This is a genomic window from Brevirhabdus sp. (assembly GCF_052826345.1).
The window spans coordinates 1-54,405 of sequence record NZ_JBRBUA010000097.1 but is presented as its reverse complement, the minus strand read 5'-3'; the positions used below and the strand labels follow the sequence as shown (position 1 = coordinate 54,405).

Below are 54,405 nucleotides of genomic sequence, written 5' to 3'. Positions count from 1 at the left end.
TCAAGTGGAATTTCCTTCTTCGTCCCCATTCGCGCGGCCATCGTGTCCCCCGTAGCCGACGCAATTTTTGATTAACGATTGTGTCATTCTTAGGCAACGCTTTTGGGCAAAGTGGTTCCGCATGCGTGGAGGGGCGAAGTATTCTGGCAAAATTCCGCCTAAAATCACGCGCTGTTCATGGTTTGTTGGCGATTCTTCAGGGCTCTCACGGTGCCGACCCCTCGGGGTCGTCGACCAGCGGCCAGTAGAAATCCGGCGGCAGGCCCGCATCCGCGCGTTTTTCGGTGTTGAACGGCGGTTTCAGCGGGGACGGAAAATACCGCCGCACCAGCGCATGGAATCTCTCCTTCGGGTCGCAATCCTCACGCCCGCAGAGGAAGTTGAACCATTTCGAGCCATAGGCGACATGGCTGACCTCTTCGGCATAGATGGTTTCCAGCGCCGCGACGGCGGCGTCTTCGCCGGCGCGGCGGAAGGCGTCGATCATGCCGGGGGTCACGTCGAGGCCGCGCGCCTCGAGCACCATCGGCACGACGGCCAGCCGGGCCATCAGATCGGCGCGGGTGTCTTCGGCCGCGCGCCACATCCCCGCATGAGCGGGCAGGGCGCCGTAGTGGCTGCCTGCGGCCTCAAGACAATCGGCCATCAGATTGAAATGCTTGGACTCGTCGTCGGCCGCCCGGACCCAGTCATCGTAGAAACCGAGCGGCAGCGGCACGTCGCGAAAGCGCGCGATGATGTCCCAGTGCAGATCCACGGCGTTCAGTTCGATGTGGGCGACGGCGTGCAGCAGGGCGCAGCGGCCCTCCGCCGTGCCGGGGCGGCGGCGCGGCACGTCGCGCGGCGACAACAGCTCGGGCCGGGCGGGGCGCGCGGGTCTGTCGGGCGGCGCCGCATCGCCGAGGGCCGGCGCCGCGTCGGCGGCGCGCGCGGCCAGCCAGCGCGCGGCATGGGCACGCGACAGCGCGGTCTTCCGGCGCGGATCGGCGGTGGTCAGAACCTCGACCGCCATCGCGCTCAGGGCGGGCGGCGCGCAGGGCGTGGCGGGGGCGGCGGGGTCGGTGAGATCCACGGGCGTCAAAGGGCGCGCACCGCTTCCAGCACCTCTTCGGCGTGGCCGTCGACCTTGACCTTGCGCCAGACGCGCCGGATCACGCCGGTGCCGTCGATGAGGAAGGTGCTGCGCTCTATCCCCATGGATTTCTTGCCATAGAGGGTCTTTTCGACCCAGACGCCGTAATCCTTGCAGGTGGTTGCCTCGGTGTCGGAGATCAGCGCGACCGACAGGGCGTGCTTGTCGCGAAACTTGTCATGTTTGGCGCGCGTGTCGCGCGATACGCCAAGCACCATGGCGTTCCGGGCGGCGAAACTGTCGGCAAGCCCGCTGAAGGCGATGGCCTCCTTCGTGCAGCCGGGCGTGTCGTCGCGCGGATAAAAATAGAGCACCACCGTGCGCGGGCGCAGCTGCGACAGCGTGACCATCTCGCCGCCGTCGCGGGGCAGGGTGAAATCGGGGGCGGTGCTTCCTGTGTCGATCATGCAATCCATCCTGATAATTTCGGCGCATTCCGTTTATTATGGCGCAACCTGTCCATTTTCGGCCATCGTGTGTACTGCGGGGGCCGCGCGCTACCCTACAGCGAAGCGATGCGGGATAAAATGATCTGGCAGGAAGGTCAGACAGCGATGGGCGCAGGCAGAATGGGCAAAACCGGGTTTCGCCGCGCGGTGCGGGCGATCCGAGCGCTGGTGCTGGTCGTCGTGGCGACGGCTGTTCTGGTGATCGGGCTGGCGGTGGCGCTGGTGCTGTCGGGCCGCAGCTTCACCGCGCCCGCCGCGCTGACCCAACGGGTGGAAGTGCTGGCCAACGCGGCGCTGCCCGACGGGGCGATCAGCATCGGCGCGATCCAGGTGGCGCTGCGCGAGGACATGTCGCCCACGATCCATCTGAGCGAGGTCACGCTGAACGACGCCAATGGCGTCGCCTGGGTGGATCTGCCGGATCTGCGCGCGACGCTCGACCGCGAGGCGTTGTGGCGCGGGCAGATCGTGCCGCGCGAGCTGACGGTGCGGGGCGTGGCCTTCGGGGTGACGCGCAACGCGCAGGGCGCGTTCGACCTCGATCTGGCGGGATATTTCGGGCCGCGCAGCCGCGTGGACTCGCTGGGCGAGGTGCTGGACCAGCTGAGGGCGCTGATGGACCGGCCCGCGCTCGGCCCCGTGGACAGCGTGCGGATCGAGGATGTGCGCGTCACCTTCCGTGACCAGCTGAATGCGCGCAGCTGGTCGCTGCAACAAGGGGCGATCCTGCTGAACAAGGACCGCGACAGCATCTCCCTGGACCTGGGCGCGCCGGTAATCAGCGACAGCGGCGGGCGGTCGTATTTCGACCTGTCGTTCGAGGCCGCGCGCGCGACGCGGCGGGCGCGGCTGGATGTGCAGTTCACCGATGTCGATTCCGCCGATGTGGCCGCGCAATGGGGCGGGCTGGAATGGTTGCAGGTGTTGCGCGCGCCGATTTCCGGGCAGGTCGGGCTGCGGATCGACGAGCAGGGCGGGATCGGCGATCTGGACGGGACGCTGGAGATCGCGTCGGGCAGTTTCCGGCCGGAGGAGAACCTGAGCCCCATCCCCTTCGACGGCGCGCGCGTGGCCTTCGATTTCCTGCCCGATGAGCAGAAGCTCGAATTCGACGAGCTGCGCTTTCGCTCCGACGCGCTGACATTGGAGGCGACGGGCCATGTCTACGTGTCGGATCTGCTGTCGGCGGAGCGGCGCAGCTTTCTGGGGCAGATCGCCCTGTCCGATCTGCGCGCCGCCCCGGCGGAGATCCTGCCGGGGCCGGTGGCCTTCGACGGCGGCGCGATGGATTTCCGGCTGCGGCTCAATCCCTTTCGTCTGGATCTGGGGCAGCTTGTCCTTCTGGAGGGGGACAACCGCCTGATCGCCTCGGGCGGGGTTTCGGCGCAGCCCGAGGGGTGGGAATTCGCGCTCGACGCCTCGGCGGTGCGGCTGACGCGCGATCGGCTGATGGCGCTGTGGCCGGTGCCGCTCAAGACCCGGACCCGTGACTGGCTGGACGACAATATCCTGAGCGGCGAGATCCTGAACGCGCGTGCGGCGATCAGGTCCCGCAGCGGGGACAAGCCGCTGATCTCCTACAGTTTCGATTTCCGCGAGGCGCGGCTTCGCTACCTTAAGACCATGCCGCCGCTGCGCAGGGCGCAGGGTCACGCGTCGGTGAACGGGCCGCTCTTTTCGCTCTACCTCGAGGGGGGAGAGGTCGAGGCGGCGGAGGGCGAGGTGCTCGATGCGGCGGGGTCGGTCATGCGCATCCCCGATCTGGGGGCGCATCCGCCGCGCGCCGAGATCACCCTTCGCGCGCGCGGGCCGCTGCGCGCGGCGCTGGAGATGATCGACAAGCCGCCGCTGCGCCTGCTGTCGAAGGCGGACAAGCGGACCGACCTGGCCACCGGCCGCGCGGAGGTCGAGGTGGATCTGAGCTTTGAGCTGGGCCACAGGCTGGCGCCGGGCGAGGTGGATTATGCCGTGACGGGGGCCGTGCTGGACGTGGTGTCGGACGCTCTGGTGCCCGGGCGGCGGCTGACGTCCGGGCGGATGGAGATCAGCGCAACGCCGCAGTTGGTCAGCATCGGCGGCAGCGGCGCGCTGGACGGCATTCCGATCGACGCGACATGGACGCGGCGGGTGGGGCCGGACTACGCCGGGCGCAGCCTCGTCGAGGGCCGGGTGGAGCTGTCGCCGCGCGTGCTGCGCGCGTTCCGGGTAGATCTGCCCGACGACAGTGTCAGCGGCCGCGGCGAGGCCCTGTTCGAGCTGTCGCTGCAAGAGGGGCGCGCGCCGGTGCTGGATCTGCAATCGGATCTGCGCGGGATCGGCCTGCGCGTCGATCCGCTGAACTGGCGCAAGCCCGCGGCCGACAGCGCCGAGCTGGCGCTGACGGTGCGTCTGGACCCGGTGCCGCAGGTGACGCGGCTGGTGCTGGACGGCGGCGGGCTGGAAGCCGAAGGCACGGTGCGGCTGAAGGCGGACCGCTCGCTCGATCGGGTGCGCCTCAACCGGGTCAGCATGGGCCGGACACTGAGCGCGGCGGTGGATCTGGTGGGGCGGGGTGCAGGGCGCGCCCCGGCTGTGGTCGTGCGCGGCGGCAGCTTTGACCTGCGGTCCGTTTCCGGGGCGGCGCAGGATGCCGGGCGCGGCGCGACACGGGGCGACACGGTGCCGATGCAGGTGGCGCTGGACAGGCTGGTGATTACCGACAAGATCGCGCTGCACGACTTTCAGGGAACGCTGGATGCCGGCGGCGGGTTGAACGGCACCTTCACCGGCCGGGTGAACGGCGGCGCGGCGGTGGCGGGCACGCTGGTGCCGCTGCGCGGGGGCACCGGGGTGCGGATCACGTCGCGCGATGCGGGCGCGGTGCTGGCGAGCGCCGATATGTACGGCACCGCGCGCGACGGGGTGATGGAGCTGATCCTGTCGCCCACCGGCAAACCCGGCACCTATGACGGCGTGGCGCGCATCCGGGACGTGCGAATCGTCGATGCGCCCTGGATCGCCGAGCTGCTGTCGGCGATCAGCGTCGTCGGCCTGCTGGAGCAGCTTTCGGCCGGCGGGCTGCATTTCAGCGATGTCGAGGCCGAGTTCCGCTTGAACCCCGGCGCCGTCATCATCAAGAAGGGCAGCGCGGTCGGCCCTTCGCTGGGAATTTCGGTCGACGGGTTCTATGAACAGGCAAGCGGAAGGATCGATTTGCAGGGCGTGGTTTCACCAATCTACCTACTCAACGGGATCGGCCAGCTGATCACGCGCAACCGCGAAGGGTTGTTCGGGTTCAGCTATCGGTTGACCGGAACGGCCGCGCGGCCGCGCACCAGCGTGAACCCGCTGTCGATCCTGGCGCCCGGCTTTTTCCGCGATCTGTTCCGCAAGCCCCCGCCGCAGGTGGACGAATGAAACTGTCGGATTTCGATTTCGAGCTGCCCGAGGCGCTGATCGCCACGCGGCCCATGCGCCCGCGCACCGCCGCGCGGATGCTGGTGGCCGAGGGCGCGTCGATCAGCGACCGCAGCGTCGGCGATCTGCCCGATCTGCTGCGGGCGGGCGATCTGCTGGTGCTCAACACCACCCGCGTCATCCCCGCGCGCCTGAACGGCACCCGCACGCGGCGCGGCGACGACGGACAGGATCATGCCGCGCGCATCGGCGTCAACCTGCTGGAGCCGCGCGCCGATGGCACCTGGGCCGCGCTGGTCAAACCGCTGCGCAAGTGGCGCGTGGGCGAGCGTGTGGTTTTCTCCGACCGATTGTCGGCCACTTTGGAAGGGATCGAGGAGGGGCAGGCGCATCTGCGCTTCGATCTGGCGGGCGCCGATTTCGACGCGGCCCTGGCCGAGGCCGGCGACATGCCGCTGCCGCCCTACATCGCCGCACGCCGCGCCGCCGACGCGCAGGACAAGCAGGATTACCAGACCGTCTTCGCGCGCCACGCGGGGGCGGTGGCGGCGCCCACCGCGTCGTTGCATTTCGATGAGCCGCTGCTGGAGCGGCTGCGCGCCGCGGGCGTGGAATTCGCCCATGTCACGTTGCATGTGGGCGCGGGCACCTTCCTGCCGGTCAAGACCGACAACGTGGAGGAACACCGGATGCACGCCGAATGGGGCGAGGTGACGCAGGAGGCGGCCGCCCAGATCAACCGGGCCCGCGCCGAGGGCCGCCGGGTCATCGCCGTGGGCACCACCGCCTTGCGGCTGATCGAATCCGCGGCCTCCGACGAGGGGCGCATCGCGCCCTGGCGCGGCGAGACGGATATTTTCATCCGTCCGGGATACGGCTTTCGGGTGACGGATGCACTGATGACCAATTTCCACCTGCCGAAATCGACATTGATGATGCTGGTTTCCGCGCTTATGGGGACGGACGGGATTCGCAGAATCTACGCGCACGCCATCGAAAAGCGGTACCGGTTCTTTTCCTACGGCGATGCGTCCCTGCTGATACCGGCGCCGAATCCGACGCGCTGAATGTCGCGTCGGTGGTATTGAACCGGACCCTGATCTGTTAGGCCGAAAAAAAGACGTGGAAGGGAGATCGCCGTGATTTCTGTGCTGGGCTCCTCTTGGGCGTTGCTTCTGGGAATGATGCTGCTGATGGTCGGCAACGGGCTTCAGGGGACATTGCTGGGTGTGCGCGGGGGCATCGAAGGGTTCTCTACCCTGGAGATGTCGGTGATCATGTCGGCCTATTTCGCCGGTTTTCTGGGCGGATCGCGCCTGGCGCCCGCGATGATCCGGCGGGTGGGGCATGTGCGGGTCTTTGCGGCGCTGGCCTCCTTCATCTCGGCGGTGCTGATCCTCTACCCCGCGATGACGCATCCCGTGGCCTGGATCCTGCTGCGCGTGGTGATCGGGTTCTGCTTTTCGGGGGTCTATGTGACCGCCGAAAGCTGGCTCAACAATTCCACCACGATGGAAAACCGCGGCAAGACGCTGTCGCTTTACATGGTGGCGCAGATGACGGGGATCGTCGCGGCGCAGGGCATTCTGGTGCTGGGCGATCCGTCGGGGTTCGTGCTGTTCATCGTGCCTTCGGTGCTGGTGTCGCTGTCCTTCGCGCCGATCCTTCTGTCGATCTCGCCCACGCCCGCCTTCGATTCCACCAAGGCGATGAGTTTCGCGCAGCTTTACCGCGTCTCGCCGCTGGGCTGCATCGGCATGTTCCTGCTGGGGGGCGTGTTTTCCGCCCTTTTCGGCATGGCGTCGGTCTATGGCTCGCAGGCGGGGCTGAGCCTGGCCCAGATTTCCAGTTTTATCGCGGCGATCTATTTCGGCGGGCTGGTGCTGCAAGTCCCCATCGGCTGGGCGTCGGACCGGATGGACCGGCGGACCCTGATCCTCGGGGCGTCGGTCGTGGGGGCGCTGGCGGCGGGTGTCGGCATGGTGCTGGGCCATTCCTTCGCGCTGCTGATCGGGGTGGCCTTTCTGATCGGGGGCGTGTCGAATCCGCTCTATGCGCTGGTGATCGCCTATACCAACGACTTTCTGGAATATGACGACATGGCGGCCGCATCGGGGGGGATGGTGTTCATCAACGGCGTGGGTGCGATCTTCGGCCCGCTGGTCACCGGCTATCTGATGGGCTGGGTGGGGCCTTCGGGGTTCTTCCTGTTCCTGGCGGTTCTGATGACCGCGCTGGCGGGATATGCGCTCTGGCGGATGACCCAACGCCCGTCGCCCACGGTCGAGCAGTCGTCGACCTATGCGCCGATCCTGCCCACCTCCAGCCCCGTCGCCGCGGAGGTCGCGCAGGAGTTCGCGATCGAAACGGCCCAGGACGAGGAGGAGGATTATCTCGGGGATGAGCCAAACCAGGCCGCCGCTGGATAATTCCCTTGTGACAGGGCGTTTTGCGTGCAACGTTCCCCTAATCGGAGGAGCGAGCGAGCAGGGGAGGAGACCTCATGCAGACGCCTCAGGATGTGCTGTCCTACTGGCTGGACGATGTCGGGCCCAAGGGCTGGTATCGCGGGGATGAGGAGCTGGACGCGGATATCCGCGACAGGTTCCTGAAGACCTGGAAGATGGCGATGCAGGGCGGGCTGGGGCTGTGGCTGACGTACCCTTCGGGGGTGCTGGCCTATATCATCCTGCTCGACCAGTTCCCGCGCAACATGTTCCGTGGACGCGGGCGCAGCTTTTCGTCCGATCCCTTTGCGCTCGCGACAGCCAAGATCGCGATTCACAAGGGCTGGGACATGAAGATCGACGAACCGGCGCGCCAGTTCTTCTATCTGCCGCTGATGCACAAGGAATCGCTTTGCGATCAGGAACGCTGCGTCCGGCTGATCAAGGACAAGCTGCCCGAAACCGGCCATTCGAACCTGCTGCACGCCAAGGTCCACCGCGAGATCATCCGCATGTTCGGCCGGTTCCCGTCCCGCAACGGGGCGCTGGGGCGTCGCAGCAGCGCCGAGGAAGACGCGTTTCTCGAAAGTCACGGCTATGCGGGGCTGATGGAAAAGCTGGCGCCGCAGCCGGAATTGCACGTGCAGGCGGTCTGACGCACGCGGTCCGCGTGCGGGTTCGTGCGCGGGGTTCGGGCGCCGCGCGCGCGGCTATGGTTTGCAGCCCTTCCGGAACTAGTTTAACGTCAAACTAGTTTCTTACCGGAGTGTGCTGATGGCTGCTAATTCCTTTGACATGATCGTAATCGGTGCCGGCCCCGGCGGCTATGTGTCCGCCATCCGCGGCGCGCAGCTCGGGCTGAAGGTCGCGATTGTCGAGCGCGAGCATATGGGCGGGATCTGCCTGAACTGGGGCTGTATTCCCACCAAGGCGCTGCTGCGCTCGTCGGAGGTGTTTCACCTGATGAAGCGCGCCACGGAATTCGGCCTGAAGGCCGAAGGCGTCGGCTACGATCTCGATGCGGTTGTCAAACGCTCCCGCGCGGTGGCCAAACAGCTGAGCGGCGGCGTCGCGCATCTGATGAAGAAGAACAAGATCACCACGGTGATGGGCACGGCGCGGCTGACCGGGAAAGGCACGCTCAGCGTCGAGACCGACAAGGGCACCGAGGAATTGAGCGCGCCCTCCATCGTGCTGGCCACCGGCGTGCGGGCGCGCAACCTGCCGGGGCTGGAGGCCGACGGCAAGCGGGTCTGGTCCTACAAGCATGCGCTGGTGCCGCCGCATGAGCCGAAAAAGCTGCTGGTCATCGGATCGGGCGCCATCGGCATCGAATTCGCCAGCTTCTACAACACGCTGGGCGCCGAGACGACGGTGGTCGAGGTGATGGACCGCATCCTGCCGGTCGAAGACGCCGAGATCAGCGCCTTTGCCAAGAAGAGCTTTGAGAAGCAGGGCATGAAGATCATGCAGAAGGCCATCGTCAAAAAGCTCGACCGTGGCGCCGACAAGGTCACCGCCCATATCGAGGCGGGCGGCAAGCTGGAAAAGATGGAATTCGACACCGTCATCTCGGCCGTCGGCATCGTCGGCAACACGGAGGATCTGGGGCTGGAGGATCTGGGCGTGAAGATCGACCGCACGCATGTGGTGGTCGATGAATACTGCCGCACGGGGGTGGAGGGGCTCTACGCCATCGGCGATATCGCGGGCGCGCCCTGGCTTGCCCATAAGGCCAGCCATGAGGGGGTGATGGTCGCGGAGCTGATCGCCGGGCGCAAGGATGTGCACCCGGTACGCCCCGAAAGCATCGCGGGCTGCACCTATTGCCACCCGCAGGTGGCTTCCGTCGGCTATACCGAGGCGCAGGCCCGCGAAAAGGGCCATGAGGTGCGCGTGGGGCGCTTTCCGTTCATCGGCAACGGCAAGGCCATCGCGCTGGGAGAGGCCGAGGGCCTGGTCAAGACCGTCTTCGACGCCAGGACCGGCGAATTGCTGGGCGCGCATATGATCGGCGCCGAAGTCACCGAGCTGATCCAGGGCTATGTCGTGGGGCGTCAGCTCGAGACGACCGAGGAAGACCTGATGAACACGGTCTTCCCGCATCCCACGCTCAGCGAGATGATGCACGAGTCGGTGCTGGCGGCCTATGACCGGGTGGTTCACATCTGAGCTTCGCCGCCGCCTGTGGCAAATTCGGGATGCCTCCGGCGGGAGTTTTCGGGCCAAGAAGAAGTTTCCGTTTCTTCTTGGCCCAAATACTCAATAGCCGTCCGCGGGATCAGAGCTTTATGCGGAAGCGGGCGAAGCCTTCGGGGCCGTCGCCCGCGGGTTCCATCGTGACGCTTTTGACATCGGCCAGATAGTCCCTGGCCTTGGGGCCGGTGTCGAAGAGCACGCTGGCGCCGTCCAGCGGCGCGAAGCTCCAGTTGCCGTCGGCGCTGGGGGTGATGGTGCCCTGCTCGACGATGTAGCGCACGATGACGTCGCGGTTGGTGTCGGGGCCTTCGAAGACGGTGGTGTTGCCGCCGGCGCCGGGGAAGTTGCCGCCGCCGCCCGCGCGGTAGTTGTTGGTGGCGATGATGAAGGTCTGGTCGGGCTTGACCGGCGCGCCCTCGTAGCTGAGATCGACGATCCGCGCGGCGCTGGGGTTGATGATCTCGCCCTTGGTGTCGAATTTCGATGGCTGGCTGAGGTCGATCTTGTAGCTGACCCCGTCGATCACGTCGAAGTTGTAGGACGGGAAATCCGCGTTCAGCAGCAGCTGATCGGGTTTGCCCGGTTCGATCCGGTTGAAGATGCCGGCCGAGCGTTCGAGCCAGCCGCGCAGCTGATCGCCGGTCACCAGCACCGCGCGCACCGTGTTGGGGTAGAGGTAGAGGTCCGAGACGTTCTTGATCGCCACGTCGCCCTTGGGCACGTCGGTGTAATAGTCCGGGCCGCCGCGACCGCCGGCCTTGAAGGGGGCGGCGGCCGACAGGATCGGCAGGCCCTCGTATTCGGTGCCGACCATCATCTGCTTGATGTACCACTGCTGCGCGAGCGAGACGATCTGCACCGAGGGGTCATCCGCGACCAGCGCGAAATAGCTGTAGAGCGGCGCGTCGGTCTTGCCCACGGGGCGGCGGATGTAGTCGAGCGTGGCCTGGTGTTCGGCCTTGACGCTGTCGAGCACCTCTGCGCGGCTGTCGACAAGCGCGGTGGTGCTGCGGTCCTCGTTGCGCCTGGAGATCGGGCGCGCCTCTGAGCTGGTGTTGACGACTTTCCATTCGTTGCCCGAGCGTTCCAGCATCAGGTCGATCACGCCCAGGTGCGACCCCCAGAAGCCGCCCATCGTGGCGGGTTTGCCGTGGATCGTGCCGGCCGCCGCGTCGACGCCTGCGATGTCCTCGTATTTGGGGCCGGGAAAGACCAGGTGGTGATGGCCGGTCATCAGCGCGTCGATGCCTTCGACCGCGGCCAGCGGGACGGAGGCGTTTTCCATGCCTTCGGTATAGGTGGCGGGCCCGATGCCCGAGTGGCTGAGCGCGATGACGATGTCGGCGCCTTCCTCGCGCATCTGCGGCACCCAGGCCTTGGCGGTGGCGACGATGTCGCGGGTCTGGACCTTGCCCTCCAGGTGGCGCCGGTCCCAGTTCATGATCTGCGGCGGCACGAAGCCGATCAGCCCCACCTTGATCGGGTGGCTGTTGCCGTCGCCGTCGGTCACGGTGCGATCGAGGATGATGTAGGGTTTGATCAGCGTCTTGTCGCGGGTCGGATCGGCGCCCATTTCCGTGACCACATTGGCGGAGACGACCGGGAATTCGGCACCGGCCAGAGATTTGGTCAGGAAATCCAGCCCGTAGTTGAATTCATGGTTGCCCAGCGTCGAGGCATCGAAGCCCACGGTGTTCATCGCGGCGATGACCGGGTGCATGTCGCCGTCCTTCATGCCGCGTTCATAGGCGATGTAATCGCCCATCGGGTTGCCTTGCAGGAAGTCGCCGTTGTCGACCAGCATGGAGTTCGTGGCCTCGTCGCGGATGCCCTTGATGATCGAGGCGGTGCGGGCCAGGCCGACGGTGTCGACCTCTTTGTCGGCGTAATAGTCGTAGGGATAGACATGCACGTGCAGGTCGGTGGTTTCCATGATGCGCAGATGCGCCTGGTTCGAGGCGGCGCGGGCGGAAAACGGGTGCAGCGCGATGAAACCGGCGCCGGCCGTGGTGCCCAGGAAACCGCGGCGGGTCATTTGGCGGGGCATGGGAGCGATCCTCAGCTTGGAATGTAGGGCCGCATGATGGCGCGATCGTGTGACATTGTCATTAAAGTTTCCGCGAGGACGGTCAGGTCGGCGGGAACATCCTGCGCCGCATCTCCTTATTCTTGTGATGCAATGGAGTCACAGATGAGGCGGAGGATCTTCCTTTCCGGTGGGTTGGGGACGGTGCTGGCGGGATGCCGGTCGCCGTCGGATGCGCATGGCACGCTGCAACGCGTGAGCCAGGGCACTTTGCGGGTCGGGGTGCTCGAACCTGTCGTGCTGTTCCGTCGGCGCGAGGAGGCGCGCGCGCTTCGCAGCATCGCGCAGCGGCTCGGGGCGGGGATCGAATTGCATCAGGGCGAAATGGACATGCTGATGCAGGATCTGATGCGCGACCGGCTGGATCTGATCGCGGGGGATGTGCCCATCGCCTGGGACGGACGGTCGGATATGGCTCTGACCCGGCCCTGGGGCAGCACGGTCTACAAGGGCAAGATGGTTCCCGCCGCCTTTGGTGTTCGGGGCGGCGAAAGCGCCTTTCTGGACGCGGTCAACCAGGCGCTTGCGGAATGGCGTCACTGAGCGCCGCAAATCCGGCACGCGATGTCGGTTCCCGGCTTGTGCCCACGGACGGCTTTCGGCAGGGTGGAGGCAGTTCTCAGGGCGGGGTGCAATTCCCCACCGGCGGTATGCGGTGAAACGCGAGCCCGCGAGCGCCCCTGCGGTTGCGGGGGGTCAGCAGATCAGGTGCGATGCCTGGGCCGACGGTTACAGTCCGGATGAGAGAGAACGGAATTTTCGCGGCCGCGCGCAGCGCATCCGCGGGGTTTCGGGATCGCCTTGGGTGACGTGTCTGTCAGTTGAAGGAGATCCAAGGATGACACACACCCGTTACGCATTCGTCAAGGCGCAGTGGCACGCCGATATCGTGGATCGCGCGCTGGAAGGGTTCTGCGAGCTTATTCCGGCCGCGCAGGTCGATGTGTTCGACGTGCCCGGCGCGTTCGAGATGCCGCTGCTGGCGCGCGATTTGGCCTCCACGGGGCGGTACGGCGCCGTGGCGGCGGCGGCATTCGTGGTTGACGGGGGGATCTACCGCCATGATTTCGTGGCGCAGGCGGTGGTCGACGGGCTGATGCGCGCGGGCATGGACAGCGGTGTGCCGGTCCTGTCGGTGTCGCTGACGCCGCATCACTATCAGGAAACCGAGCATCACAACGCGATCTACCGGGCGCATTTCGTCGAAAAGGGCCGCGAGGCCGCGCGCGCCGCGCTGGCCGTGACCAGGGCGCGGGCCGCGGTGGCGGCCTGAGAAAGGCCGGGCCGGGGGAACCGGCCCTGCCGGGGCCCTGTCGACCGCCGCGCTTCGGCTTGTGCCGGAGGCGTGACGCAAAAGGGCCGCGCGGGGGTGTCCCGCGCGGCCCTTGATCTTGATGCGGGCCGGGTCCGTGGCCCGGGCGTGATCAGCCCTGCTGGTCTTCGTCCGCGTCCGGGCCACGCTCTTCGCGCGGCTGGTCGTCCTCGTCGTCACGTTCGGCGGCGCCGATGTCGTCGAAGAGCTCGGAGATCTCGAATTCGGCGGCGGCTTCTTCCTCGGCGGCGAGATCCTGGATGGATTTGCCGGAGGCCTGAAGCTCCGCCTCATCGGGCGAGCGGGCGACGTTGAGGGTGATCTTGGCCTCGACCTCGGGGTGCAGCACGACGGTGACCTCGTGCAGGCCCAGCTCCTTGATCGGGCTGTCGAGCACGATCTGCTTGCGGTCGATGCTGACGCCGTTCGTGCTGGCGGCCTCGGCGGCGTCGCGCGTGGTGACGGAGCCGTAGAGCGCGCCCGCGTCGGAGGCGGAGCGGATCACGACGAACTGCTCGCCGTCGATCTTGGCGGCCAGCGATTCGGCCTCGCGCTTGGTTTCGAGGTTGCGGGCCTCGAGCTGTGCCTTCTGCTCTTCGAACATCTTCATGTTCGCCTCGGAGGCGCGGCGCGCCTTGCCCTGGGGCAGCAGGTAGTTGCGTGCGTAGCCTTCCTTTACGGAAACGACTTCGCCCATCTGGCCCAGCTTGGCCACGCGTTCGAGAAGGATAACGTCCATCTGTCGGTCTCCTTATTTCACGGCGTAGGGCAGCAGGGCGAGGAAGCGGGCGCGTTTGATGGCGCGGGCCAGTTCACGCTGCTTCTTTGCCGAGACGGCGGTGATGCGCGAGGGCACGATCTTGCCACGCTCGGAGATGTAGCGTTGCAGCAGGCGCGTGTCCTTGTAGTCGATCTTGGGTGCGTTGTCGCCCGAGAAGGGGCAGACCTTGCGGCGGCGGAAAAACGGTTTTGCGGCCATTGGTTAGCGTCCTTCTTTCAATCAGTTGCGGGGGCGGCGTTCGCGCTCGTCGCGCTTTTGCATCTGCACGGAGGGCCCCTCGGCGTGCTCATCGACCTTGATCGTGAGCACCCGCATCACGTCGTCGTGCAGGCGCATCAGACGTTCCATTTCCTGGATCGCATCGGCCGGCGCGTCGGTGCGCAGATAGGCGTAGTGGCCCTTGCGGTTCTTGTTGATCTTGTAGGCCATCGTCTTGACGCCCCAGTATTCGTGATCGACCAGCTTGCCGCCGTTGTCGGACAGCACGGTGCCGAAATGTTCGATCAGGCCTTCGGCCTGGGTGTTCGACAGATCCTGCCGAGAGATGAAGACATGCTCATAGAGGGGCATGTGCGCTCCTGTGTGTCTGGGCGTGTTTCATAGGACGAAGCTTTCTTCCCGCCTTCGTCCACGAGAGGCCACGCCGGTCAAGCAACCTGCGGGAAGATCGGCGTCTTATACGGGGGTGGGGCGGGATTGCAAGGCGGCAGTGGCGGAGGCGTCGGCTTCGCGCGACGTCGGGGCGGATTGCGTCGCGGCGCGCGGGCGGGTATCCCCTTGGGTCAGAACGAAAAGCAAGGGAGAGCCGCGTGCGCGCATTCGTATTTCCGGGTCAGGGCGCCCAGACCATCGGCATGGGGCGCGATCTGGCGCAGAGCTATCCGGCCGCAAGGGCCGTTTTCGACGAGGTCGACTCGGCGCTGGGTGAAAAGCTGAGCGCGCTGATCTGGGAGGGCGATCAGGACCGGCTGACCCTGACGGAAAACGCGCAGCCCGCGTTGATGGCGACATCGCTGGCGGTGATGGCCGCGCTGAACGCCGAGGGTGTGGAGGTGACGGCCGCAAGTTTCGTGGCCGGCCATTCGCTGGGCGAATATTCCGCGCTGGCGGCGGCGGGCGCGCTGAGCGTGGCCGACACCGCGCGGCTGTTGCGCACGCGCGGGCTGGCGATGCAAAAGGCCGTGCCGGTGGGCGAGGGCGCGATGGCGGCCCTGCTGGGGCTGGATTTCGAGACGGCGAGCGCCGTGGCCGCCGAAGCGGCGGAGCATGAGGTCTGCCAGGCCGCCAACGACAATGACCCCGGACAGGTCGTGGTGTCGGGCAACCGCGGCGCGGTCGAACGCGCGATCGAGATCGCCAAGGGCCGGGGGGCCAAGCGCGCGGTGCTGCTGCCGGTTTCCGCGCCGTTTCACTGCCGTCTGATGGAGCCGGCCGCCGTCGCGATGGAAGAGGCGCTGGCGGGGGTGGATCTGCGCACGCCGAAGGTGCCGCTGGTGCCCAATGTCACCGCGAGCGCGCTCAGCGATCCCGGCGAGATCCGCCGCCTGCTGGTGCGGCAGGTCACGGGCTCGGTCCGCTGGCGCGAGACGGTGCTGTTCATGGCCGGGCAGGGGGTCACCGAGATCTGGGAAGTCGGCGCCGGCAAGGCCCTGAGCGGCATGGTGCGGCGCATCGACAGGACGCTGGGGACGATGGCGATCGCCGGCGCGGACGACGTGGCCCGCGCCGCGCAACAACTGAACGGAGAGGCATGATGTTCGACCTTACAGGAAAATCCGCGCTGATCACCGGCGCATCGGGCGGCATCGGCGGCGATATCGCCCGGGCGCTGCATGGCGCGGGCGCGACCGTGGCGCTGTCGGGCACGCGCGAGGCGCCGCTGCGCGCGCTGGCCGAGAGCCTGGGCGAGCGCACCCATGTGCTGCCTTGCGATCTGTCGGATGCGGGCGCGGTCGACGGGCTGCCGAAACGGGCGGCGGCGGCGATGGGATCGCTAGACGTACTGGTCAACAACGCGGGCATCACGCGCGACAATCTCTTCATGCGGATGTCCGACGAGGAATGGGCGCAGGTGCTGGAGGTCAACCTGACCTCGACCATGCGGCTGTGCCGGGCCAGCTTGCGCGGCATGATGAAGGCGCGCTGGGGGCGGATCGTGAACATCTCTTCGGTGGTGGGAACGACGGGGAACCCCGGGCAGGGCAATTACGCGGCCGCCAAGGCCGGCATGGTCGGCATGTCCAAGTCGCTGGCCTATGAGGTCGCGAGTCGCGGCATCACCGTCAACTGCGTGGCGCCGGGCTTCATCGCCACCGCGATGACCGAGAAGCTGACCGACGACCAGAAATCGAAGATTCTGACCCAGATTCCGGCGGGCCGCATGGGCAACCCGGACGAAATCGGCGCGGCGGTGCTTTACCTTGCCAGCCCCGAGGCCGCCTATGTCACCGGCGCGACCCTGCACGTCAACGGCGGCATGGCGATGATCTGATATCGCGGGGCCGACATAGAGTCGGCATTAAATTGCTGGCATTTGTCGATGGTCGGCCCCATCTGCCTTGTGCGGCCAGACGGGGCGGAATACAGATGGTGGCAAGGGTGGAGTAGTGGATCGGAATGCCGGGGCGAAAGCGTTTGCGTTCCCAATCCGATGTGCTATAGGCCGCTCAGATTTTTGCCGGAGCGTTTTCGTCGCCCGGTTCGGCGTGGGGGCCTTGTGCGGCCCACGGACCAGGACAAGTAACCACGGGAATGCTCCCGAAAACGGAATGAGGAATGAACATGAGCGACGTCGCAGATCGCGTTAGGAAAATCGTTGTCGAGCACCTTGGTGTCGAAGAGGAAAAAGTGACCGAGAACGCGTCGTTCATCGACGATCTGGGCGCGGACAGCCTGGACACCGTGGAGCTGGTCATGGCGTTCGAGGAAGAGTTCGGCATCGAAATCCCCGACGACGCCGCCGAGACGATCCAGACCTTCGGTGATGCGGTCAAGTTCATCAAGGAAGCCCAGTAAGCCACCGCGCTTTTCTGAAGGTTCCGGGCGGCCTCTGCTTTGCAGGGGCCGTTTTTTTTTGTTCCATGTGTCGTTGATCGGGGTCCCGGCCGGGTGTCGCATCGCGCGGGGGTTCGGCAACCCGTTTCCGCGCGCCTCCCGATCCGCGCATCTCGACCCGCGCGGCCCATATGTGCTTTTCGGTCACAGGGCTGCGAGTGCGCTTATTTTTGCGGAACCGCCTTCTTATCTTCTTGTTGAGCTGTCGAGTAATTCAAAGAGGTCTGATCATGCTGAATCGCCGTCGTTTCATCGCGTCTGCAACTGCCGCCACAGGAGTGCTGGGTGCATCGCGCGGCTGGTCGCACTCCAACACGCTGGCTCCCGAGTACATGCCGCGCGAGGTCAATCTGGGCGCCCCCGCCCCGGCCGGTGAAATCCATGTGGTCCCCGACACCTTCGCGCTTTACTGGACGCTGGGCGGCACGCGCGCCATGCGCTATTCGGTGGGCATCGGCCGCGAGGGGCTTTATGAGCCCGGCACCTTCTTTATCGGAGCCAAGAAGGAGTGGCCGTCCTGGACGCCGACGCCCGCGATGATCGAGCGCGAGCCCGACAAATATGCGCAATATGCCGACGGTATGCCGGGTGGCCCCAACAACCCGCTGGGGGCGCGTGCGCTATACCTTTTCACGCCCGAGCGGGGCGACACCTTCCTGCGTATCCACGGGACCAACGATGCGTCGACCATCGGCAAGGCGGTGTCGAACGGCTGCGCGCGTCTGGTCAACGACCAGATCAAGGAATTGTACGAGAAGGTCCCCGAGGACACGACCGTGATCCTTTATGAAAAGAACGTTGGAACGCCGCAGGGCGATATGGGCCAGGGCAATCTGGGCGCGCCGACCGACACGCAGGCCGTTTCCGAGTTCGATCGGCTTTACAACTCCGGGTTTGGCTTGAACGGCAGGGGATCGACCCTGTGAGTCAGGGCCGATCCGCCGCGCCTGGCTGAGACGCGGCGAAGGGGCCGACGATCGGGCGCGATCCGAATGCGACCGGCGGTTTGCAGGGCAGACCGCCGGTCTTTTTTGCGCAAACGGGTGGGCGCGGCGGTCTTGCGCCCCTTTCTTGGGGTGCGTGCGCCTGCGTGGCGTCGGTTGGACTTGCCCCTCGGGGGGTGTGGCGTGTATCAGGTGTCCGCTGGAACAACGAGGTAAACCGATGCGGCGAGTGGTAGTAACGGGTCTGGGAATGGTTTCGCCCCTGGCCTGCGGAGTGGAGCAAACCTGGACGCGGCTGCTGAATGGCGACTCCGGTGGTGCGACCATCACCCGGTTCGATGCCTCCCACCTGGCCACTACCTATGCTTGTGAAATTCCGCTGGGCGACGGCAGCAACGGCACCTTCAATGCCGACGACTGGATGGAGCCCAAGGAACAGCGCAAGGTCGATGACTTCATCCTTTATGGCATGGCCGCCGCGGCACAGGCGGTCGAGGATTCCGGCTGGCGCCCGGCCAGCGAGGAGGACCGATTTCGCACCGGCGTGATGATCGGCTCCGGCATTGGCGGGCTGAGTTCGATCGCGGACACGGCCATCGCGCTGAAAGAGCGCGGCCCGCGCCGCGTGTCGCCCTTTTTCATTCCCGGTGCGCTGATCAACCTGGTCTCGGGTCAGGTGAGCATCCGCTATGGGTTCAAGGGGCCGAACCACGCGGTGGTGACGGCCTGTTCGACCGGCGCGCACGCCATCGGCGACGCCGCGCGGCTGATCATGCTGGGCGACGCGGATGTGATGGTGGCAGGCGGCGCCGAAAGCCCGATCTGCGAGATCGGCATCGCGGGGTTCAATGCGTGTAAGGCGCTGTCGACCAAACGCCCGGATGCGCCGGAAACCGCCAGCCGCCCCTATGACAAGGATCGCGACGGTTTCGTCATGGGCGAGGGCGCGGGGGTCGTCGTGCTGGAAGAGTATGAGCACGCGATGGCGCGCGGGGCGAGGATTTATGGCGAGGTGCTGGGCTACGGCATGTCGGGCGACGCCTATCACATCACCGCGCCCAGCGAATCCGGCGAGGGGGGAGAGCGGGCGATGCGCGCCGCGCTCAAAAACGCGGGGCTGGAGGCGTCGCAGATCGACTATGTGAACGCGCATGGCACCTCGACGATGGCCGACACGATCGAGCTGTCGGCCGTGGAGCGTGTTCTGGGCGACGCGGCGAAGGACACGACCATGAGCTCGACCAAGTCTGCGATCGGGCATCTGCTGGGCGCCGCAGGATCGGTCGAGGCGATTTTCTGCCTGCTGGCGATGCGCGATCAGGTTGCGCCGCCGACCATCAACCTGGATGATCTGGCGGTGGAGACGCCGCTGGATCTTGCGCCGAACGCGAAGCGGGAACGCCCGATCAGCCATGCGCTTTCGAATTCGTTCGGCTTCGGCGGCACCAATGCCACGCTGATTTTCGGGAAGGTCTGAATCATGTGGCGCCATGTGGCCTCCAACGCGTTTTCCTTTCTGATCGTCCTGCTGTTCGTGATGGCGGGGGCGATCGCCTGGGCAACGCGCGTCTTTCAGGACGAAGGTCCGTTGAAAGAGGCGATATTCTTCGAGGTCAAGCGGGGGGCCAGTCTGAAATCGGTGTCGCTGGACCTGACGGAAGCCGGTGCGATCGAGCATCCTTTCGTGTTCCGGGCGGGGGCGGATTACACCAAGCGGGCCAATGCGCTGAAATTCGGAAATTACGAGATCCCGGCCGGGGCGTCGATGGATCAGATTCTGACGATCCTGACCGAAGGCGGGCAGAGCAGCTTTCGCTATGTGGCGAACTATGTGATCCGCAACGACGGCACCGGCGAGCTGCGTCTGACCGAGCGCAGCCCCGCGAGCGGTGAGAACGTGGTGGTGGAGCGGTTCAGCGGCGGCGAGCCGCTGCCCGAGCTTTACGCGGGGCTGATCGAGAAAAAGACGCCGGTGGCGTACCGGGTGACCGTGCCCGAGGGCCTGACCAGTTGGCAGATCGTGGAGGCGCTGAAGGGCGCCGACTTCATGACCGGCGAGGTGGCCGAGGTGCCCGCCGAAGGTGTGCTTGCGCCCGATTCCTACGAAGTGCAGCGCGGCGCCGCGCGAGAGCGGTTGATCGCGCGGATGGAAGAGTCGCAAAAGCGCATATTGGCCAAGGCCTGGGAGAGCCGCGACGAGTCCGTTCCGGTCGAGACCCCGGAGGAGGCGCTGATCCTGGCCTCCATCGTGGAAAAGGAAACCGGCGTGCCGGACGAACGCAAGCAGGTCGCCTCGGTCTTCGTCAACCGGCTGCGGCAGGGGATGAAGTTGCAGACCGACCCGACCGTCATCTATGGCGTGACCAAGGGAAAGGGCGTGCTGGGGCGCGGCTTGCGGCGCAGTGAGTTGCGGGCGGAAAACGCCTGGAACACCTATGTGATCACCGGGCTGCCCAAGACGCCCATCGCCAATCCCGGCAAGGCGGCCATCGATGCCGCGCTGAACCCCGACGAGTCGGACCTGCTGTTTTTCGTGGCCGATGGCACCGGGGGCCATGTCTTTTCCAAGACGCTGGCCGAGCATAACGCCAACGTGCGCAAGTGGCGCAAGATCGAGTCCGAGGCGCAGGCGAACCAATAGGTCGCGCCTGCGAGCGCCCGCGGGGCCGCGTGAACGCAGCGCGGCGACGGGCGTGAGCGCGTCATGGCAGGACCCGGCGGGGGGCGCTCGTGCGCGGCGGTACGATTTCGCTTGACTTTGCGAACGCTCTTCTGTATGAAAAGGGCAAGATGGAAAAAGTGGGTCAGCGGCGCAGGGAAACCTGGGGCCGCTTTTGTTTTGCCCGCTTGCCACCCTGATCATGGACATTTGCCACATGAAGACGGACGCGCCGCCCGGTGAGGACTGGCGCGATTCCTGCTTGCAGGAATTGCACCGGCTGCACGCCTACTATCGTGATTTTCTGATGCAACGCCTGAAGGAATTGCAGGAAAACCCCCGAGCGGGGACCGACAAGGATCTGACCGCCGTGGAGGCGCGGCTGGTGCTTGTGGGCAAGACCTATTTGAAATCGCTGGAGGAGGACGAGCGGCTTGAAGCAGCACGCAAGCGCGCCGGGGGTGGTGAGGGGGACGGTGCCGGGGGCGACGGCGCGGCATTCGATGCCGCCTGCGCCCGCGATGAGATCGGGCGCAGGCTGGCTGGCCTGCGGGGCGCCGCAGATGACGGACCGCTTTCTGGGGGATCTGAGTGAGCAGGCGCTGATCGCGCTGCCATGGCTGTTCGAGTTCTGGGCCTTGCCCCATCAACTGCCGCCCGAGGGGCAGGACTGGTCCACATGGGTCGTGCTGGGCGGGCGCGGCGCGGGCAAGACGCGGGCAGGGGCGGAATGGGTGCGCGCGCAGGTCGAGGGCCCGACGCCGCTGGCGGCGGGCGACGCGCGGCGCGTGGCGCTGGTGGGCGAGACGCTGGACCAGGCGCGGGACGTGATGGTCTTTGGCGACAGCGGGTTGCTGGCATGTGCGCCGCCCGATCGCAGGCCGGTCTGGCAGGCGACGCGGCGGCGGCTGGTCTGGCCCAACGGCGCGGTGGCGCAGATCTTTTCCGCGCTGGACCCCGAGGCGTTGCGCGGGCCGCAGTTCGACGCGGCCTGGGCCGATGAGCTGGCCAAGTGGAAGAAGGCCGAGGAGGCCTGGATGCAGCTGCGCTTCGGGCTTCGGCTGGGAGCGCGGCCACGGGCGGTTGTGACGACGACGCCGCGCTCGAAGCGGCTGTTGAGAGAGCTGCTGGAGCAGCCCGGCACGGTGATGACGGGCGCGCCGACGCGCGCCAACCGTGCGCATCTGGCGGAGAGTTTCCTGGCCGAGGTCGAGCGGCGCTATGGCGGGACCCGGATCGGGCAGCAGGAGCTGGAGGGCCTGCTGCTGGATGATCTGGACGGCGCGCTCTGGTCGATGGACGCGCTGGAAAAGGAGCGGCTGGAGATGCCGCCCAGGCTGTCGCGCATCGTGGTGGGGGTCGACCCGCCGGTGACCGCGCGGACGGGATCGGATGAATGCGGCATCGTGGTGGCGGGTGCGGTCACCAACGGCCCGCCGCAGGACTGGCGCGCGGTCGTGCTGGAGGATGCGAGCATGCGCGGCACGCCCACCGCCTGGGCGGAGGCGGCGGTGGAGGCATTTCACCGCCACGGCGCCGACCGGCTGGTCGCGGAGGTCAATCAGGGCGGCGATCTGGTGGAGCAGGTCATCCGCCAGCGCGATGCGATGATCCCTTACCGCGCGGTGCGGGCGGCGAAATCCAAGGTCGCGCGCGCCGAGCCTGTGGCCGCGCTTTATGAACAGGGGCGGGTGGCGCATCTGCGTGGCCTGATCCGGCTGGAAGACCAGATGAGCCGCATGACGACGGCAGGCTATGAGGGGCAGGGCAGCCCGGACCGCGTGGATGCGCTGGTCTGGGCGCTGCATGATCTGATGATCCTGCCCGGCACGAATTGGACGGCGCCACGAATGCGCAGCCTTTAGGGCTGCACATGAATGCACAGCCTCTAGGGCTGCGCGATTGCGCAAGGACGGACCCCACGCCCCGGTGGGGCCGCGGTCCCTGACAAGCGGGAGCTACTGACATGATGTTCGATTTTATCCGGCGCGCCTCGGCCGCGCCGGAGCAGAAGACGTCTGCGACCGGGCCTGTGATTGCCTATCACGGATCGGGGCGGGTGGCGTGGTCGCCGCGCGATACGGCATCGCTGATCCGCGCGGGGTTCACCGGCAATCCGATCGGGTTCCGAGCCGTCAAGCTGATCGCCGAGGCCGCGGGCGCGATGGCGCTGATCGTGCAGGACCGGGTGCAGCGGTACGAGGTGCACCCGGTGGCCAGCCTGTTGAAGAAGCCCAATCCGGGTCAGGGGCGGGCGGAATTTCTGGAGGCGCTTTTCGGACAGATCCTGCTGTCGGGGGACGGCTATGTCGAGGCGGTGGGCGCGGGTGAGGGGTTGCCCGGCGAGCTGCATGTGTTGCGCTCGGACCGGATGCGCCTGGTGCCCGGCAGCGACGGTTGGCCGGTCGCCTACGAGTATGCGGTGGGCGGGCACAAACACCGCTTGGACGCGAGCGGGCCGGTGTCGCCCGTTTGCCATATCAAGAGCTTTCACCCGCAGGACGACCATTACGGGCTGTCCCCGATGCAGGCGGCGGCCGCGGCGATGGATGTGCACAACGCCGCCTCGCGCTGGTCGAAGGCGCTTTTGGACAACGCGGCGCGCCCGTCCGGGGCGATCGTCTACAAGGGCGCGGACGGGCAGGCGTCGATGAGCGGGGATCAGTATGACCGGCTGGTCGCCGAAATGGAGAGCCATCATCAGGGCGCGCGCAACGCGGGGCGGCCGATGCTGCTGGAGGGCGGTCTGGACTGGAAACCGATGGGGTTTTCGCCCTCCGACATGGAGTTCCAGAAGACCAAGGAGGCGGCGGCGCGGGAGATCGCGGTGGCCTTCGGGGTGCCGCCGATGCTGTTGGGCATTCCCGGCGACGCGACCTACGCCAACTACCAGGAGGCCAACCGTGCCTTCTATCGGCTGACGGTGCTGCCTCTGGCGCAGCGTGTGGCGGGGGCGTTGTCGAACTGGCTGTCGGAACATCTGGGAGAGCCGGTGGAGATCGCGATCGATCTCGACCGCGTGACGGCTTTGTCGGGCGAGCGGGACCAGCAATGGCGGCGCGTCGGCGAGGCCGCGTTCCTGAGCGACGCGGAAAAGCGGCGGATGCTGGGGCTGCCGCCGCTGGTGGAGGTTTGATGGACGATCCCGCCAGGCGCGGGGGCGGGTCGCGGTTTCTCTATGAGCCGTTCGAGCGGGCGCAGGCGCATCGCGTCGATCTGTTCGAGCGGGTTCTGGAGGAGCGCTGGTCGGCGCTGGAATACCGGCTCGGCCTGATCGAGACGGCGCTGACACGGCTGGACAAGCGGCTGTGGCTGGCCGTTTTCGGTGTGGTTGGCGCGATTTTATCGGAAGCGGTGCAAGGGCTTGTCGCCCATGCGGGATAGGAGAGAGCGATGGATGACACGGGCGGTCACATGATGATCGAGCGCAAGTTCTGCCAGCCGGAAGAGACGCTGAGCCTGTCGGAGGACATGCGTATTTCCGGCTATGCCTCGGTGTTCGGGGAGGTCGACCAGGGCGGCGATGTCGTGCAGCCGGGCGCCTATGCGGCGTCGCTGGCGGCGCTGGGGCGCGCGGGGCGGCGGGTCAAGATGCTGTGGCAGCACGATCCGGCGCAGCCCGTCGGCGTCTGGGACGAGGTGCGCGAGGATGCGAAGGGTCTGTGGGTCAGCGGGCGCATTCTGGAAGATGTCGCCCGCGGCCGGGAGGCCGCTGCGCTGATCGGCGCAGGCGCGATCGACGGGCTTTCCATCGGATATCGCACGGTGCGCGCGCAGAAGGATGCCGAGGGGCGGCGCGTGCTGTCACAGCTGGATCTGTGGGAGGTGTCGCTGGTGACATTTCCGATGCAGACGATCGCGCGGGTGCGCGGCAAGGCGGAGGCCGCGCCGGGGCGTGCTGCCGACGAAGGGCTGCTGCGCGAGGTCGCGCGGATGTTCGGCGCGGCGGGGCAAGTGCTGTCCGGGCGCTGAGCCGGGGCACGACAGCGATTTTCAACACATGAGGATGATGCGGATGACACCCCACATGACGGTGCGGGCCAGGGATGGCCTGTGTGCGCCTGCCGAGGCGGGCGAGATCGAAGGCGCGCCCGTTGGCAGCGCCCGCGAGGTGAAGGCGGCCATGGCGGGATTTCTGCGCCATGTCAGCGGCTTCAAGGAGAAGATGGATGCCAGGTTTCAACAACAGGAAGAGCGACTGACCATGCTTGATCGCAAGATGACGACCCACCAGCGCCCCGTGCTGTCCGCCGCGGCCGATGCCGCACCGCACCAGAAGGCGTTCGACGCCTATCTGCGTTCGGGCGATGACGATGCGCTGCGCGGGCTGGTGCTGGAAGAAAAGGCGCTGGGCACCGCGGTTTCGGCGGAGGGCGGCTATCTGGTCGATCCGCAGACCGCCGCGACGATCCAGGGGGTTCTGCGTTCCGCCGCGTCGATCCGGTCGATCGCCAATGTGGTGAACGTGGAGGCGACCTCCTACGATGTGCTGGTCGATCACACCGACGTGGGCTCGGGCTGGGCGACCGAGGCGGGGGGCGTGACCGAGAGCGACACGCCGCAGATCGAACGCATCTCGATCGCGTTGCACGAGCTGTCGGCGCTGCCGAAGGCGAGCCAGCGGTTGCTGGACGACAGCGCCTTCGACGTCGAGGGCTGGCTTGCGGGGCGGATCGCCGACAAGTTCGCGCGCGCCGAGGCCTCGGCCTTTGTCAATGGCGACGGTGTCGACAAGCCCAAGGGATTTCTGGCGCATCCGGTGATCCAGAAGGACGCCTGGAGCTGGGGCAAGCTGGGATATGTGGCCACCGGCAACGACGGCGATTTCGCGGTCAACAACGCCTCCGACGCGGTGGTCGATCTGGTCTATGCGCTGGGCGCGCGTTACCGCGCGAACGCGAGCTTCGTGATGAATTCGAAGACCGCGGGCGCGGTGCGCAAGATGAAGGATGCCGACGGGCGGTTCCTGTGGTCCGACGGGCTGGCGGCGGGAGAGCCCGCGCGGCTGATGGGCTATCCGGTGCTGATCGCCGAGGACATGCCCGACATCGCCAGCGGCAGCAACGCCATCGCCTTCGGCGATTTCCGGGCAGGCTATACCGTCGCCGACCGGCCCGATCTGCGCATTCTACGCGATCCGTTTTCGGCCAAGCCGCATGTGCTGTTCTACGCGACCAAGCGGGTTGGCGGCGATGTCAGCGATTTCGCGGCCATCAAGCTGCTGAAGTTCGGCGTGAGCTGATCCAGGCCTCAGGCAATGCGGGGTCGCGCTGCGAAGGCGCGGCCCCATGGGCGCAATCGGACGCGGGGCGTGGTGAATGGTTTTGACGGAATTGGACCCGGTGGCGGGGAGCGTGCTGCCGCTTTCGGCGTTTCGCGAGCATCTGCGGCTGGGCCGCGGGTTCGCGGACGATCAGCTTCAGGATGCGGTGCTGGAGGCGCATCTGCGCGCGGCTCTGGCGGCGGTGGAGGCGCGTATCGGCAAGGCGTTGCTGGAGCGGCGTTTCGCGCTGGAGGTGCAGGGCTGGGCAGGCGGCGGCCGTCACCCCCTGCCGCTGGCGCCGGTGCGCGCGATCGAGAGCATCGCGCTGATCGACGCGGCCGGTGTGTCGCAGCCGGTGGACCCGGCGCGCTATCGGCTGGTTCCCGACGGGCGCAGGCCCGAGGTGGTGGCCACGGGCAGGAGCCTGCCGGCCGTTCCGCGCGGCGGTGCGGTGCGGCTGGTGGTCGCGGCGGGCATCGGTGCCGGTTGGGCGGATCTGCCCTCCGATCTGGGCCAGGCCGTGCTGATGATGGCGGCGGGCTTTTACGAGGATCGTGACGGCAGCCGCACCGGGGCGCGCGGTGCGACGGGATCGGGGATCGCGGCGGGGGTCGAAGCGCTGCTGGCGGCGCATCTGCCGCTGCGCATCGGGCTGGGCGGCGTATGAGGCCGGTCGAGCTGAGCCGCCGCTTGGTGCTGGAAGCGCCGGTGCGTCAGGGCGATGGCGCGGGCGGGCATACGCTGGCGTGGGAAGCGCTGGGCGTGGTCTGGGGGGACATGCGGGCCGTGGGCGGCGGGCGCGAGGGGGCGCGGGGCGGATTGCGGCTGTCGCGGCAGCGCTTTGGCGTGATCCTGCGGGCCGCGCCACCGGGCAGCGCGTCGCGCCCGCGCGCGGGGCAGCGGCTGCGCTGGGGCGCGCGCATCCTGCCGATCGAGGCGGTGGCGGAATGGGACGCGGCGGCGCGGTTTCTGATCTGCCATGTGCATGAGGAGGTCACGCCATGAGCTATGGGCAGGCGGCGGCGTTGCAGGCGGCGGTCTTTGCCGTGATCGCAGGCGATGCGGAGCTTGACGCGCTGGTCGGCGGCGCGGTGTTCGACATGGCCCCCGAGGGGGCGGTGCCGGGGCCGTATGTGCTGCTTGGCCGTGAGACGGTGCGCGACCGCTCGGATCTGACGGGCAGCGGCGCGCTGCATGATTTCACCGTCGAGGTCGTCAGCCCGCAGGGCGGGTTTCACGCGGCGAAACAGGTTGCCGGGCGCATTGCGGATCTGCTGGCGGGCGAGCCGCCCGCGCTGGGGCGGGGGCGCGTGGTTTCGCTGCGGTTCCTGAAAGCCTCGGCGCGGCGGCTGGGCCGCCCGTTGCAGCGCAGGATCGAGCTGCGGTTTCGGGCACGACTGAGTGATGACTGAGTATTTGAGGAGATGAGCACATGGCGGCGCAGAACGGCAAGGACCTGTTGATCAAGCTCGATCTGACGGGCGCGGGACAGTTCGAAACCATCGCGGGGCTGCGGGCCACGCGGATCGCGTTCAACGCGGAAACGGTGGATGTGACTTCGCTGGACAGCCAGGGCGGCTGGCGGGAGTTGCTGGGGGGCGCGGGGGTGAAGACGGCGGCGCTGTCGGGGTCCGGCGTGTTCAAGGATGCGGCCACGGATGAGCGGGCGCGGCAGATCTTCTTCGACGGGGACGTGCCGTTGTTTCAGGTGATCGTGCCCGATTTCGGCAGGATCGAGGGGCCGTTCCAGATCACCGCTATCGAATACGCGGGCAGCCACGACGGAGAAGCCACCTATGAGCTGAGCATGGCATCGGCGGGGGAGATCACCTTTGCCCCCTTCGCGCCGGTGGGCCCATGAGCGCGAACCCCTGGGCGGGTGAGGTCGGTCTGACGCTGGATGGCCGGGCGCATGTGCTCAAGCTGACGCTGGGCGCGCTGGCGGGGCTGGAGGCGCGGCTGGGGGCGGAGACGCTGCCCGCGCTGGTGGAGCGGTTCGAGCAGGGCCGCTTTGCCGCGCGCGACGTGCTGGAGCTGGTCGCCGCGGGGCTGCGGGGCGGGGGATGGCGCGGCGAGATGGCCGATCTGCTGGAGGCCGACATCAAGGGCGGTCCGGTGGAGGCCGCGCGCGTGGCCGCGCGCCTGCTGTCGCTGGCCTTTGCCCCGCCGCCGCCGGAGCGGCCGTGACCGGGTTGGACTGGCCCGCGCTGATGCGTGCGGGGCTGGGCGGGCTGCGCCTGACGCCCGCGGCATTCTGGTCGCTGAGCCCGGCGGAGTTGCTGGTGATGCTTGGGCTGGATGCGAGCACCGCGCCGCTGGGCCGCGCGCGGCTGGCGGAGTTGTCGGCATTGTATCCCGACGAAGGAAAGGAAGCCGGAGATGGATGAGAGCGAAGGGCTGGAGGCGCTGGACGACCAGATTGCTGCGCTGGAGCAGAGCCTGGGCGGCGCGGCGGCGTTGACGGCGGCTTTCGAGGGCGAGCTGGGGCGGATGCGCGAGACGATGACCTGGACACAGGCCGAGGTGGGCAGCCTGTCGCGCGGGATCGGCGGCGGGCTGCGCCGCGCATTCGACGGGTTGGTCTTCGACGGGGCCAAGGCGTCGGATGCGCGGCGGCTGGTGGGGCGGTCGCTGTCGGACACGCTTTACAATGCGGCCATGCGGCCCTTGCAGAGTGCGGTGGGCGGGTTGGTGGCGGGCGGCGTCAATGCGCTGTCGTCGGCGGCCTTGCCCTTTGCCGACGGGGCGGGATTTGCGCAGGGGCGCGTGATGCCCTTCGCGCGCGGCGGCGTGATCTCGCAGGCGACGCAATTTCCGATGCGCGGGGGCACCGGCCTGATGGGCGAGGCCGGGCCCGAGGCGATCATGCCGCTGACGCGGGGCGCCGACGGACGGCTGGGCGTGCAGGCCTCGGGCGGCGGGCGCGCCGTCACCGTGGTGATGAATGTCAGCACGCCCGATGCGCAGGGCTTTCGCCGCTCACGCAGCCAGATCGCCGCCGAGATGGGGCGCGCGCTGGACCGCGGGCAGCGCAACAGGTGATGGCGAAGGTCGCCACACCCATCGACTGGACAAAGGAGCGGACATGACGTTTCACGAGGTGCGGTTTCCCGCCAGCCTGAGCTTTGGTTCCGTCGGGGGGCCGGAGCGGCGGACGGAAATCGTGACGCTGAGCAACGGCCATGAGGAACGCAACAGCCCCTGGGCGCATGGCCGCAGGCGGTATGACGCCGGGCTGAGCCTGCGATCGCTGGACGATGTCGAACGGCTGGTGGCGTTTTTCGAGGCGCGGCACGGGCAGCTTTTCGGTTTTCGCTGGAAGGACTGGGCCGATTTCCGGTCCTGCCTGCCGTCGGCGGTGCCCGCCTTCGACGATCAGCTTATCGGGCGCGGCACAGGGGTGCGGCGCGCGTTTCAGCTGACCAAGAGCTATGCGTCGGGCGCGCAGAACTATATGCGCGCCATCGCCAAGCCGGTGCGGCAGAGCGTGCGGGTGGGGGTCGAGAGCACGGAGCTGGTGGTCGGCGAGGATTTCGAGCTGGATGAGACGACGGGGATCATTACCCTGGCCAATGCGCCCTATGTGGGGGCGGAGGTGACCGCCGGGTTCGAGTTCGACGTGCCGGTGCGGTTCGATACCGACAGGCTGGAGGTTTCCGTCGCGAGCTTTCAGGCGGGCGATGTGATGAACGTGCCCGTGGTGGAGCTGCGCCAATGAGCGGCGCGGAGGCCGCGTTGGCGGCGCATCTGGCGACTGGCGCCACGACCGTGGCGCGCTGCTGGGCGCTGGAGCGGCGTGACGGCATCCGCATGGGATTTACCGATCACGACATGGATCTGGCCTTTGACGGGCTGGTTTTCCGCGCGGCCTCGGGTCTGGGGGCATCGGCGCTGGCGCAGAGCTCGGGCCTGGCGGTCGGCAACACCGAGGTGCTGGGCGCGCTGCGCGGCGGTGGCTTGACCGAGGCCGACATTCGGGCCGGGCGGTATGACGATGCGCGGGTGAGCGTATGGGTGGTGAACTGGCGGGATGTCACCGCCCGCAGGTGCCTGTTCGCCGGCTCGCTGGGCGAGATCGAGCGTAGCGGCGCGGATTTCAAGGCCGAGTTGCGTGGCCTGGCCGAAGCGCTGAACCAGCCGCGCGGGCGGGTCTATCAGGCGCGTTGCCCGGCATTGCTCGGCGATGGCGCCTGCGGTGTCGATCTGAATGCGCCGGGCTATCGCGAGGTGCTGGGCGCTGAGGCGGTCGAGGACGGCCGGCGGTTTCGGTTCGCGGGTCTCGGCCAGCACGAGCCGGGCTGGTTCGAGCGCGGGATGCTGCGGGTCGAAAGCGGCGCGGCGGCCGGGCGGGACGGCTTGATCAAATCCGACTTTTTCGAGGGGACAACGCGTGTCGTGGAGCTTTGGGAAGCGATGCCGGTGCCGGTCGTGCCCGGGGATCTGCTTCTACTGGAGGCCGGGTGCGACAAGGCCGCGGAGACCTGCCGCCTGAAGTTCGATAATTTTCCGAACTTTCGCGGTTTCCCGCATATTCCGGGCGACGACTGGCTGATGCGGGTGCCGACGCGTGCCGGAGAGAACACTGGCGGCAGCCTGTTCGGGGACGCGCAATGAGCGGGCCGGGACGCGCGGATGTCGTGGCGGAGGCGCGGCGCTGGATCGGGACGCCCTATGTGCATCAGGCTTCGGCACGCGGGGCGGGAACGGATTGCCTGGGGCTGATCCTGGGCGTGTGGCGGCGCGTCGTCGGCCGCACCCACGGCCAGATTCCCGCCTATACCCCCGACTGGTCGGAAAGCACCGGCGAGGAGACGCTGCGCGCGGCGGCCGAGCGCCATCTGCTGGCGCGGCGCGGCCAAGAACTGGTTGCGGGCGATGTGATCCTGTTCCGGATGCGGCGTGCCGGCGTGGCGAAACATCTGGGGATCGTCGGGGCCGCCGGATCGCGGCCCAGTTTCATCCACGCCTATGACGGGCACGGCGTGGTGGAAAGCCCGCTTTCCGTGCCCTGGCTGCGCCGCATCGCCGGTCGTTATGGTTTTCCCGAAAGGATGGTTTGATGGCAACGCTAGTTCTGTCGGCGGCGGGTGCCGCGCTGGGCGCGGGTATGGGCGGGTCCGTGCTGGGCGTGTCGTCGATGATGATCGGACGCGCGGCGGGAGCAACGCTGGGCCGTGTCATAGATCAACGCCTGCTGGGTGCGGGGGCCGAGGCGGTGGAGGTCGGGCGGATCGACCGGCTGCGGCTTACCGGCGCCAGCGAGGGGGCGGTGATCCCCGAGGTCTTCGGCAGGATGCGCGTGGGCGGACAGGTGATCTGGGCCAGCGACTTTCTGGAGACCAGCGAGACGACGCGAGGGACGTCGGGCGGAGGCAAGGGCGCCCCGCGCGCGCCGCGCGTCACGCGCTACGGCTATTCGGTCAGCCTGGCGATAGGCCTGTGCCGGGGCGAGATCCTGCGAGTGGCGCGCATCTGGGCCGACGGCGAGGAGGTGGAACCCGAGCGGCTCAACCTGCGGCTATACCATGGGACCGACGCCCAGTTGCCCGATCCCAAGATCGAAGCCGTGGAGGGCGCGGGGCGCGCGCCGGCCTATCGCGGATTGGCGTATATGGTCATCGAGGATCTGGACCTCGGCCCGTTCGGCAATCGTGTGCCCCAGTTCTCGTTCGAGGTGCTGCGGATTGCGACCCCGGCGGCGTGGCGGCCGGAAACCAGCATGACGCATGGCACGCGGGCGGTCGCGCTGATGCCGGGGACGGGTGACTATGCATTGGCGACGACGCCGGTGTATGGCGATGCCGGGCCCGTGGGGCAGAAGGTCTTCAACGTCAATTCCGCCGCCGGGGGCACCGATTTCGATGTGGCGCTCAGGGCCCTGGGAGAGGAACTGCCGAACTGCGGGGCGGTGTCGCTGGTGGTCAGCTGGTTCGGAAACGACCTGCGGGTCGGAGACTGTACCGTGATGCCCAAGCTGGAGCAGAACGCCGTGGACGGGCAGCAGATGCCCTGGCGCGTCAGCGGGCTGACGCGCGCCGATGCGCCGTTGCTGGCGCGGGTCGACGGCAGGCCGGTCTACGGCAGCACGCCGAGCGATCAATCGGTGGTGGAGGCGATCCGCGCGATGCGCGACAAGGGCATGAAGGTCATGTTCTATCCCTTTTTGCTGATGGAGGTTCCGCGCGGCAATGGCCTGCCCGATCCCTATGGCGGCGCGGAGCAGGCGGCGTTTCCCTGGCGCGGGCGGATCACGCTCGACCGGGCGCCGGGTCAGGAGGGCTCGCCGGACCGCGGTGCCGCCGCGGATGCGCAGATCCGTCGGTTCTTCGGCGATGCGGCGGCGCCGGATTTCGCGATATCGGAGGGGACGGTGGTTCATGTCGGCGCCTCCGGCTGGGGATATCGGCGGTTCGTGCTGCACTATGCCCATCTTTGCCGGATGGCGGGCGGGGTGGACGCGTTTTGCATCGGATCGGAGCTGCGCGGACTGACGTGCATCCGGGGTGCCGGTGACGGCTTTCCGGCGGTCAGCGAACTGATCGCCCTGGCGGCGGAGGTGCGGGGCATCCTGGGCGAGACGACGCGGATCGGCTATGCGGCGGATTGGTCGGAATATTCGGGTTACCGCCCCGAAGACGGGTCGGGCGACGTCTACTTCAACCTCGATCCGCTCTGGGCGGATGCGAACATAGATTTCATCGGCATCGACAATTACATGCCGCTGTCGGACTGGCGCGAGGGCGACGATCATGCCGACGCGGCATACGGCTCGATCTATGCGCCGGAGTACCTGAAGGCCAATATCGAAGGGGGCGAGGGCTATGACTGGTACTATCGCACCGAGGCCGCGCGCGCCTTGCAGCGGCGCACGCCGATCGTCGACAGCCAGCATGGCGAGCATTGGATCTATCGCTACAAGGATGTGCGCAGCTGGTGGTCCCTGCCGCATCACGAACGCGTCGCGGGCATACGCAGCGCCGTCGCCAGCCCCTGGAAGCCGCGTTCCAAGCCGATATGGTTCACCGAGATCGGGTGCCCGGCGATCGACAAGGGGACCAATCAGCCCAACGTGTTCCTGGACCCGAAGTCGTCGGAATCCGAAATGCCGTATTTTTCCGGCGGCGGGCGCGACGATCTGATCCAGAAAAGATATCTGGAAGCGCTTTACGATTATTGGGGCGATCCGGCGCGCAATCCCTATTCCGAGATTTACGACGGCGCGATGATCGACATGGCGCGCGCGCATGTCTGGGCGTGGGATGCGCGCCCCTATCCGCAGTTTCCTGCCGACCGCTCCTTGTGGGCGGACGGTGGCAATTATGCGCGGGGGCACTGGATCAACGGGCGGACGGCCACGTTGGACATGCGCGACGTGGTGGCCGAGATCTGCGAGTCGGGCGGCGTGCATGCATTGCGGACCGACAAGCTGCACGCGTCGTTGCGGGGGATGGTCGTGCAGCAGATCGAGACCGCGCGCGCGACGTTGCAGCCGCTCATGCTGGCATATGGGTTCGACGCGAGCGAGGTCGCGGGCACGATCGTCTTTGCCAACCGCGACGGAGAGCCTGACCACCGGCTGGAGCCGGGCCGTCTGGTCGCGGCGCAGGATGCGCACGGCCCGGTGGTGGCGACCCGTCTGCCCAATCCGCAAGCCGCGGGGCGGGTGCGCGTGGGATATGTGGAGGCCGAGGGCGATTACGCCGTGCGCGTGGCGGAGGCCGCGCTGTCGGACGATCCGTCGCTGGCGCAGGCATACTCGGACCTGCCGTTGGCGCTGAGCGAGGCGGAGGCCTCCGCCATCGCGCGCCGCTGGCTGGCGGAGGCGCGGATCGCGCGCGACAGGGTGCAGCTGGCGCTGCCGCCGTCGCGTGCCGACGTGGGGGTGGGCGATGTGATCGAGATCGCGGTGCCTTCGGAGCAGGATGGCCGCGCGGGCGGGGAGGAGCCGAGGACGGACGGCAGCGCCCCCGGCACGGCCGCGGCCGGACGCTACCGCATCGATCGCGTGACCGATGCCGGAGCGCGCGACATCGAGGCCGTGCGTACGGAGCCCGGCGTCTACGCCCCCCCACCGTTCGATGACGTGGCGGCGCGGGTGCGGAAGTACGCTCCGCCCCTACCGTCGGTCGTGGCTTTCATGGATCTGCCGTTGTTGCGCGAAGATGCGGTGCCCCATGCGCCCTATGCGGCGGCGACAGGGGGGCCCTGGCCGGGCGGCGTCGCGGTATTCGCCTCGGACCAGGATGCGGGATATCGGCTCAACACGACGCTGGAGCGGCGTGCGGTCATGGGCGAGACGCTGGCGCCGCTGGAGCGCGCGCGTGCAGGCGTCTGGTCGCGGGGCGTGCGGCTTCGGCTTAGGATCTACGCCGGCCAGCTGAGTTCCGCCGCGCCGGGCGTCGTTCTGAACGGGGCAAATGCCATGGCCATCGGCAGCGGTGCGGACGAGGACTGGGAGGTCTTTCAGTTCACGACCGCCGATCCGGTGGAACCGGGGGTCTATGAGGTTTCGGGCCTGTTGCGGGGACAGCTCGGAACGGATGGAATCATGCCCGACGCCTGGCCGGTCGGCAGCCGTGTCGTGCTGTTGAACGATGCGGTAACACAGCTTGACCTGGCAAGCGCGCAGCGTGATCTGGCGCGCCATTACCGCAGCGGCCCCGTGAGCCGGAGTTACGACGACCCGGTCTATGAACATCGGCAGATGGCATTCGCAGGGGTGGGGCTGCGTCCCTATCGCCCCTGTCATCTGCGGGTGCGTCCCGAAAGCGATGGCAGCCGGGTCGTCACCTGGGTGCGACGCACGCGAACGGACGGCGATAGGTGGGCCGCGGTCGAGGTGCCGCTGGGCGAGGTGAGGGAGGCGTATCTGCTGCGGGTTCTGGTCGGTGGCGCGATCACGAGAGAGGTCACGACGGAGGATCCGTCCTGGCGCTATGGCGCAGCGCAGCGTGCGGCCGATCTGGCGGCGGGCGGCAGGGTGGAAATCGCGGTGGCCCAGATATCCGAGCGGTTCGGAGCGGGCCCATTTGCAAAGGTGACGATCAATGGATGAAACGAGCAGACTGAAGCTGCCGCTGGTGCAGGCCGCGCAGGCGCAGAAACATGTCACGGTGAACGAAGCCTTGCTGCGGCTGGATGCGCTGGGCCAGCTGATCTTGGCATCGCGCAGCCTGTCGGTCCCGCCCGCGACGGCGGCCGAGGGCGCCGTCTACGCGGTGGCTGCGGGTGCGGTCGATGCCTGGCAAGGGCAGGAGGGGCTGCTTGCGATGTTCTTGGGCGGGGGCTGGGTGTTCTTGCCGCCCGAAACCGGATGGCGCGGATGGATCGCCGACGAAGGTCTCTTCGCCACCTTTGGCGGCAGGGACTGGCAGGCGGGCGTTCTGGCATTGTCCGGCAACGGCGCCTCGACCGCGTTCGAAATCGCGGAGTTCGACCATGTTTTGAATGCGGGAGCGGTTTCCGTCACCGCCTTCACGATTCCTAAATATGCGCTGGTGCAGGCTGTGTCGGGCAGGATCGTCGAAACGATCACCGGCACGGTACAAAGCTGGGGCCTGGGCGTGGCCGGGGCCGCGGATCGCTATGCCGACGGCATCGGTCTGGCGCGGGACAGCTGGATCATCGGGGCATCGGGATCGCCGCTGATCTATTATGCCGACACGCCGCTGCGGCTGACGGCCGCGGGGGGCGACTTCGCGGGCGGTGTGATCAGGCTGGCCGTGCACATGCAGACGGTCAGGCCGCCGGATCTGTAGATGCGCCGACTGCTGCATGATGATGTGGTGGCGGCCGGGCGGTTGCTGCTGAGCATTGACGAAGGCGCGCGCCGGGACTTGCTGTGCACCATCATCCGGCGCGCGCATTGGGCGGATAAATATCGCAAGCGGATCGGGCGCGCGCATCCGGTCTGGGGAAACGGCAGCCTGGGCGATGCGGCACGGCTGGCACTGCCCCAGTCGTTGCCGCAGTCGCTGCCGCCCGAGTGTCGCCTGAACAATCGGGATTTCGCCGGGTGCATGGCGCTGGTGTTCGAAACCCTCGCGGGGATGCCCTCGGCAAGCGCGGCGTGACGGGCGCAAGCCGCCGCCGCGCAGGCCTGAGATCTGGCGAAAAACGGCGTGCGGGCGCGGGAAATCTCGGCGAGCTCTTTGCGTTTGTGAGCCTGTGCCTATGTGATATACAAAGGCCCGACTGAAAAAGGACGCCCCTCATGGCTAAGCTTCGCCCGAATCTGACCGATGTAGACCCGGTCTGGAACCGCATCCGCAAGGAAGCGCAGGACGCCATGCGCAACGAGCCGTTGATCGCCGGGCTGGTGCATTCGAGCCTGCTGCATCACGCGACGCTCGAGCGTGCGATGGGCTACCGGATCTCGATGAAACTGGCCTCTGCCGAAATGTCGGAGCAGTTGCTGCGCGAGATCTGCGATGAGGCCTTCGACAGCGAGCCCATGCTGGGCCAGGCGGTGCGGGCCGACCTGGCGGCGATATTCGAGCGCGATCCGGCGTGCCACAGGCTGTTGCAGCCCGTGCTTTATTTCAAGGGATTTCAGGCCATTGAATCCTATCGCGTCGGGCATTGGTTGTGGCAACAGGGGCGCAAGGATCTGGCCTATTTCTTTCAGATGCGCATTTCCGAGGCTTTTGGCGTCGATATTCATCCGGCCGCCAAGATCGGGCGCGGGATTATGATCGACCACGCCCATTCCATCGTCATCGGCGAGACGGCCGTGGTCGGCGACAATGTGTCGATGCTGCATTCGGTCACGCTGGGCGGGACCGGAAAGGACGACGACGACCGGCACCCGAAGATTGCCGACGGCGTTTTGATCGGCGCGGGCGCGAAGGTGCTGGGCAACATCCGGGTCGGCCATTGTTCGCGCGTCGCCGCGGGCTCCGTCGTGTTGTCGGACGTGCCGCCCTGCAAGACGGTGGCCGGTGTGCCCGCGAAAATCGTGGGCGAAGCCGGATGCGACCAGCCGTCCCTGTCGATGGACCAACTGCTGCGCGCCACCGGCGAGTAACATTTGTGTGGCATCACGGCTGCAAGAAAAAAGCTCCCGCCTGGCGGGAGCTTTTTTAATTTTTTGGCAGGGTTTTCAGGCGAGCATCATCATCGGGTTCTCAAGGTTTTCGGCAATCGCCTTGAGCATCTCTGCCCCCAGCGCGCCGTCGATCACCCGGTGATCCACGGACAGCGTCACCGACATCACCGTGGCGATCGCAAGTTCGCCATCCGCGCCAACAACGGGTTTGCGCACCCCTGCGCCGACCGCAAGAATCGCACCATGAGGAGGATTGATCACGGCATCGAAATTATCGATCCCGAACATCCCGAGGTTGGATACCGCGAAGCTGCCGCCCTGATATTCGTGCGGAGCAAGCTTGCGCTCTCTCGCTCTGGCGGCCAGATCCTTCATTTCCGCTGACAGGGCGGAAAGCGATTTGCTGTCGGCGTCTTTCAGGACGGGGGTGAAAAGACCGCCTTCGATCGCGACGGCCACTGCCACGTCGGAAGGCTTGAGCTTCAACACGCGATCGCCCGCCCAGACGGCATTGCCGTCCGGCACCTGCTGCAGTGCAAGCGCGCAGGCCTTGATGATGAAGTCGTTGACCGACAGCTTTACGCCGCGTGGCTCCAACTGTTTGTTGAGCTGACCCCGGAACTTGAGCAGGGCGTCAAGTTCGATGTCCCGCCGAAGATAGAAATGCGGGATGGTCTGTTTGGCTTCGGTGAGCCTGGCGGCGATGGTTTTGCGCATGCCGTCGAGCTTGACTTCCTCATAGGCGCGGCCCTCGTAGATCTTCTTGACGGCATCCGCGGACATCGAAGGCGCCGCCGTCACGGCATCGGCCCCGGCGGTGGGGGCGGCGGGGGCCGCGGCGGGCGTCGGTGCTTCGGCGGCGGATGCGGTGGCGCCCGCGAGGTCGGCCTTGACGATACGACCCCTGGGGCCGGAACCCTTGATCTGGCGCAGGTCCAATCCCTTGTCGCGCGCAATGCGCCGGGCGAGCGGCGACGCGAAGATGCGGTTTCCTTCGCCATCGGTCGGGGATGAATCGGCTGTAGTCGGGGCTTCGCCACGGCCGTAGCCCTTGGCAGGTTCGGTCTGGGCCGACGCCTCGGCCGGTTCGACGTGCGAAGAGGCGTCCGAGGCGGGCTTTGCGGGGCTGCCGATGTCATCGGCGCTTTCGCCGTCTTCCAGCAGAACGGCGATGGGGGTGTTCACGGCCACGCCTTCCGTGCCGGCCGCGACCAGCAGCTTGCCGACGATCCCTTCGTCAACGGCTTCGAATTCCATCGTGGCCTTGTCGGTCTCGATCTCGGCAAGCAGATCGCCGGAGGAAACACTGTCGCCCTCCTTGACCAGCCATTTCGCTAAGGTGCCTTCTTCCATAGTCGGGGAGAGAGCGGGCATCAGGATCTCAGTCGGCATTAGTCCAACTCCTCTACCAGAACACGGTCCCAGGGTTCTTTGACGCGGCCACCGCCCGCGCGGGCTGTATAGGCGTGCAGGATCTGGGGCAGATTGTTGCGCAGCCAGTTCAGGCGATCTTTTTCGCTGGCGTCATCGGCCAGCTCATCGTCGACCATCTCGCCCGGTACGACGACGCGAAACTGCTGATCGCCCAGAGATCCCTGGAACACATAGGCGTTCTGGTCGCTGTTGTAGGTGAATTCATCTGACATTTCGGCGCCTTAACGATAGGTCACTTGCTTGACGGCGTCCATGACCTCCTGCGTCGTCACCAGCGCCAGCTTTTCCAGATTGGCGGCGTAGGGCATTGGCACATCCTTGCCGGTGCAGTTGATCACGGGGGCGTCGAGGTAATCGAACGCCTGCTGCATGAGCACGGCTGAGATATGGTTGCCGATCGCGCCGACGGGGAAGCCTTCCTCGACGGTGACGCAGCGGTTGGTCTTTTTCACGCTTTCGATCACGGTGTCTGTATCCAGCGGACGCAATGTCCGCAGGTCGATCACTTCGGCGCTGATGCCCTCTTCGGCCAGTTTTTCGGCGGCCTCCAGCGCGTATTGCATGCCGATGCCGAAGCTGACGAGCGTGACATCCTCGCCTTCGCGCCAGATTTTCGCCTTGCCGAAGGGGACGGTGAAATCATCCATCACCGGCACGTCGAAGCTGCGGCCGTAGAGAATTTCGTTTTCCAGGAAAATCACCGGGTTCGGATCGCGGATCGCGGATTTCAGCAGACCCTTGGCATCGGCGGCGGAGTAGGGCATCGCGACCTTCAGGCCGGGCACGCTGGCGTACCAGGCGGCGTAGTCCTGGCTGTGCTGCGCGCCGACGCGGGCGGCGGCGCCGTTGGGGCCGCGAAAGACCATGGGCGCGCCCATCTGGCCGCCGGACATGTAAAGCGTCTTGGCGGCCGAGTTGATGATCTGGTCCATCGCCTGCATTGCGAAGTTGAAGGTCATGAACTCCACGATCGGGCGCAGGCCCCCGAAGGCCGCGCCGACCGCGATACCGGCAAAGCCATGTTCGGTGATTGGGGTGTCGATCACGCGCTTTGCGCCGAATTCATCGAGCAGGCCCTGGCTGATCTTGTAGGCGCCCTGATATTCGGCGACCTCCTCCCCCATGAGGAAGACATTCTCGTCGCGCCGCATTTCTTCGGCCATCGCGTCGCGCAGTGCCTCGCGCACGGTGGTCGATTTCATCTCGGTGCCTTCGGGCACTTCGGGCTGCGCGGCCGGTTTTGCCTTCGCGGGGGGGCGGGGCGCGTCAGCGACGGGCTTGTCCTCCACCTGCCGGGGGGCTTCCTGCTGCGGCTGCGACTGCGGCTGCCGGGCGGAGGAGGTTTCCACCGCACCGGCGTCCTCGCCTTCTTCCAGCAGCAGGGCGATGGGGGTGTTGACCTTGACCCCCTCCGATCCCTCGGCGATCAGGATCTTGCCGAGCACGCCTTCGTCGACCGCCTCGAATTCCATCGTGGCCTTGTCGGTTTCGATCTCGGCCAGGATGTCGCCGGAAGCGACGGTGTCGCCCTCCTTGACCAGCCATTTCGCAAGCGTGCCTTCCTCCATCGTGGGGGACAGCGCGGGCATGAGTATTTCGGTTGCCATGTCTTCGTCTCTCTCCCTCAGGCTTCCTGCGGCACTTCTTCGGCGTAGATGTCGGTGTAAAGCTCCGCCAGATCGGGTTCCGGGCTTTCCTTGGAAAACTCCGCCGCGTCGTTCACGATGTTCTTGATTTCCTTGTCGATCGCTTTCAGATCGTCCTCCGACGCGTGATCGCCTTGCAGCAGCATCTCGCGCACATGTTCGATCGCGTCGCGCTCCTCGCGCATCTTCTGGACCTCGTCGCGGGTGCGGTACTTGGCCGGGTCGGACATCGAATGGCCCCGGTAGCGGTAGGTCATGACCTCAAGGATGTAGGGACCCTTGCCCGCGCGGCAGTGTTTGACGGCCTTTTCGCCCGCTTCCTTCACCGCCAGCACGTCCATGCCGTCGACGGCCTCGCCCTCGATCCCGTAGGCCGCGCCGCGTTCCCACAGGCTTGGCGACTTGGTGGAGCGCTTGACGCTCGTGCCCATGGCGTACTGGTTGTTCTCGATCACGAAAACCACCGGCAGATCCCAGAGCTCGGCCATGTTGTAGGTCTCATAGACCTGCCCCTGGTTCGCCGCGCCGTCGCCGAAATAGGCGAAGGTCACGCGGTCGGTGCCCTTGTACTTGTCGGAAAAGGCCAGCCCCGCGCCGATCGGCACCTGCGCGCCGACGATGCCGTGCCCGCCGTAGAAATGTTTCTCCTTGGAGAACATGTGCATCGAGCCGCCCTTGCCCTTGGAGTAGCCCCCCTCGCGGCCGGTCAGTTCCGCCATCACGCCCTTGGGGTCCATGCCGCAGGCCAGCATGTGGCCGTGGTCGCGGTAGGAGGTGACGCGTTTGTCGCCTTCCTCGGCCGCGGCCTCCAGCCCCACGACGACCGCTTCCTGACCGATGTAGAGGTGACAGAAGCCGCCGATCAGACCCATGCCGTACAGTTGACCTGCCTTTTCCTCGAATCGCCGGATCAGCAGCATCTGCTTATAGTGCCCAAGCAATTCTTCCTTGGAAACATTTGATTTCTTTGAAGCTTTTCGGGACGCCATAGATCGCTCCCCCTCCCGGCAATTAAACTAGTTTAGCGTTAAACTAATTCATACAGGATATTTTCAAGACCTGCGAGGGGGGAAATTCCGCCGCGGCGCGAGGCCGGTTCGGGGCCGGGGCGGGGCCGGATCACACCCGTGGCACGGCCGGATCGCGGGCGCTTACTGGATTACGATTTCGTCGGCCCGGATCATCCCCAGCACATCGCGAGCCTGCTCGTCCAGCAGGTCGAGGTCAAGGTAATCGTCTGACAGGCGCTTGGTCTTGTTGCTGATCTCGGCAAGATCGGCCTGAAGCCGGGAAAGTTCCTGCCGCAGGGTATCGGCCTCCGCATCGATCTGGATGCGCTGGAACAGCCCGTAATCGCCCTGGACAGCGCCGAAGGTGAAATACATTCCCAGCGCGAAGACGACGACCACATAGACTGATCCGCCGAGCCCGCTTGTCTTGCCAAGTTCTCTCATCGATGCCTCTGCCGGGTATTGCTTTGATTTCGGTCCCGCTTTCGGCACTATGGCACAGGCGGGATGACAAGAGAATCCCCCTTGACGGGCAGGGTGCGTTTCGACGTGCGGTGTCGTTTTGCCATCACGCGCACCCACCGCCGCAAGAATGACTGCCGCAGGGAGAGCTGCCGTGGCGGATGACGCGGGCGACCAGGCCGAAGACGGCTTCGATTTCAATCAGCCGCAATTGCGCGGCGATGAGGATCTATGGGCGGACGACCGCGCGCTGCGGGACCATGCGCTGGCGCATGGGGCGGATGTGGCGCGGCTGGCGGCCTATGGGCGCAGGCTGGGACAGGCGGAGATACGCGATCTGGGCGCTCAGGCAAACCGCCATGCACCGCGCCTGCTGGATTACGACCGCGGCGGGCGGCGACTCGATCAGGTGGAGTTTCATCCCGCTTATCATCGGCTGATGCAGCTGGGGGTGGAGGCGGGCTATCCCTCCGTCGCGTGGTCGGGGGCGGGGGGCGGTCATGTCACCCATGCGGCGATGGTCTACCTGCATACCCAGGTCGACCCCGGCACCTGTTGCCCGATGACGATGAGCTATGCCGCCGTGCCCGCCTTGCAGTGCGCGGCCAGCGCCGGGGACTGGATCGGCAAGCTGCTGGCGGGCCGCTACGATCCGCGGTTCCGGCCCCTGTCCTCGAAAACCGGCGCCACGCTGGGCATGGCCATGACCGAGCGGCAGGGCGGCTCCGACGTGCGCCGCAATCTGACCGCGGCGCGGCGGGTGTCGGATGATTACCTGCTGGAGGGGCACAAGTGGTTCTGCTCCGCGCCGATGTCGGACGGGTTCCTCACGCTGGCACAGGCGCCCGGCGGGTTGAGCTGCTTTCTCGTGCCGCGGGTCCTGCCCGACGGGCGGCAGAACGCGATCCGCATCAACCGGCTCAAGGACAAGCTGGGCAATCGCTCCAACGCGTCGGCGGAGATCGAATATCACGGCGCCTGCGCGCAGATCATCGGCGCGGAAGGCGAAGGTGTGCGCGCGATCCTGCCGATGGTGCATCACACCCGGCTGGATACCGCGATGGCGCCCGCCGGGCTGATGCGCGCCGCGCTGCGCGAGGCGCATCACTGGTGCGCCGGTCGCAGCGTGTTCCAGCGCCGCCTGATCGACCAGCCGCTGATGCGCGCCGTGCTTGCCGATCTGGCGCTGGACTGGGAAGCCGCGCTGGCGCTGGGTCTGCGGGTCGCCGCCGCCTATGACGCGCGGGACGCGCATTCCCGCTCCCTGTCGCGGATCGCGGTGGCCCTGGCGAAGTTCCTGAACAACAAACGCTGCCCCGGCCTCATCTATGAGGCGATGGAGGCTCTGGGCGGCATGGGTTATGTGGAGGACACGCCGCTGCCGCTGCTCTACCGCGAGGCGCCACTCAATTCGATCTGGGAAGGGTCCGGCAACGTGATCTGCCTCGATATCCTGCGCACGCTGCATCGCGATGGCGCGGCCGGGGTGGCGCTGGACCGGGTGCTGGATGGCGCGCGCGGCGCGGTGCCGGGCTACGACCGCGCACTCGATGCCCATCGCGCCCGTTGGCCCGCACCCCCCCAGGAGGGGGAGGCGCGCTGGTTCGCGGAACGGCTCGCCATGCTGCTGAGCGCCGCCGCGCTGATCGAGACCGCGCCGTCCGAAATCGCCGGGGCCTATGTCGGCACCCGGCTTTCCCGCGAAAGCGGCCATGTCGCGGGCGCGGTCGCGGGCCTGCCCGAGGATGCGATCCTCGCCCGGCTGGCCCCCGGCTGATCCGTCTTTCGACCGGCCCCCTGCGCGGTGCGCCGCGCGTCGGCATTCTGCGGCGCGCGGCCTACGCGCGGGTTTCCTGTGGCGCGCGGCCTACGCGCGACCCTTGTAGATATCGATCAGCTTGGACAGCATATCCAGCGCTTCGTCGCGCGGCCGCTGAAAGCTGTTGCGCCCGATGATCGACCCGTTGCCGCCGCCGTCGCGGATCGCGCGGGCATCGTCGTAGACGCCGTCGATTCCCTTTTTCGCACCGCCCGAGAACACGACGATGCGCCGACCGGCGAAAGATGCCTCCATGCAGTGGCGCACGCGCGCCGCCTGGCTTGCGATGTCGATCTTCTCGGCCTCATAGACCTTCTTGGCCTCGCCCAGGCTCAGATGATCGGTCGACAGCTTGATCTTGATGACATGCGCGCCCAGCAGCGCCGCGATCTGCGCGGCATAGGCGGCGATGTCGATCGCGGTTTCGCCGTCCTTGTTCAGCGACTCGCCGCGCGGATAGGACCAGATCACCGTGGCCACGCCCTTTGCGGCGGCCTCCTCGCGCATGGCCGAGATCTCCTCGAACATGTCGAGCGCCATGTCCGAGCCGGGATAGATGGTGAACCCGATGGCCGAGCAGCCCAGCCGCAGCGCATCGTCGACGCTTGCGGTCACCGCCTGGTTCTTGCCGGCCGTGTCGGACATCAGCGAATTGGCCGAATTGGCCTTCAGGATCGTCGGGATCTGCCCCGCGAAAGTGTCGGCCCCGGCCTCCAGCATGCCCAGCGGCGCGGCATAGGCATTGAGCCCCGCATCGATCGCAAGCTGGTAGTGGTAATGCGGGTCATAGGCGGCCGGGTTGGCCGCAAAGGACCGCGCGGGCCCGTGCTCGAACCCCTGATCGACGGGCAGGATGATCATCTTGCCGGTCCCGCCCAGCTTGCCGTTCATCAGCATGCCGCAAAGCTTGGCCTTTACGCCGGGGGTCTCGCCCTCATAGTTGGCAAGGATTTTCTGAACGGTCCGCGTCGCTTTCATGGAAGATCACCGATTTTTGTTTCTGATTTCATCAATGGCATAGAAATCTTGATACAGGATCGCAATGCCCCGCCAAAGCCAAAGCGGCATCTCGGGGTGCATTTTTGCAGCTCACACAGCGGTTTGCGCTATCAGTCGGCGTATAGCGCCGCGACACCGGGCAGGGTCTTGCCCTCCATCCATTCCAGAAACGCCCCGCCCGCGGTCGAGATATAGCTGAACTGCCCGGCTGCGCCCGCATGGTTGAGCGCCGCGACCGTGTCGCCGCCGCCCGCCACGCTGACCAGCCCGCCCGCCTGCGTCAGCGCGCCCGCGCGGATGGCGGCGGCATTGGTCGCGGCGTCGAAGGGCGCGATCTCGAAGGCGCCCAGCGGACCGTTCCAGATCAGCGTGCGGCAGCTCTCCAGCACCGAGGCGATCGCCCCCACGCTGGCAGGGCCCGCATCGAGGATCATCGCATCCGCGGGGCAGGCGTCGGCGGGCAGGGTCTCATTCAAGGCGTTCGCGCGGAATTCGCGCGCGACGACGATGTCGGTCGGCAGGTGAATGGCGCAACCTGCCGCCGTCGCCTTCCGCTCGATCTCGCGCGCGGTGTCCAGCATGTCGAGCTCGGCCAGCGATTTGCCGATCTCCAGCCCGCGCGCGGCGAGGAACGTGTTGGCCATGCCGCCGCCGATGATCAGGTGATCGACCCGGCCGACGAGATTTCCGAGCAATTCCAGCTTGGTCGAGACCTTGGCGCCGCCCACCAGCGCCGCGACCGGGCGCTGCGGCCGACCCAGCGCGCGTTCCAGCGCCGCCAGTTCCGCCTGCATCAGGCGGCCGGCACAGGCGGGCAGCAGATGCGCCACGCCCTCGGTCGAGGCATGGGCGCGATGCGCGGCGGAAAAGGCGTCGTTGCAGTAGATATCGGCCAGGGCCGCCAGCGCCTGCGCGAAACCGGGGTCGTTGGCTTCCTCTCCCGCGTGAAAGCGCAGGTTTTCCAGCAGCACGATCTCTCCCGGCGGTATCTGCTCCACCTCCCTGCGGGCGGCCTGCATGTCGGCGGTGTCGACGAAACGGACCGGCGCGTTCAACGCACGCTCCAGCTCGGGCACCAGCGGCCTGAGCGACATCGCGGGCACGACCTGACCCTTGGGCCTGCCGAAATGCGCCGCCAGGACCACGCGCCCCCCGCGCGCGCGGATGTCCGCCACGGTGGGCGCGATCCGCTCGATCCGCGTGGAATCGGTGACCTTGCCGTTTTCCAGCGGCACATTGATATCGACGCGCAACAGCACGCGCCTGCCGTCCAGATCGATGTCGTCAAGGGTTTTCCAGGGCATCGCGGCCTCCTCGGGGCAGGGGATCTCCGTGTATTCGCCCGATCTGCGGCCCTGCGTCAACCATTCTCCCTTTTCCTCGGGGCGCCGGGGCCTTAGGTTCTGTTGCAAGGAAATTCAGGAGGGCCCAATGGCCGACATCAAAGACCCCGAGAACACCATCATCATCGAACTCAAGGACGGCCCCGTCACGATCGAGCTGCTGCCCGACGTCGCGCCCCAGCATACCGCCCGCATGAAGGAGCTGGCCCGCGAAGGCGCCTATGACAACGTGGCGTTCCACCGCGTCATCGATGGTTTCATGGCGCAGACCGGCGATGTCGCCAACGGCAACATGGAAAAGGACTTCAATCTCCGCATGGCGGGCACCGGCGCATCCGACAAGGCCGACCTGCCGGCGGAATTCTCCAAACTGCCGCACGACCGTGGTACATTGGGCGCCGCGCGCTCCTCCAACCCCAATTCCGCCAACAGCCAGTTTTTCATTAATTTTTCTGACAATCATTTTCTCAACGGCCAATACACCGTCTACGGCCGCGTCATAGAAGGGATGGAACATGTCGACAATATCGCGAAGGGCGAACCGCCCGCGAACCCGGACCGCATGGTCTCTGTCAAGGTTGCCGCGGATGCGTAACGCGCTGCTCGCGCTGCTGATGACCACCGCCCCCGCCTTCGCGGCGGGGCTGGAGCTGACGATCGAGGGCCAGGCCAACGGAACGGTCACCATCGACCTGCTGGAGGACGTGGCGCCGCGCCATGTCAAGCGGCTGACCGCCCTGGCCTCCGAGGGGGCTTACGACGGCGTTGCGTTTCACCGCGTGATCGACGGGTTCATGGCACAAACGGGCGATGTCGAATTCGGCAAACCCGGCGATGACATCCGCATGGCCGGCCGGGGCGGATCGTCAAAACCCGATCTGGACGCGGAATTCTCCGACATCCCGTTCACGCGGGGCGTCGTGGGCATGGCGCGGTCGCAATCGCCCAATTCCGCCAACAGCCAGTTTTTCATCATGTTCGGCGATGGCGCCTTCCTCAACGGCCAATATACCGTGGTCGGCAAGGTCACCAAGGGCATGGATGTGGTCGACAGGATCAAACGCGGCACCGGACCCAACGGCGCCGTGACCAGCGACCCCGACCGGATCAAATCCGCGCGCGTCACCAGGTAGCGCATGTAAATCCCGCGTGAGGGGGCTATCCAGGTCCCCTCCGCCCTGCCAGCATCATCCCCACCCAACGGCGGAGGATGCGATGCGATATGTTCCCGGACGCTATGAGTTCATGCTGGCGCTGAGCGTGCTGGGCGCTGCAACCCTCGGCCCCGCGGTGTCGGGCGATCTGCTGTCGCGGCTGTCGGCCACGGCCCGCCCGGCGGCTGCCGCCATGGCCGCGGCCGGGGAAGGCACGGTCCCGTCCCTCTGGTCGCGCGAATGGCCCGACACGGATTTCACCCGCCGCAGCGTCGATCTCGCCGAAATCATCTCCGGCGGGCCGCCCAGGGACGGCATCCCGGCCCTGTCGGACCCCGAGTTCCTGAAGGCCGGGCAGGAGACGCGCCTTGCCGCGCGCGAGCCGGTCATCGCGCTGGAGATCGAGGGCGAAACCCCGCGCGCCTATCCGCTGCGCTATCTGACCTGGCACGAGATCGTCAACGATCAGGTGGGCGCGCTGCCGGTGGCGGTGACCTTCTGTCCGCTCTGCAACTCCGCCATCACCTTCGACCGACGGCTGCAGGGGCGCAGCCTCAGCTTCGGCGTCAGCGGCAAGCTGCGCCATTCCGACATGATCATGTACGACCGGCAAACCGAAAGCTGGTGGCAGCAGGCGCTGGGGCAGGCGGTGGTGGGAGAGCTGACAGGCGCGGAACTCTCCCGCCTGCCAAGCTGGATGGAAAGCTGGGCGGACTTCCGCGGGCGCAACCCGCAAGGTCTCGTTATGGCGGAGCCGGACTGGCCGCGCGCCTACGGGCGCAACCCCTATGTCGGCTACGACACCGCCGCGCGTCCCTTCCTCTATGGCGGAGAGATGCCGCCGCACGGCATCGCGCCGCTGTCGCGCGTGGTCGCGGTGGACGGGCGCGCCTGGCCGCTCGACCGGCTGCGCGCGGCCGGAGAAATCGAGGAGGCGGGCCTGCGCATCAGCTGGCGCGCGGGCCAGGCCTCCGCCCTCGACAGCGCCGCCATCGGCGAGGGCCGCGACGTGGGCAGCATCCGCGTCCGCGACGGCGCGGGGCGCGATGTCCCGCACGACCTGCTGTTCGCCTTCGCCTTCCACGCCTTTCACCCGCAAGGGCGCTGGATGCTCGACTAGATTTTCATTGTCGCAAAAAATATCCCCGCCGGAGGCAAGAGAATCTCTGCCTCCGGCGGGGATATTTCGAACCAGAAGAAGCGGCGCGCGTCAGCCGGTGGCGCGGCTCTGGCGCTTGCGCTCGTGCGGGTCGAGGAAACGCTTGCGCAGCCGGATCGCGTTCGGCGTGACCTCGACCAGCTCATCGTCGTCGATATAGGCGATGGCCTGTTCCAGCGTCAGCGTCACGGGGGTGGTCAGCCGCACGGCCTCATCGGTGCCCGAGGCGCGCACGTTGGTCAGCTTCTTGCCCTTCAGCGGGTTCACCTCCAGGTCGTTCTCGCGCGAATGTTCGCCGATGATCATGCCCTGATAGATCGGCTCCTGCGCGCCGATGAACATCTTGCCCGATCCTCGAGGTTGAACAGCGCATAGGCCACCGAGGTGCCGTTCTCCATCGAAATCAGCACGCCCGCGCGCCGACCCGGGATCGGGCCCTTGTGGGGCGCCCATTCGTGGAACACCCGGTTCAGCACGCCGGTGCCGCGGGTGTCGGTCAGGAACTCGCCGTGATAGCCGATCAGCCCGCGCGAGGGCACATGGGCGATGATGCGGGTCTTGCCCGCGCCCGCGGGTTTCATCTCCACCAGATCGCCGCGGCGGGCGCCGGTGATCTTTTCGATGACGGCGCCGGAATATTCGTCATCGACGTCGATGGTGACCTCTTCGACAGGCTCCATCTGCTGGCCGTCCACCTCGCGGAACAGCACCTGCGGGCGCGAGATCGACAGCTCGAACCCTTCGCGGCGCATGTTCTCGATCAGCACGCCCATCTGCAATTCGCCCCGGCCCGCGACCTCGAAGGCCTCGCCGCCGGGCGTGTCGTTGATGCGGATGGCCACATTCGATTCGGCCTCCTTCATCAGGCGCTCGCGGATGACGCGGCTTTGCACCTTCTTGCCGTCGCGGCCCGCGAGCGGACTGTCGTTGATGCCGAAGGTAACGGTGATGGTGGGCGGATCGATCGGCTGGGCGGGCAGCGCCTCTTCCACCGCCGTATCGCAGAGCGTGTCGGCCACGGTCGCCTTGGACATGCCCGCCAGCGAGACGATGTCGCCCGCGACGGCCTCGTCGATGGCCACCTGGTTGAGGCCGCGGTAGGCCATGATCTTGGTGACGCGGAACTGCTCGATCCGCTCGTTCTTGCGCGACAGCGCCTTGATCGTCTCGCCCGCCTTCAGCGTTCCGCTTTCGACGCGGCCGGTCAGCAGGCGCCCGATGAAGGGGTCGGCGCCCAGGGTGGTGGCGAGCATGCGGAAGGGCTCTGCCGCGCGCGCGATCTGCTGGGGCGCGGGGACGTGCTCGACCACCAGGTCGAGCAGCGCGGAAAGATCCTTGCGCGGGCCGTCGAGCTCCATATCCGCCCAGCCGGAGCGGCCGGAGGCGTACATCGCCGGGAAATCGAGCTGTTCGTCATCGGCGTCGAGGTTCGCGAAAAGGTCGAAGACCTCGTCCAGCGCGCGGTCGGGTTCCGCGTCGGGCTTGTCGACCTTGTTGAGCACCACGATCGGCCGCAGCCCCAGCGCCAGGGCCTTGGAGGTGACGAATTTCGTCTGCGGCATCGGCCCTTCGGCCGCGTCCACCAGCAGCACGACTCCGTCGACCATCGACAGGATGCGCTCCACTTCGCCGCCGAAATCGGCGTGGCCGGGGGTGTCGACGATGTTGATGCGCACGCCCTTCCATTCGACCGAGGTCGCCTTGGCGAGGATGGTGATGCCACGCTCGCGTTCCAGGTCGTTGCTGTCCATCGCGCGTTCCGCCACCGCCTCGTTGGCGCGGAAGGTGCCCGACTGTTTCAAAAGCTCGTCCACCAGGGTGGTCTTGCCGTGGTCCACGTGGGCGATGATCGCAATGTTGCGCAGGTCCATATCCGGCCTCGATTGTTGGGATTGGCCGCGCGTTACACTGCCCGCGCCCGAAAGGCCAGTGGCAAAGCGGAACGGACACTGTCAACTGCGACCGGGTGAGGCAGTTACGCGGCGGCAAAAGGGGGGCAAAAGGAGCGGCGGCGGGCGGGCGCGGAGCGGGGGCGGGGCGGATGCTTCGCCGGGGCGCTCTCGCTATGGTGAACGCTCCGCTCTTGAACCTGCGGCTGGCGGAACCTTTAAGTAGCCAGCGAATTGAGACCGTCGGCTCATACCGGCGCAGCCGACGAATCCTGAGCAAAACCACGAACAAGAGCACGGAGCCACAAGATGCTGACGAGACGCCATTTCATCCAGACGACCACCGCGTTGTTTTCAGCCTCGGCGGCGACGCCGCTCCTTGCCAATACCTGGTCCACCGAGGCGCAGAAGGCCGCCTGGGATGCAGAGGTCACCCCGCCGAACTTCGATCCGGCCACCTCCAATCCCTGGGGGCTGCATCCGCGCCTGCTGCCGCAGCGGGTCATGGCGAAAGAGGGGCTGATCCCCGGGGACATCCATGTGGATGCCATCGCGCGCTATCTCTACCACATCGAGGAGGGCGGCACCGCGATGCGCTATGGCGTCGCGATCGCGCGCGGCAATCTCTATGAGCCGGGTATCTACACGATCAAGCGCAAGGTCCGGTGGCCGCATTGGCAGCCGACGCAGAACATGATCGACCGCGACCCGGAGCTATATGCCGACATCGCCGACGGGATGGAACCCGGCCCCAAGAACGCGCTTGGATCGCGCGCGCTTTACCTTTTCGTGGGCGAGCGCGACACCTACCTGCGGATCCACGGCACGCCGTATCCCTCGAGCATCGGCGGCCGTGCCAGTTCCGGCTGCGTGCGCATGGTCATGGCCCATATCAACACCCTTTACCCCAATGTGAAGCTCGGCTCGATGGCGTTCCTCTATTCGGCCGAGGACAGCGTGACCCCGAGAAGCTGAGCGGCGCGCCCTCTGCCGCGCGCCGCCCCGCGGACGATCATGACGGCTGCGCGGCGGCGCAGATCGGGTTGCCCCCCGGCGAGCGCAGCGGCACCAGCGTCGTTTCGACCGGGCCGCTGTGTTCATACCAGTAGCAGCCATCCTCGGGCCGCAGCCGCGCGGTGGAGAGGTCCTGCTCGGGCGCCGCGAGCGCGGCGACGTTGTCGGGAATCCGGTTCACGTCGACCGGGGCGCTGACGTCTTCGCGCACGGGCGCGGTGCACCCCGCGACTATCAGCAGTGCCATCAGGATCGGTGCGCTTCGTCTTTGCATCTATGCCTCGCTCTCTCTGTCGGCTTTCGCCCCTGAATCAGGGCCGTTGCGCCAGCATGGTCAATGGGTGCCGCGGGTCCATGCGCCGCGGCGCTGTCGTCTTGGCTGGGCGACTACCGGGATCGCCGCCCCGACGCTCTAATGGCCCGCACGCTCGTGTCAATGCGACAGAGAAAGTCCGCCCGCCTGCGCGCTTTCTAGCGTCGCTATGAGTATTTTCACCGGGAAGAAGCGGAAGATCGCGAAACGGCAACCGCGGGTTCCGCCCGGAAATTTCGGGGATGCGCTTGTTTTCCCGCAGGCATAGGCTGTGGCCGAACCGCGCGCCGAAAGGAGGCTTCATGTCACGCACCATGACCGAAAGAGATCAGGCCGGGTCCGCGGCCGCCGCCCGTAACGCAGACGTGATGGGCGGTGAGGCGCGAAACGGCGGCGCGCTGGTGGTGGCCTGCCTGCTGGAGCTGGGCGCGCGCCGCGCCTTTGGCGTGCCGGGGGAGAGCTATCTGGCGGTGCTGGACGCGCTGCACGACACCCGCGGCGCGCTCGATTTCACGATCTGCCGCAACGAAGGCGGGGCGGCTTTCATGGCCGAGGCCTGGGGCAAGCTGACCGGCACGCCCGGCATCGCCTTCGTCACGCGCGGACCGGGGGCTGCGAATGCCTCCATCGGGGTACATGCGGCCATGCAGGCGAGCACGCCGATGATCCTTTTCGTGGGGCAGATCGCCATGCGCGACCGCGGCCGCGAGGCGTTCCAGGAAGTCGATTATCGCGCCATGTACGGCCCTTTGGCGAAATGGGTGACGGAATGCGACGACGCCGCGCGCCTGCCCGAGACGATTGCCCGTGCCTGGGGAACCTGCCTGTCCGGGCGGCCCGGTCCGGTGGTGGTGGCGCTGCCCGAAGACATGCTGAGCGCCGGGTGCGGCGCGCAAGGCTGCGGCGCCCTGCGCATCCCCGAGGCGGCGCCCGCCGATGACGACATCGAGACCCTGTCGCGGATGCTGACAGCGGCCGAACGCCCGCTGGTGATCGCGGGCGGCGGCGGCTGGAGCGCACGCGCGCGCGCGGATCTGGCGCAATTTCTCGACTGGCACGGCATCCCGGCGCTGTCGGCTTTCCGCTATCATGACCTGCTGGACAACCACGGGCCGGGCTACGGCGGCGACGCGGGCGTGGGGATGTCGCCCTCGGTCCGCCGCTCGATCGTCGAGGCGGATCTGATCCTGGCGCTCAATATCCGCTTCGGCGAGATGACGACCGACGATTATACCATCGCCGCGCCGCCGCGGCTGGGCGCGCGGCTGATCCATGTCCATGCCTCGGACCGGGAGCTGGGCAAGATCTATGCCGCGGATCTGCCGATCCATGCGGGCCCGAACCGCATGGCGGCGGCGCTTGCGCGGGTCGCCGTTCCCGGCGATTGGGCGGCCTGGCGCAACCGGGTGCGCGACGGCTACGAGGCGGGATTCGACACACCCCCGCAACCCGGCCCGGTGGATATGGGCGAGGTGATGCGCCACCTGCAGCAGGTGCTGGCCTCCGACGCCATCGTGACCAACGGCGCGGGCAATTTCGCGATCTGGCCGAACAAGCTGTTTCGGTTCGGCCCCGACCAGCGGCTGCTGGCACCGCAGTCGGGGGCGATGGGCTATGGCCTGCCCGCGGCCATTGCCGCCCGCGTTGCGCATCCCGACCGGCAGGTGGTCTGTTTTGCCGGGGACGGCGATTTCCAGATGACGTGCCAGGAACTGGGCACCGCCATGCAGGCGGGGGCCTGTCCCATCGTCCTGATCCTCAACAACGGCACCTACGGCACGATCCGAATGCATCAGGAACGTCATTACCCGTCGCGCGTGTCGGGCACGCAGCTGGAAAACCCCGACTTCGTCGCGCTCGCGCGGGCCTACGGCTTTCATGCCGAAAGGATCGCCCGGACCGGGGATTTCCCGGCCGCCTTCGCGCGCGCCTGTGCTTCCGGCAGCGGCGCGGTGCTGGACCTGATGACGGGCGAGGAGGCGCTGACCCCGCGCCAGACCCTCAGCCAGATCCGCGCCGCCGCGCAGCAGGGCTGATGCGCGGGCCGCGGCCGATCCGCGCGCCCGCGGTCCGCGCACCGCTCACAAACCCGTGGGATCGCAATGCATCGTTGTGGCGCCCGGTGGTTCTACCATAGTATCTTCGGAAATTTGCATATGTGCGCGGGTGTCGCGCACATTCCAGGATCGTTGAAAGGATCGCCCATGCGCCGCATTCTCGCCACCACCGCCCTGATGATCGGGATGACCCTGCCTGTCGCGGCGTCGGCCCAGCAGATGGACAAGGAGGCCGTGAAGCAGATCATCACCGAGACGCTGCAAGCCAACCCGTCGCTGGTGCTGGACGCGATCACCTCGAACCCCGAGGTGGTGATGCAGGCCATCACCATCCTGCGCGAACGCGAAGCCCAGGCCGAAAAGCTGAGCTCGCAGGCGGCGCTGGCTTCGGCGCAGCAGGATCTCTTTTCGGACGACAACGCGCCGGTCGGGGGCAATCCCGACGGCAAGCTCGTGATCGTGGAGTTCTTCGATTACAACTGCCCCTATTGCAAGCGCGCCATGCCCGTCGTGAAAAAGGCGATCGAGGCCAACCCGGAGCTGAAGGTCATCTACCGCGAGTGGCCGATCCTGTCCGAAGGCTCGGTCGTGGCGGCGCGCGCTTCGCTGGCCGCGCAGAACCAGGAAAAATACGACGCGTTCCACGAACAGCTGATGCAGATCAAGGGGCAGGCCAATGAGACCAGCGTGATGAAGGTCGCGCGCGAGGTCGGGTTGGACATCGATAAGCTCAAGAAGGACATGCAGAGCGACCGGGTCGAAAGCCATATCGCCACGTCGATGCAGCTGGCCCAGTCGCTCAACATCAACGGCACGCCCACCTTCGTGATCGGCGACCAGCTGATCCCGGGCTTCATCCAGTACGATCAATTCCAGAAACTGCTGGACGACGCGCCGGAAAACGGCTGACGCGACATCTCCGCGCCGCGCGGTTGCCGCGCGGTCCTCGGCGCTCCGCCGAGAATTTCAGGAACCTCGGGCGCGAGGACGGGTTGGAACCCTTGAACGGTCGGGGCTGTCCATTGTGACGGCCCCGATCTGCAAGAGGAGACCCCGATGAAGACTGCCCTGAAGGTCAACGGCTCCGGCGTCGAACTGGATGCCGACCCCCGCGTCAGCCTGCTCGACGTGCTGCGCGACCACCTCAAGCTGACCGGCACCAAGAAGGGCTGCGATCACGGCCAATGCGGCGCCTGCACGGTGATGGTCAACGGGCGGCGCATAAATTCCTGCCTCACGCTGGCCTGCATGCACGACGGCGATGAGATCACCACGATCGAGGGGCTGGGCGGCCCCGGGGATCTGTCGCCGATGCAGGCGTCCTTCCTGTCGCATGA

General features: G+C 66.9%; 54 protein-coding genes, 2 pseudogenes and 1 riboswitch. Of the genes and pseudogenes, 41 read left to right on the top strand and 15 right to left on the bottom strand.

Annotation, left to right across the window (positions count from 1 at the left end; translation table 11 throughout):
- Nucleotides 1–205: 205 nt before the first annotated feature.
- Nucleotides 206–1,012: a ferritin-like domain-containing protein gene (locus ACU0BR_RS11960; RefSeq protein WP_446157073.1), complete on the bottom strand. Its 807-nt coding sequence runs from the start codon at nt 1,010–1,012 to the stop codon at nt 206–208.
- Nucleotides 1,013–1,077: 65 nt separating this feature from the next.
- Nucleotides 1,078–1,539: a peroxiredoxin gene (locus ACU0BR_RS11955; protein WP_446157057.1), complete on the bottom strand. Its 462-nt coding sequence runs from the start codon at nt 1,537–1,539 to the stop codon at nt 1,078–1,080.
- A gap of 147 nt (nt 1,540–1,686) precedes the next feature.
- Between ACU0BR_RS11955 and ACU0BR_RS11950 the strand changes: the two genes are divergently transcribed.
- The 5 genes from ACU0BR_RS11950 (at nt 1,687) to lpdA (ending at nt 9,596) form a co-directional block, all read left to right on the top strand.
- Nucleotides 1,687–4,977: a YhdP family protein gene (locus ACU0BR_RS11950; protein WP_446157056.1), complete on the top strand. Its 3,291-nt coding sequence runs from the start codon at nt 1,687–1,689 to the stop codon at nt 4,975–4,977.
- The gene (gene queA / locus ACU0BR_RS11945; protein ID WP_446157055.1) at nt 4,974–6,044 is read left to right on the top strand and encodes a tRNA preQ1(34) S-adenosylmethionine ribosyltransferase-isomerase QueA; all 1,071 of its coding nucleotides are present in this window, start codon (nt 4,974–4,976) and stop codon (nt 6,042–6,044) included. The genes ACU0BR_RS11950 and queA overlap by 4 nt, the downstream gene beginning before the upstream one ends.
- A 72-nt stretch (nt 6,045–6,116) precedes the next feature.
- Nucleotides 6,117–7,406 carry an MFS transporter gene (locus tag ACU0BR_RS11940; protein WP_446157054.1) on the top strand — a complete coding sequence of 430 codons (1,290 nt, stop codon included), beginning with the start codon at nt 6,117–6,119 and terminating at the stop codon, nt 7,404–7,406.
- Between the two features lie 74 nt (nt 7,407–7,480).
- Complete coding sequence (locus tag ACU0BR_RS11935; RefSeq protein ID WP_446157053.1) at nt 7,481–8,080, top strand: DUF924 family protein; 600 nt, start codon at nt 7,481–7,483, stop codon at nt 8,078–8,080.
- Between the two features lie 118 nt (nt 8,081–8,198).
- Nucleotides 8,199–9,596, top strand: coding sequence for a dihydrolipoyl dehydrogenase (gene lpdA / locus ACU0BR_RS11930; RefSeq protein WP_446157052.1), 1,398 nt, complete (start codon nt 8,199–8,201; stop codon nt 9,594–9,596).
- A 109-nt stretch (nt 9,597–9,705) separates the two neighbouring features.
- Here lpdA and ACU0BR_RS11925 read toward each other — a convergent pair whose 3' ends face one another.
- Nucleotides 9,706–11,670, bottom strand: coding sequence for a bifunctional 2',3'-cyclic-nucleotide 2'-phosphodiesterase/3'-nucleotidase (locus tag ACU0BR_RS11925; RefSeq protein ID WP_446157051.1), 1,965 nt, complete (start codon nt 11,668–11,670; stop codon nt 9,706–9,708).
- Nucleotides 11,671–11,814: 144 nt separating this feature from the next.
- On the opposite strand from ACU0BR_RS11925, the gene ACU0BR_RS11920 reads away from it, so the two are divergent.
- The gene (locus tag ACU0BR_RS11920) at nt 11,815–12,252 is read left to right on the top strand and encodes a hypothetical protein (protein ID WP_446157050.1); all 438 of its coding nucleotides are present in this window, start codon (nt 11,815–11,817) and stop codon (nt 12,250–12,252) included.
- Between the two features lie 68 nt (nt 12,253–12,320).
- Nucleotides 12,321–12,465, top strand: a riboswitch (FMN riboswitch).
- A gap of 82 nt (nt 12,466–12,547) precedes the next feature.
- Nucleotides 12,548–12,982 carry a 6,7-dimethyl-8-ribityllumazine synthase gene (locus tag ACU0BR_RS11915; RefSeq protein ID WP_446157049.1) on the top strand — a complete coding sequence of 145 codons (435 nt, stop codon included), beginning with the start codon at nt 12,548–12,550 and terminating at the stop codon, nt 12,980–12,982.
- Between the two features lie 151 nt (nt 12,983–13,133).
- Here ACU0BR_RS11915 and rplI read toward each other — a convergent pair whose 3' ends face one another.
- The 3 genes from rplI to rpsF are packed head-to-tail and all read right to left on the bottom strand — an operon-like array spanning nt 13,134 to nt 14,372.
- A complete protein-coding gene (rplI, locus tag ACU0BR_RS11910) occupies nt 13,134–13,760 on the bottom strand; it encodes a 50S ribosomal protein L9 (protein ID WP_446157048.1) in 627 nt (208 codons plus the stop codon).
- A 12-nt stretch (nt 13,761–13,772) separates the two neighbouring features.
- Nucleotides 13,773–14,000: a 30S ribosomal protein S18 gene (rpsR, locus tag ACU0BR_RS11905; RefSeq protein WP_005982441.1), complete on the bottom strand. Its 228-nt coding sequence runs from the start codon at nt 13,998–14,000 to the stop codon at nt 13,773–13,775.
- 21 nt (nt 14,001–14,021) lie between these two features.
- Entirely contained in the window at nt 14,022–14,372 is a 351-nt protein-coding gene (gene rpsF / locus ACU0BR_RS11900) for a 30S ribosomal protein S6 (protein WP_446157047.1), read from the bottom strand.
- A 239-nt stretch (nt 14,373–14,611) separates the two neighbouring features.
- On the opposite strand from rpsF, the gene fabD reads away from it, so the two are divergent.
- From fabD to cysE, 26 genes and pseudogenes are all read left to right on the top strand, one after another.
- Nucleotides 14,612–15,556 (top strand): ACP S-malonyltransferase, encoded by a 945-nt coding sequence (gene fabD, locus ACU0BR_RS11895; RefSeq protein WP_446157046.1) that lies wholly within the window; start codon nt 14,612–14,614, stop codon nt 15,554–15,556.
- Entirely contained in the window at nt 15,556–16,293 is a 738-nt protein-coding gene (gene fabG / locus ACU0BR_RS11890) for a 3-oxoacyl-[acyl-carrier-protein] reductase (RefSeq protein WP_446157045.1), read from the top strand. The genes fabD and fabG overlap by 1 nt, the downstream gene beginning before the upstream one ends.
- A gap of 290 nt (nt 16,294–16,583) precedes the next feature.
- Complete coding sequence (locus ACU0BR_RS11885; RefSeq protein ID WP_446157044.1) at nt 16,584–16,817, top strand: acyl carrier protein; 234 nt, start codon at nt 16,584–16,586, stop codon at nt 16,815–16,817.
- A gap of 269 nt (nt 16,818–17,086) precedes the next feature.
- Nucleotides 17,087–17,647, top strand: a pseudogene (locus ACU0BR_RS11880) (L,D-transpeptidase family protein); the annotation flags it as partial.
- A gap of 373 nt (nt 17,648–18,020) precedes the next feature.
- Nucleotides 18,021–19,277, top strand: coding sequence for a beta-ketoacyl-ACP synthase II (fabF, locus tag ACU0BR_RS11875; protein ID WP_446157043.1), 1,257 nt, complete (start codon nt 18,021–18,023; stop codon nt 19,275–19,277).
- Between the two features lie 3 nt (nt 19,278–19,280).
- Nucleotides 19,281–20,441 (top strand): endolytic transglycosylase MltG, encoded by a 1,161-nt coding sequence (gene mltG / locus ACU0BR_RS11870; protein ID WP_446157042.1) that lies wholly within the window; start codon nt 19,281–19,283, stop codon nt 20,439–20,441.
- 235 nt (nt 20,442–20,676) lie between these two features.
- Entirely contained in the window at nt 20,677–21,054 is a 378-nt protein-coding gene (locus ACU0BR_RS11865) for a hypothetical protein (RefSeq protein ID WP_446157041.1), read from the top strand.
- Nucleotides 20,981–22,324: a DNA-packaging protein gene (locus ACU0BR_RS11860; RefSeq protein ID WP_446157040.1), complete on the top strand. Its 1,344-nt coding sequence runs from the start codon at nt 20,981–20,983 to the stop codon at nt 22,322–22,324. The genes ACU0BR_RS11865 and ACU0BR_RS11860 overlap by 74 nt, the downstream gene beginning before the upstream one ends.
- 101 nt (nt 22,325–22,425) lie before the next feature.
- On the top strand, nt 22,426–23,595 hold the full coding sequence (locus tag ACU0BR_RS11855; RefSeq protein WP_446157039.1) for a phage portal protein: 1,170 nt from the start codon (nt 22,426–22,428) through the stop codon (nt 23,593–23,595).
- Complete coding sequence (locus ACU0BR_RS11850) at nt 23,595–23,843, top strand: GTA head formation protein, RCAP_rcc01685 family (protein ID WP_446157038.1); 249 nt, start codon at nt 23,595–23,597, stop codon at nt 23,841–23,843. The genes ACU0BR_RS11855 and ACU0BR_RS11850 overlap by 1 nt, the downstream gene beginning before the upstream one ends.
- A gap of 9 nt (nt 23,844–23,852) precedes the next feature.
- Nucleotides 23,853–24,431, top strand: coding sequence for an HK97 family phage prohead protease (locus ACU0BR_RS11845; protein ID WP_446157037.1), 579 nt, complete (start codon nt 23,853–23,855; stop codon nt 24,429–24,431).
- Between the two features lie 43 nt (nt 24,432–24,474).
- Nucleotides 24,475–25,701, top strand: a complete 1,227-nt coding sequence (locus tag ACU0BR_RS11840; RefSeq protein WP_446157036.1) for a phage major capsid protein — start codon at nt 24,475–24,477, stop codon at nt 25,699–25,701.
- Between the two features lie 76 nt (nt 25,702–25,777).
- Complete coding sequence (locus ACU0BR_RS11835; RefSeq protein WP_446157035.1) at nt 25,778–26,389, top strand: head-tail connector protein; 612 nt, start codon at nt 25,778–25,780, stop codon at nt 26,387–26,389.
- Entirely contained in the window at nt 26,386–26,727 is a 342-nt protein-coding gene (locus tag ACU0BR_RS11830) for a head-tail adaptor protein (RefSeq protein ID WP_446157034.1), read from the top strand. Before ACU0BR_RS11835 ends, ACU0BR_RS11830 begins: the two co-directional genes overlap by 4 nt.
- Nucleotides 26,724–27,134, top strand: coding sequence for a DUF3168 domain-containing protein (locus tag ACU0BR_RS11825; protein WP_446157033.1), 411 nt, complete (start codon nt 26,724–26,726; stop codon nt 27,132–27,134). The genes ACU0BR_RS11830 and ACU0BR_RS11825 overlap by 4 nt, the downstream gene beginning before the upstream one ends.
- A gap of 20 nt (nt 27,135–27,154) precedes the next feature.
- Nucleotides 27,155–27,583, top strand: coding sequence for a phage major tail protein, TP901-1 family (locus ACU0BR_RS11820; RefSeq protein WP_446157032.1), 429 nt, complete (start codon nt 27,155–27,157; stop codon nt 27,581–27,583).
- Complete coding sequence (locus ACU0BR_RS11815; protein ID WP_446157031.1) at nt 27,580–27,909, top strand: gene transfer agent family protein; 330 nt, start codon at nt 27,580–27,582, stop codon at nt 27,907–27,909. The genes ACU0BR_RS11820 and ACU0BR_RS11815 overlap by 4 nt, the downstream gene beginning before the upstream one ends.
- Before the next feature lie 23 nt (nt 27,910–27,932).
- Nucleotides 27,933–28,109 carry a rcc01693 family protein gene (locus ACU0BR_RS11810; RefSeq protein WP_446157072.1) on the top strand — a complete coding sequence of 59 codons (177 nt, stop codon included), beginning with the start codon at nt 27,933–27,935 and terminating at the stop codon, nt 28,107–28,109.
- Nucleotides 28,102–28,764 carry a phage tail tape measure protein gene (locus ACU0BR_RS11805; RefSeq protein WP_446157030.1) on the top strand — a complete coding sequence of 221 codons (663 nt, stop codon included), beginning with the start codon at nt 28,102–28,104 and terminating at the stop codon, nt 28,762–28,764. The genes ACU0BR_RS11810 and ACU0BR_RS11805 overlap by 8 nt, the downstream gene beginning before the upstream one ends.
- 43 nt (nt 28,765–28,807) lie before the next feature.
- The gene (locus ACU0BR_RS11800) at nt 28,808–29,440 is read left to right on the top strand and encodes a phage distal tail protein, Rcc01695 family (protein WP_446157029.1); all 633 of its coding nucleotides are present in this window, start codon (nt 28,808–28,810) and stop codon (nt 29,438–29,440) included.
- Nucleotides 29,437–30,336, top strand: coding sequence for a DUF2163 domain-containing protein (locus ACU0BR_RS11795; protein ID WP_446157028.1), 900 nt, complete (start codon nt 29,437–29,439; stop codon nt 30,334–30,336). Before ACU0BR_RS11800 ends, ACU0BR_RS11795 begins: the two co-directional genes overlap by 4 nt.
- Complete coding sequence (locus tag ACU0BR_RS11790) at nt 30,333–30,782, top strand: NlpC/P60 family protein (RefSeq protein WP_446157027.1); 450 nt, start codon at nt 30,333–30,335, stop codon at nt 30,780–30,782. The genes ACU0BR_RS11795 and ACU0BR_RS11790 overlap by 4 nt, the downstream gene beginning before the upstream one ends.
- A complete protein-coding gene (locus ACU0BR_RS11785) occupies nt 30,782–34,777 on the top strand; it encodes a baseplate multidomain protein megatron (protein ID WP_446157026.1) in 3,996 nt (1,331 codons plus the stop codon). Before ACU0BR_RS11790 ends, ACU0BR_RS11785 begins: the two co-directional genes overlap by 1 nt.
- Nucleotides 34,770–35,480 carry a DUF2793 domain-containing protein gene (locus ACU0BR_RS11780; RefSeq protein ID WP_446157025.1) on the top strand — a complete coding sequence of 237 codons (711 nt, stop codon included), beginning with the start codon at nt 34,770–34,772 and terminating at the stop codon, nt 35,478–35,480. The genes ACU0BR_RS11785 and ACU0BR_RS11780 overlap by 8 nt, the downstream gene beginning before the upstream one ends.
- Complete coding sequence (locus ACU0BR_RS11775; protein ID WP_446157024.1) at nt 35,481–35,795, top strand: DUF7742 family protein; 315 nt, start codon at nt 35,481–35,483, stop codon at nt 35,793–35,795. It begins immediately after the preceding gene.
- 140 nt (nt 35,796–35,935) lie between these two features.
- Nucleotides 35,936–36,748, top strand: a complete 813-nt coding sequence (cysE, locus tag ACU0BR_RS11770) for a serine O-acetyltransferase (RefSeq protein ID WP_446157023.1) — start codon at nt 35,936–35,938, stop codon at nt 36,746–36,748.
- Nucleotides 36,749–36,823: 75 nt separating this feature from the next.
- Here cysE and ACU0BR_RS11765 read toward each other — a convergent pair whose 3' ends face one another.
- From ACU0BR_RS11765 to ACU0BR_RS11745, 5 genes are all read right to left on the bottom strand, one after another.
- The gene (locus ACU0BR_RS11765) at nt 36,824–38,161 is read right to left on the bottom strand and encodes a pyruvate dehydrogenase complex dihydrolipoamide acetyltransferase (RefSeq protein WP_446157022.1); all 1,338 of its coding nucleotides are present in this window, start codon (nt 38,159–38,161) and stop codon (nt 36,824–36,826) included.
- Entirely contained in the window at nt 38,161–38,415 is a 255-nt protein-coding gene (locus tag ACU0BR_RS11760) for a hypothetical protein (protein ID WP_446157021.1), read from the bottom strand. The genes ACU0BR_RS11765 and ACU0BR_RS11760 overlap by 1 nt, the downstream gene beginning before the upstream one ends.
- 9 nt (nt 38,416–38,424) lie before the next feature.
- Nucleotides 38,425–39,810: a pyruvate dehydrogenase complex E1 component subunit beta gene (locus ACU0BR_RS11755; protein ID WP_446157020.1), complete on the bottom strand. Its 1,386-nt coding sequence runs from the start codon at nt 39,808–39,810 to the stop codon at nt 38,425–38,427.
- Nucleotides 39,811–39,827: 17 nt separating this feature from the next.
- Entirely contained in the window at nt 39,828–40,838 is a 1,011-nt protein-coding gene (gene pdhA / locus ACU0BR_RS11750) for a pyruvate dehydrogenase (acetyl-transferring) E1 component subunit alpha (RefSeq protein ID WP_446157019.1), read from the bottom strand.
- A 162-nt stretch (nt 40,839–41,000) separates the two neighbouring features.
- Nucleotides 41,001–41,303, bottom strand: a complete 303-nt coding sequence (locus tag ACU0BR_RS11745; RefSeq protein ID WP_446157018.1) for an FtsB family cell division protein — start codon at nt 41,301–41,303, stop codon at nt 41,001–41,003.
- Between the two features lie 172 nt (nt 41,304–41,475).
- Here ACU0BR_RS11745 and ACU0BR_RS11740 point away from each other — a divergent pair, with 172 nt between their 5' ends.
- Nucleotides 41,476–43,098 carry an acyl-CoA dehydrogenase family protein gene (locus ACU0BR_RS11740; protein ID WP_446157017.1) on the top strand — a complete coding sequence of 541 codons (1,623 nt, stop codon included), beginning with the start codon at nt 41,476–41,478 and terminating at the stop codon, nt 43,096–43,098.
- A gap of 90 nt (nt 43,099–43,188) precedes the next feature.
- On the opposite strand, the gene ACU0BR_RS11735 is transcribed toward ACU0BR_RS11740, so the two are convergent.
- Complete coding sequence (locus ACU0BR_RS11735) at nt 43,189–44,118, bottom strand: class I fructose-bisphosphate aldolase (RefSeq protein ID WP_446157016.1); 930 nt, start codon at nt 44,116–44,118, stop codon at nt 43,189–43,191.
- Nucleotides 44,119–44,249: 131 nt separating this feature from the next.
- Nucleotides 44,250–45,443: a phosphoglycerate kinase gene (locus tag ACU0BR_RS11730; protein ID WP_446157071.1), complete on the bottom strand. Its 1,194-nt coding sequence runs from the start codon at nt 45,441–45,443 to the stop codon at nt 44,250–44,252.
- A gap of 127 nt (nt 45,444–45,570) precedes the next feature.
- On the opposite strand from ACU0BR_RS11730, the gene ACU0BR_RS11725 reads away from it, so the two are divergent.
- The 3 genes from ACU0BR_RS11725 (at nt 45,571) to ACU0BR_RS11715 (ending at nt 47,756) form a co-directional block, all read left to right on the top strand.
- Nucleotides 45,571–46,077, top strand: coding sequence for a peptidylprolyl isomerase (locus tag ACU0BR_RS11725; protein ID WP_446157015.1), 507 nt, complete (start codon nt 45,571–45,573; stop codon nt 46,075–46,077).
- Nucleotides 46,070–46,615 (top strand): peptidylprolyl isomerase, encoded by a 546-nt coding sequence (locus tag ACU0BR_RS11720; RefSeq protein WP_446157014.1) that lies wholly within the window; start codon nt 46,070–46,072, stop codon nt 46,613–46,615. Before ACU0BR_RS11725 ends, ACU0BR_RS11720 begins: the two co-directional genes overlap by 8 nt.
- A gap of 214 nt (nt 46,616–46,829) precedes the next feature.
- Nucleotides 46,830–47,756: a DUF3179 domain-containing protein gene (locus ACU0BR_RS11715; protein WP_446157070.1), complete on the top strand. Its 927-nt coding sequence runs from the start codon at nt 46,830–46,832 to the stop codon at nt 47,754–47,756.
- 90 nt (nt 47,757–47,846) lie between these two features.
- On the opposite strand, the pseudogene typA reads toward ACU0BR_RS11715, so the two are convergent.
- A pseudogene (typA, locus tag ACU0BR_RS11710) lies at nt 47,847–49,666 on the bottom strand (translational GTPase TypA).
- Between the two features lie 327 nt (nt 49,667–49,993).
- Between typA and ACU0BR_RS11705 the strand changes: the two are divergent.
- Entirely contained in the window at nt 49,994–50,659 is a 666-nt protein-coding gene (locus ACU0BR_RS11705; RefSeq protein ID WP_446157013.1) for a L,D-transpeptidase, read from the top strand.
- 37 nt (nt 50,660–50,696) lie between these two features.
- On the opposite strand, the gene ACU0BR_RS11700 is transcribed toward ACU0BR_RS11705, so the two are convergent.
- Nucleotides 50,697–50,972, bottom strand: coding sequence for a hypothetical protein (locus tag ACU0BR_RS11700; RefSeq protein ID WP_446157012.1), 276 nt, complete (start codon nt 50,970–50,972; stop codon nt 50,697–50,699).
- Nucleotides 50,973–51,379: 407 nt separating this feature from the next.
- On the opposite strand from ACU0BR_RS11700, the gene ACU0BR_RS11695 reads away from it, so the two are divergent.
- The 3 genes from ACU0BR_RS11695 to ACU0BR_RS11685 all read left to right on the top strand — a co-directional run.
- Nucleotides 51,380–53,047: a thiamine pyrophosphate-dependent enzyme gene (locus tag ACU0BR_RS11695; RefSeq protein WP_446157069.1), complete on the top strand. Its 1,668-nt coding sequence runs from the start codon at nt 51,380–51,382 to the stop codon at nt 53,045–53,047.
- A 168-nt stretch (nt 53,048–53,215) separates the two neighbouring features.
- Complete coding sequence (locus tag ACU0BR_RS11690; protein WP_446157011.1) at nt 53,216–53,977, top strand: DsbA family protein; 762 nt, start codon at nt 53,216–53,218, stop codon at nt 53,975–53,977.
- A gap of 147 nt (nt 53,978–54,124) precedes the next feature.
- The coding region (locus ACU0BR_RS11685; RefSeq protein ID WP_446157010.1) for a 2Fe-2S iron-sulfur cluster-binding protein at nt 54,125–54,405 on the top strand (281 nt) is incomplete at its 3' end.

What these genes read in the sequence shown, in the direction of transcription:
- ACU0BR_RS11960 (WP_446157073.1), bottom strand. Translation starts at nt 1,012, where the DNA reads ATGGCGGTCGAGGTTCTGACCACCGCCGATCCGCGCCGGAAGACCGCG.
- ACU0BR_RS11955 (WP_446157057.1), bottom strand. Translation starts at nt 1,539, where the DNA reads ATGATCGACACAGGAAGCACCGCCCCCGATTTCACCCTGCCCCGCGAC.
- ACU0BR_RS11950 (WP_446157056.1), top strand. Translation starts at nt 1,687, where the DNA reads ATGGGCGCAGGCAGAATGGGCAAAACCGGGTTTCGCCGCGCGGTGCGG.
- queA (WP_446157055.1), top strand. Translation starts at nt 4,974, where the DNA reads ATGAAACTGTCGGATTTCGATTTCGAGCTGCCCGAGGCGCTGATCGCC.
- ACU0BR_RS11935 (WP_446157053.1), top strand. Translation starts at nt 7,481, where the DNA reads ATGCAGACGCCTCAGGATGTGCTGTCCTACTGGCTGGACGATGTCGGG.
- lpdA (WP_446157052.1), top strand. Translation starts at nt 8,199, where the DNA reads ATGGCTGCTAATTCCTTTGACATGATCGTAATCGGTGCCGGCCCCGGC.
- ACU0BR_RS11925 (WP_446157051.1), bottom strand. Translation starts at nt 11,670, where the DNA reads ATGCCCCGCCAAATGACCCGCCGCGGTTTCCTGGGCACCACGGCCGGC.
- ACU0BR_RS11920 (WP_446157050.1), top strand. Translation starts at nt 11,815, where the DNA reads ATGAGGCGGAGGATCTTCCTTTCCGGTGGGTTGGGGACGGTGCTGGCG.
- ACU0BR_RS11915 (WP_446157049.1), top strand. Translation starts at nt 12,548, where the DNA reads ATGACACACACCCGTTACGCATTCGTCAAGGCGCAGTGGCACGCCGAT.
- rplI (WP_446157048.1), bottom strand. Translation starts at nt 13,760, where the DNA reads ATGGACGTTATCCTTCTCGAACGCGTGGCCAAGCTGGGCCAGATGGGC.
- rpsR (WP_005982441.1), bottom strand. Translation starts at nt 14,000, where the DNA reads ATGGCCGCAAAACCGTTTTTCCGCCGCCGCAAGGTCTGCCCCTTCTCG.
- rpsF (WP_446157047.1), bottom strand. Translation starts at nt 14,372, where the DNA reads ATGCCCCTCTATGAGCATGTCTTCATCTCTCGGCAGGATCTGTCGAAC.
- fabG (WP_446157045.1), top strand. Translation starts at nt 15,556, where the DNA reads ATGTTCGACCTTACAGGAAAATCCGCGCTGATCACCGGCGCATCGGGC.
- ACU0BR_RS11885 (WP_446157044.1), top strand. Translation starts at nt 16,584, where the DNA reads ATGAGCGACGTCGCAGATCGCGTTAGGAAAATCGTTGTCGAGCACCTT.
- fabF (WP_446157043.1), top strand. Translation starts at nt 18,021, where the DNA reads ATGCGGCGAGTGGTAGTAACGGGTCTGGGAATGGTTTCGCCCCTGGCC.
- mltG (WP_446157042.1), top strand. Translation starts at nt 19,281, where the DNA reads ATGTGGCGCCATGTGGCCTCCAACGCGTTTTCCTTTCTGATCGTCCTG.
- ACU0BR_RS11865 (WP_446157041.1), top strand. Translation starts at nt 20,677, where the DNA reads ATGAAGACGGACGCGCCGCCCGGTGAGGACTGGCGCGATTCCTGCTTG.
- ACU0BR_RS11860 (WP_446157040.1), top strand. Translation starts at nt 20,981, where the DNA reads ATGAGATCGGGCGCAGGCTGGCTGGCCTGCGGGGCGCCGCAGATGACG.
- ACU0BR_RS11855 (WP_446157039.1), top strand. Translation starts at nt 22,426, where the DNA reads ATGATGTTCGATTTTATCCGGCGCGCCTCGGCCGCGCCGGAGCAGAAG.
- ACU0BR_RS11850 (WP_446157038.1), top strand. Translation starts at nt 23,595, where the DNA reads ATGGACGATCCCGCCAGGCGCGGGGGCGGGTCGCGGTTTCTCTATGAG.
- ACU0BR_RS11845 (WP_446157037.1), top strand. Translation starts at nt 23,853, where the DNA reads ATGGATGACACGGGCGGTCACATGATGATCGAGCGCAAGTTCTGCCAG.
- ACU0BR_RS11840 (WP_446157036.1), top strand. Translation starts at nt 24,475, where the DNA reads ATGACACCCCACATGACGGTGCGGGCCAGGGATGGCCTGTGTGCGCCT.
- ACU0BR_RS11835 (WP_446157035.1), top strand. Translation starts at nt 25,778, where the DNA reads ATGGTTTTGACGGAATTGGACCCGGTGGCGGGGAGCGTGCTGCCGCTT.
- ACU0BR_RS11830 (WP_446157034.1), top strand. Translation starts at nt 26,386, where the DNA reads ATGAGGCCGGTCGAGCTGAGCCGCCGCTTGGTGCTGGAAGCGCCGGTG.
- ACU0BR_RS11825 (WP_446157033.1), top strand. Translation starts at nt 26,724, where the DNA reads ATGAGCTATGGGCAGGCGGCGGCGTTGCAGGCGGCGGTCTTTGCCGTG.
- ACU0BR_RS11820 (WP_446157032.1), top strand. Translation starts at nt 27,155, where the DNA reads ATGGCGGCGCAGAACGGCAAGGACCTGTTGATCAAGCTCGATCTGACG.
- ACU0BR_RS11815 (WP_446157031.1), top strand. Translation starts at nt 27,580, where the DNA reads ATGAGCGCGAACCCCTGGGCGGGTGAGGTCGGTCTGACGCTGGATGGC.
- ACU0BR_RS11810 (WP_446157072.1), top strand. Translation starts at nt 27,933, where the DNA reads ATGCGTGCGGGGCTGGGCGGGCTGCGCCTGACGCCCGCGGCATTCTGG.
- ACU0BR_RS11805 (WP_446157030.1), top strand. Translation starts at nt 28,102, where the DNA reads ATGGATGAGAGCGAAGGGCTGGAGGCGCTGGACGACCAGATTGCTGCG.
- ACU0BR_RS11800 (WP_446157029.1), top strand. Translation starts at nt 28,808, where the DNA reads ATGACGTTTCACGAGGTGCGGTTTCCCGCCAGCCTGAGCTTTGGTTCC.
- ACU0BR_RS11795 (WP_446157028.1), top strand. Translation starts at nt 29,437, where the DNA reads ATGAGCGGCGCGGAGGCCGCGTTGGCGGCGCATCTGGCGACTGGCGCC.
- ACU0BR_RS11790 (WP_446157027.1), top strand. Translation starts at nt 30,333, where the DNA reads ATGAGCGGGCCGGGACGCGCGGATGTCGTGGCGGAGGCGCGGCGCTGG.
- ACU0BR_RS11785 (WP_446157026.1), top strand. Translation starts at nt 30,782, where the DNA reads ATGGCAACGCTAGTTCTGTCGGCGGCGGGTGCCGCGCTGGGCGCGGGT.
- ACU0BR_RS11780 (WP_446157025.1), top strand. Translation starts at nt 34,770, where the DNA reads ATGGATGAAACGAGCAGACTGAAGCTGCCGCTGGTGCAGGCCGCGCAG.
- ACU0BR_RS11775 (WP_446157024.1), top strand. Translation starts at nt 35,481, where the DNA reads ATGCGCCGACTGCTGCATGATGATGTGGTGGCGGCCGGGCGGTTGCTG.
- cysE (WP_446157023.1), top strand. Translation starts at nt 35,936, where the DNA reads ATGGCTAAGCTTCGCCCGAATCTGACCGATGTAGACCCGGTCTGGAAC.
- ACU0BR_RS11765 (WP_446157022.1), bottom strand. Translation starts at nt 38,161, where the DNA reads ATGCCGACTGAGATCCTGATGCCCGCTCTCTCCCCGACTATGGAAGAA.
- ACU0BR_RS11760 (WP_446157021.1), bottom strand. Translation starts at nt 38,415, where the DNA reads ATGTCAGATGAATTCACCTACAACAGCGACCAGAACGCCTATGTGTTC.
- ACU0BR_RS11755 (WP_446157020.1), bottom strand. Translation starts at nt 39,810, where the DNA reads ATGGCAACCGAAATACTCATGCCCGCGCTGTCCCCCACGATGGAGGAA.
- pdhA (WP_446157019.1), bottom strand. Translation starts at nt 40,838, where the DNA reads ATGGCGTCCCGAAAAGCTTCAAAGAAATCAAATGTTTCCAAGGAAGAA.
- ACU0BR_RS11745 (WP_446157018.1), bottom strand. Translation starts at nt 41,303, where the DNA reads ATGAGAGAACTTGGCAAGACAAGCGGGCTCGGCGGATCAGTCTATGTG.
- ACU0BR_RS11735 (WP_446157016.1), bottom strand. Translation starts at nt 44,118, where the DNA reads ATGAAAGCGACGCGGACCGTTCAGAAAATCCTTGCCAACTATGAGGGC.
- ACU0BR_RS11730 (WP_446157071.1), bottom strand. Translation starts at nt 45,443, where the DNA reads ATGCCCTGGAAAACCCTTGACGACATCGATCTGGACGGCAGGCGCGTG.
- ACU0BR_RS11725 (WP_446157015.1), top strand. Translation starts at nt 45,571, where the DNA reads ATGGCCGACATCAAAGACCCCGAGAACACCATCATCATCGAACTCAAG.
- ACU0BR_RS11720 (WP_446157014.1), top strand. Translation starts at nt 46,070, where the DNA reads ATGCGTAACGCGCTGCTCGCGCTGCTGATGACCACCGCCCCCGCCTTC.
- ACU0BR_RS11715 (WP_446157070.1), top strand. Translation starts at nt 46,830, where the DNA reads ATGGCCGCGGCCGGGGAAGGCACGGTCCCGTCCCTCTGGTCGCGCGAA.
- ACU0BR_RS11705 (WP_446157013.1), top strand. Translation starts at nt 49,994, where the DNA reads ATGCTGACGAGACGCCATTTCATCCAGACGACCACCGCGTTGTTTTCA.
- ACU0BR_RS11700 (WP_446157012.1), bottom strand. Translation starts at nt 50,972, where the DNA reads ATGCAAAGACGAAGCGCACCGATCCTGATGGCACTGCTGATAGTCGCG.
- ACU0BR_RS11695 (WP_446157069.1), top strand. Translation starts at nt 51,380, where the DNA reads ATGGGCGGTGAGGCGCGAAACGGCGGCGCGCTGGTGGTGGCCTGCCTG.
- ACU0BR_RS11690 (WP_446157011.1), top strand. Translation starts at nt 53,216, where the DNA reads ATGCGCCGCATTCTCGCCACCACCGCCCTGATGATCGGGATGACCCTG.